Annotated in this window: 48 protein-coding genes and 2 pseudogenes (1 of these 50 only partly in view); 23 read left to right on the top strand and 27 right to left on the bottom strand. The window is 72.3% G+C overall.

Going from position 1 to position 56,914, the window contains the following annotated elements:
* The 3 genes in view from ACIA6A_RS08565 to ACIA6A_RS08555 are tightly spaced (each overlapping or abutting the next) and all read left to right on the top strand, a layout consistent with a single transcriptional unit that may run on beyond the window.
* Positions 1 to 291, top strand: the 3' portion of a protein-coding gene (locus ACIA6A_RS08565) for a hypothetical protein (RefSeq protein ID WP_396096843.1). Its footprint begins 222 nt before the window's first position; the window shows 291 of its 513 coding nt (coding positions 223-513); the start codon falls outside the window, past its left edge; its stop codon occupies positions 289 to 291.
* The gene (locus ACIA6A_RS08560) at positions 288 to 1,619 is read left to right on the top strand and encodes an MAB_1171c family putative transporter (RefSeq protein WP_396096842.1); all 1,332 of its coding nucleotides are present in this window, start codon (positions 288 to 290) and stop codon (positions 1,617 to 1,619) included. Before ACIA6A_RS08565 ends, ACIA6A_RS08560 begins: the two co-directional genes overlap by 4 nt.
* On the top strand, positions 1,616 to 2,791 hold the full coding sequence (locus ACIA6A_RS08555; protein ID WP_396096841.1) for a cytochrome P450: 1,176 nt from the start codon (positions 1,616 to 1,618) through the stop codon (positions 2,789 to 2,791). The genes ACIA6A_RS08560 and ACIA6A_RS08555 overlap by 4 nt, the downstream gene beginning before the upstream one ends.
* Positions 2,792 to 2,859: 68 nt before the next feature.
* Here the strand turns inward: ACIA6A_RS08555 and ACIA6A_RS08550 are convergent, their stop codons facing one another.
* Together ACIA6A_RS08550 and ACIA6A_RS08545 are read right to left on the bottom strand one after the other, a co-directional pair.
* A complete protein-coding gene (locus ACIA6A_RS08550) occupies positions 2,860 to 3,921 on the bottom strand; it encodes a YbhN family protein (protein WP_396096839.1) in 1,062 nt (353 codons plus the stop codon).
* A 278-nt stretch (positions 3,922 to 4,199) separates the two neighbouring features.
* Positions 4,200 to 5,396: a PucR family transcriptional regulator gene (locus ACIA6A_RS08545; RefSeq protein ID WP_396096838.1), complete on the bottom strand. Its 1,197-nt coding sequence runs from the start codon at positions 5,394 to 5,396 to the stop codon at positions 4,200 to 4,202.
* A 110-nt stretch (positions 5,397 to 5,506) separates the two neighbouring features.
* Here ACIA6A_RS08545 and ACIA6A_RS08540 point away from each other — a divergent pair, with 110 nt between their 5' ends.
* The 4 genes and pseudogenes from ACIA6A_RS08540 (at position 5,507) to ACIA6A_RS08525 (ending at position 8,648) form a co-directional block, all read left to right on the top strand.
* Positions 5,507 to 6,577 (top strand): ferredoxin reductase, encoded by a 1,071-nt coding sequence (locus ACIA6A_RS08540; protein ID WP_396096837.1) that lies wholly within the window; start codon positions 5,507 to 5,509, stop codon positions 6,575 to 6,577.
* 34 nt (positions 6,578 to 6,611) lie between these two features.
* Positions 6,612 to 7,829, top strand: coding sequence for a fatty acid desaturase family protein (locus tag ACIA6A_RS08535; protein ID WP_396096836.1), 1,218 nt, complete (start codon positions 6,612 to 6,614; stop codon positions 7,827 to 7,829).
* 83 nt (positions 7,830 to 7,912) lie between these two features.
* Positions 7,913 to 8,296 (top strand): annotated as a pseudogene (locus tag ACIA6A_RS08530) (Na+/H+ antiporter NhaA); the annotation flags it as partial.
* 70 nt (positions 8,297 to 8,366) lie between these two features.
* Entirely contained in the window at positions 8,367 to 8,648 is a 282-nt protein-coding gene (locus tag ACIA6A_RS08525) for a Na+/H+ antiporter NhaA (protein WP_396097612.1), read from the top strand.
* Positions 8,649 to 8,684: 36 nt separating this feature from the next.
* Here ACIA6A_RS08525 and ACIA6A_RS08520 read toward each other — a convergent pair whose 3' ends face one another.
* Positions 8,685 to 9,710, bottom strand: a complete 1,026-nt coding sequence (locus ACIA6A_RS08520; RefSeq protein WP_396096835.1) for an NAD(P)-dependent alcohol dehydrogenase — start codon at positions 9,708 to 9,710, stop codon at positions 8,685 to 8,687.
* A gap of 107 nt (positions 9,711 to 9,817) precedes the next feature.
* Between ACIA6A_RS08520 and ACIA6A_RS08515 the strand changes: the two genes are divergently transcribed.
* Together ACIA6A_RS08515 and ACIA6A_RS08510 are read left to right on the top strand one after the other, a co-directional pair.
* Positions 9,818 to 10,393 (top strand): TetR family transcriptional regulator, encoded by a 576-nt coding sequence (locus ACIA6A_RS08515; RefSeq protein WP_396096833.1) that lies wholly within the window; start codon positions 9,818 to 9,820, stop codon positions 10,391 to 10,393.
* Positions 10,394 to 10,442: 49 nt separating this feature from the next.
* On the top strand, positions 10,443 to 11,222 hold the full coding sequence (locus tag ACIA6A_RS08510) for an SDR family NAD(P)-dependent oxidoreductase (RefSeq protein WP_396096832.1): 780 nt from the start codon (positions 10,443 to 10,445) through the stop codon (positions 11,220 to 11,222).
* A gap of 4 nt (positions 11,223 to 11,226) precedes the next feature.
* Here ACIA6A_RS08510 and ACIA6A_RS08505 read toward each other — a convergent pair whose 3' ends face one another.
* Positions 11,227 to 12,723 carry a tannase/feruloyl esterase family alpha/beta hydrolase gene (locus tag ACIA6A_RS08505; protein ID WP_396096830.1) on the bottom strand — a complete coding sequence of 499 codons (1,497 nt, stop codon included), beginning with the start codon at positions 12,721 to 12,723 and terminating at the stop codon, positions 11,227 to 11,229.
* A gap of 183 nt (positions 12,724 to 12,906) precedes the next feature.
* Here ACIA6A_RS08505 and ACIA6A_RS08500 point away from each other — a divergent pair, with 183 nt between their 5' ends.
* A complete protein-coding gene (locus tag ACIA6A_RS08500; RefSeq protein ID WP_396096829.1) occupies positions 12,907 to 13,857 on the top strand; it encodes a dioxygenase in 951 nt (316 codons plus the stop codon).
* A gap of 39 nt (positions 13,858 to 13,896) precedes the next feature.
* On the opposite strand, the gene ACIA6A_RS08495 is transcribed toward ACIA6A_RS08500, so the two are convergent.
* Complete coding sequence (locus ACIA6A_RS08495; RefSeq protein WP_396096828.1) at positions 13,897 to 14,346, bottom strand: DUF427 domain-containing protein; 450 nt, start codon at positions 14,344 to 14,346, stop codon at positions 13,897 to 13,899.
* 96 nt (positions 14,347 to 14,442) lie between these two features.
* Between ACIA6A_RS08495 and ACIA6A_RS08490 the strand changes: the two genes are divergently transcribed.
* Complete coding sequence (locus tag ACIA6A_RS08490) at positions 14,443 to 16,473, top strand: ATP-binding protein (RefSeq protein ID WP_396096827.1); 2,031 nt, start codon at positions 14,443 to 14,445, stop codon at positions 16,471 to 16,473.
* Positions 16,474 to 16,581: 108 nt separating this feature from the next.
* On the opposite strand, the gene ACIA6A_RS08485 is transcribed toward ACIA6A_RS08490, so the two are convergent.
* Positions 16,582 to 17,562, bottom strand: coding sequence for a hypothetical protein (locus ACIA6A_RS08485; protein WP_396096826.1), 981 nt, complete (start codon positions 17,560 to 17,562; stop codon positions 16,582 to 16,584).
* Entirely contained in the window at positions 17,559 to 17,894 is a 336-nt protein-coding gene (locus tag ACIA6A_RS08480; RefSeq protein WP_396096825.1) for a PadR family transcriptional regulator, read from the bottom strand. The genes ACIA6A_RS08485 and ACIA6A_RS08480 overlap by 4 nt, the downstream gene beginning before the upstream one ends.
* 76 nt (positions 17,895 to 17,970) lie before the next feature.
* Here ACIA6A_RS08480 and ACIA6A_RS08475 point away from each other — a divergent pair, with 76 nt between their 5' ends.
* Positions 17,971 to 18,723, top strand: coding sequence for an SGNH/GDSL hydrolase family protein (locus tag ACIA6A_RS08475; RefSeq protein WP_396096824.1), 753 nt, complete (start codon positions 17,971 to 17,973; stop codon positions 18,721 to 18,723).
* A 63-nt stretch (positions 18,724 to 18,786) separates the two neighbouring features.
* Here ACIA6A_RS08475 and ACIA6A_RS08470 read toward each other — a convergent pair whose 3' ends face one another.
* Together ACIA6A_RS08470 and ACIA6A_RS08465 are read right to left on the bottom strand one after the other, a co-directional pair.
* Positions 18,787 to 19,371, bottom strand: coding sequence for a hypothetical protein (locus ACIA6A_RS08470; protein ID WP_396096823.1), 585 nt, complete (start codon positions 19,369 to 19,371; stop codon positions 18,787 to 18,789).
* A 327-nt stretch (positions 19,372 to 19,698) separates the two neighbouring features.
* Positions 19,699 to 21,060: an alpha/beta hydrolase family protein gene (locus tag ACIA6A_RS08465; RefSeq protein WP_396096822.1), complete on the bottom strand. Its 1,362-nt coding sequence runs from the start codon at positions 21,058 to 21,060 to the stop codon at positions 19,699 to 19,701.
* Between the two features lie 182 nt (positions 21,061 to 21,242).
* Between ACIA6A_RS08465 and ACIA6A_RS08460 the strand changes: the two genes are divergently transcribed.
* Positions 21,243 to 23,189, top strand: coding sequence for a M4 family metallopeptidase (locus ACIA6A_RS08460; protein ID WP_396096821.1), 1,947 nt, complete (start codon positions 21,243 to 21,245; stop codon positions 23,187 to 23,189).
* A gap of 72 nt (positions 23,190 to 23,261) precedes the next feature.
* Here ACIA6A_RS08460 and ACIA6A_RS08455 read toward each other — a convergent pair whose 3' ends face one another.
* Genes ACIA6A_RS08455 through ACIA6A_RS08445 form a run of 3 tightly spaced genes read right to left on the bottom strand, consistent with a single transcriptional unit; the run spans position 23,262 to position 25,571 of the window.
* Entirely contained in the window at positions 23,262 to 23,714 is a 453-nt protein-coding gene (locus ACIA6A_RS08455; RefSeq protein ID WP_396096820.1) for a hypothetical protein, read from the bottom strand.
* The gene (locus tag ACIA6A_RS08450) at positions 23,692 to 24,303 is read right to left on the bottom strand and encodes an RNA polymerase sigma factor (protein ID WP_396096819.1); all 612 of its coding nucleotides are present in this window, start codon (positions 24,301 to 24,303) and stop codon (positions 23,692 to 23,694) included. The genes ACIA6A_RS08455 and ACIA6A_RS08450 overlap by 23 nt, the downstream gene beginning before the upstream one ends.
* The gene (locus ACIA6A_RS08445) at positions 24,300 to 25,571 is read right to left on the bottom strand and encodes a S8 family peptidase (RefSeq protein ID WP_396096818.1); all 1,272 of its coding nucleotides are present in this window, start codon (positions 25,569 to 25,571) and stop codon (positions 24,300 to 24,302) included. Before ACIA6A_RS08445 ends, ACIA6A_RS08450 begins: the two co-directional genes overlap by 4 nt.
* Before the next feature lie 94 nt (positions 25,572 to 25,665).
* On the opposite strand from ACIA6A_RS08445, the gene ACIA6A_RS08440 reads away from it, so the two are divergent.
* A complete protein-coding gene (locus ACIA6A_RS08440; protein ID WP_396096817.1) occupies positions 25,666 to 28,332 on the top strand; it encodes a CHAT domain-containing protein in 2,667 nt (888 codons plus the stop codon).
* Between the two features lie 84 nt (positions 28,333 to 28,416).
* Positions 28,417 to 28,998, top strand: coding sequence for a hypothetical protein (locus tag ACIA6A_RS08435; RefSeq protein WP_396096816.1), 582 nt, complete (start codon positions 28,417 to 28,419; stop codon positions 28,996 to 28,998).
* On the opposite strand, the gene ACIA6A_RS08430 is transcribed toward ACIA6A_RS08435, so the two are convergent.
* The 3 genes from ACIA6A_RS08430 to ACIA6A_RS08420 are packed head-to-tail and all read right to left on the bottom strand — an operon-like array spanning position 28,943 to position 33,557.
* Positions 28,943 to 30,901: a hypothetical protein gene (locus tag ACIA6A_RS08430; protein WP_396096815.1), complete on the bottom strand. Its 1,959-nt coding sequence runs from the start codon at positions 30,899 to 30,901 to the stop codon at positions 28,943 to 28,945. The two genes, ACIA6A_RS08435 and ACIA6A_RS08430, sit on opposite strands and share 56 nt — an antisense overlap.
* A complete protein-coding gene (locus tag ACIA6A_RS08425; protein ID WP_396096814.1) occupies positions 30,895 to 32,862 on the bottom strand; it encodes a hypothetical protein in 1,968 nt (655 codons plus the stop codon). The genes ACIA6A_RS08430 and ACIA6A_RS08425 overlap by 7 nt, the downstream gene beginning before the upstream one ends.
* The gene (locus ACIA6A_RS08420) at positions 32,859 to 33,557 is read right to left on the bottom strand and encodes a hypothetical protein (RefSeq protein ID WP_396096813.1); all 699 of its coding nucleotides are present in this window, start codon (positions 33,555 to 33,557) and stop codon (positions 32,859 to 32,861) included. The genes ACIA6A_RS08425 and ACIA6A_RS08420 overlap by 4 nt, the downstream gene beginning before the upstream one ends.
* A 242-nt stretch (positions 33,558 to 33,799) precedes the next feature.
* On the opposite strand from ACIA6A_RS08420, the gene ACIA6A_RS08415 reads away from it, so the two are divergent.
* The 4 genes from ACIA6A_RS08415 to ACIA6A_RS08400 all read left to right on the top strand — a co-directional run bounded on the left by ACIA6A_RS08415 (position 33,800) and on the right by ACIA6A_RS08400 (position 40,919).
* Complete coding sequence (locus ACIA6A_RS08415; RefSeq protein WP_396096812.1) at positions 33,800 to 34,834, top strand: endonuclease domain-containing protein; 1,035 nt, start codon at positions 33,800 to 33,802, stop codon at positions 34,832 to 34,834.
* Positions 34,827 to 35,585: a hypothetical protein gene (locus ACIA6A_RS08410; protein ID WP_396096811.1), complete on the top strand. Its 759-nt coding sequence runs from the start codon at positions 34,827 to 34,829 to the stop codon at positions 35,583 to 35,585. Before ACIA6A_RS08415 ends, ACIA6A_RS08410 begins: the two co-directional genes overlap by 8 nt.
* Entirely contained in the window at positions 35,582 to 38,923 is a 3,342-nt protein-coding gene (locus tag ACIA6A_RS08405) for a helicase HerA domain-containing protein (protein WP_396096810.1), read from the top strand. The genes ACIA6A_RS08410 and ACIA6A_RS08405 overlap by 4 nt, the downstream gene beginning before the upstream one ends.
* Positions 38,924 to 39,023: 100 nt before the next feature.
* The gene (locus ACIA6A_RS08400) at positions 39,024 to 40,919 is read left to right on the top strand and encodes a DUF6345 domain-containing protein (protein WP_396096809.1); all 1,896 of its coding nucleotides are present in this window, start codon (positions 39,024 to 39,026) and stop codon (positions 40,917 to 40,919) included.
* Between the two features lie 46 nt (positions 40,920 to 40,965).
* On the opposite strand, the gene ACIA6A_RS08395 is transcribed toward ACIA6A_RS08400, so the two are convergent.
* Genes ACIA6A_RS08395 through ACIA6A_RS08375 form a run of 5 tightly spaced genes read right to left on the bottom strand, consistent with a single transcriptional unit; the run spans position 40,966 to position 46,008 of the window.
* The gene (locus tag ACIA6A_RS08395) at positions 40,966 to 41,295 is read right to left on the bottom strand and encodes a hypothetical protein (protein WP_396096808.1); all 330 of its coding nucleotides are present in this window, start codon (positions 41,293 to 41,295) and stop codon (positions 40,966 to 40,968) included.
* 26 nt (positions 41,296 to 41,321) lie between these two features.
* Positions 41,322 to 42,035: a class I SAM-dependent methyltransferase gene (locus ACIA6A_RS08390; protein ID WP_396096807.1), complete on the bottom strand. Its 714-nt coding sequence runs from the start codon at positions 42,033 to 42,035 to the stop codon at positions 41,322 to 41,324.
* Positions 42,036 to 42,060: 25 nt separating this feature from the next.
* Positions 42,061 to 43,263 (bottom strand): aminotransferase class V-fold PLP-dependent enzyme, encoded by a 1,203-nt coding sequence (locus ACIA6A_RS08385; RefSeq protein WP_396096806.1) that lies wholly within the window; start codon positions 43,261 to 43,263, stop codon positions 42,061 to 42,063.
* Positions 43,256 to 44,575 (bottom strand): pyridoxal-phosphate dependent enzyme, encoded by a 1,320-nt coding sequence (locus ACIA6A_RS08380; protein WP_396096805.1) that lies wholly within the window; start codon positions 44,573 to 44,575, stop codon positions 43,256 to 43,258. Before ACIA6A_RS08380 ends, ACIA6A_RS08385 begins: the two co-directional genes overlap by 8 nt.
* Positions 44,572 to 46,008: a Y4yA family PLP-dependent enzyme gene (locus ACIA6A_RS08375; RefSeq protein WP_396096804.1), complete on the bottom strand. Its 1,437-nt coding sequence runs from the start codon at positions 46,006 to 46,008 to the stop codon at positions 44,572 to 44,574. The genes ACIA6A_RS08380 and ACIA6A_RS08375 overlap by 4 nt, the downstream gene beginning before the upstream one ends.
* Before the next feature lie 159 nt (positions 46,009 to 46,167).
* Between ACIA6A_RS08375 and chvE the strand changes: the two genes are divergently transcribed.
* Together chvE and ACIA6A_RS08365 are read left to right on the top strand one after the other, a co-directional pair.
* Positions 46,168 to 47,262: a multiple monosaccharide ABC transporter substrate-binding protein gene (gene chvE, locus ACIA6A_RS08370; protein ID WP_396096803.1), complete on the top strand. Its 1,095-nt coding sequence runs from the start codon at positions 46,168 to 46,170 to the stop codon at positions 47,260 to 47,262.
* A 37-nt stretch (positions 47,263 to 47,299) separates the two neighbouring features.
* Complete coding sequence (locus tag ACIA6A_RS08365; RefSeq protein WP_396096802.1) at positions 47,300 to 48,889, top strand: methyl-accepting chemotaxis protein; 1,590 nt, start codon at positions 47,300 to 47,302, stop codon at positions 48,887 to 48,889.
* 138 nt (positions 48,890 to 49,027) lie between these two features.
* Here ACIA6A_RS08365 and ACIA6A_RS08360 read toward each other — a convergent pair whose 3' ends face one another.
* On the bottom strand, positions 49,028 to 49,645 hold the full coding sequence (locus tag ACIA6A_RS08360; protein WP_396096801.1) for a GNAT family N-acetyltransferase: 618 nt from the start codon (positions 49,643 to 49,645) through the stop codon (positions 49,028 to 49,030).
* Positions 49,646 to 49,730: 85 nt separating this feature from the next.
* Positions 49,731 to 50,132 (bottom strand): hypothetical protein, encoded by a 402-nt coding sequence (locus ACIA6A_RS08355; protein ID WP_396096800.1) that lies wholly within the window; start codon positions 50,130 to 50,132, stop codon positions 49,731 to 49,733.
* A gap of 34 nt (positions 50,133 to 50,166) precedes the next feature.
* Between ACIA6A_RS08355 and ACIA6A_RS08350 the strand changes: the two genes are divergently transcribed.
* Positions 50,167 to 50,361 carry a hypothetical protein gene (locus ACIA6A_RS08350; RefSeq protein ID WP_396096799.1) on the top strand — a complete coding sequence of 65 codons (195 nt, stop codon included), beginning with the start codon at positions 50,167 to 50,169 and terminating at the stop codon, positions 50,359 to 50,361.
* A gap of 3 nt (positions 50,362 to 50,364) precedes the next feature.
* Here ACIA6A_RS08350 and ACIA6A_RS08345 read toward each other — a convergent pair whose 3' ends face one another.
* The 5 genes from ACIA6A_RS08345 to ACIA6A_RS08325 are packed head-to-tail and all read right to left on the bottom strand — an operon-like array spanning position 50,365 to position 56,019.
* A complete protein-coding gene (locus ACIA6A_RS08345; protein WP_396096798.1) occupies positions 50,365 to 51,492 on the bottom strand; it encodes a CaiB/BaiF CoA transferase family protein in 1,128 nt (375 codons plus the stop codon).
* A gap of 16 nt (positions 51,493 to 51,508) precedes the next feature.
* Entirely contained in the window at positions 51,509 to 53,173 is a 1,665-nt protein-coding gene (locus ACIA6A_RS08340; RefSeq protein WP_396096797.1) for an FAD-dependent oxidoreductase, read from the bottom strand.
* Entirely contained in the window at positions 53,174 to 54,679 is a 1,506-nt protein-coding gene (locus ACIA6A_RS08335; protein ID WP_396096796.1) for an AMP-dependent synthetase/ligase, read from the bottom strand.
* Between the two features lie 14 nt (positions 54,680 to 54,693).
* Complete coding sequence (locus tag ACIA6A_RS08330; protein ID WP_396096795.1) at positions 54,694 to 55,326, bottom strand: TetR/AcrR family transcriptional regulator; 633 nt, start codon at positions 55,324 to 55,326, stop codon at positions 54,694 to 54,696.
* A 9-nt stretch (positions 55,327 to 55,335) separates the two neighbouring features.
* Complete coding sequence (locus tag ACIA6A_RS08325) at positions 55,336 to 56,019, bottom strand: TetR/AcrR family transcriptional regulator (protein WP_396096794.1); 684 nt, start codon at positions 56,017 to 56,019, stop codon at positions 55,336 to 55,338.
* A 101-nt stretch (positions 56,020 to 56,120) separates the two neighbouring features.
* Here ACIA6A_RS08325 and ACIA6A_RS08320 point away from each other — a divergent pair.
* Positions 56,121 to 56,914: pseudogene (locus tag ACIA6A_RS08320) on the top strand (hypothetical protein); the annotation flags it as partial.

Below are 56,914 nucleotides of genomic sequence, written 5' to 3'. Positions count from 1 at the left end.
GCCCTGGCCGACCCGTGGCTGCAGGACGGCATCGCCTGCCACGAGCTGGCGCACCTGCTGCTCGGGCACCATCTCGAACCGCTGACCGACCCCGAGGCCAGCCGGCGCATCCTGCCCACGCTGGAGCCGGGCACGGTGGACCGGGCGCTGACCCGTACCTGTTACGACGAGGATTCCGAGCGCGCGGCCGAGGCGCTGGGCACCGCGTTGTTCGGCCGGCTCAACCCGTGGGTCCCCGGGTCCGGTGAGGCCGTCATCGACCGTATCGAACGAGCGCTGGGATCCGGGTGAACGACGTCTTCTATCCGGCGGCCGCCGCGGTGGCGTGGGCCGCTCTCGTCTACCGGCTGGTCCGGGGGCTGCGCCGGGATCCGGGCGACCCCGCGCTGTACGCGATCTGTGCCGCGTTCGGGCTCATGGGCCTGATCTTCACCGTCTCCACACCGGTGGTCTGGGGCGCGCTGGACGCGGCCGCCGGCGTGCCGAACCTGTCGCTGCTGGTGTCGCAGGGCGGCGTGGTCGCGTTCTCGGCGACCATCCAGTGCCTGATCATCTTCTGGACGCACCCGCGGCGCGAGGGATGGCGCCGGGCCCGGTGGCGGGTCGCGGGCGTCGCCGGCGCGCTGGTCCTGATGGCGGTGCTGTTCGCCCGCACGGCCGAGCGGGAGGAGTCGCGGCACACGGCCGCGGCGACCTACGCCCACGATCCGATGTACGCGGTGTATCTCGCCGTCTACATCGCGGTGGTCACGGTCGGCGTGGTCGACATCATCCGGCTGTGCCTCGCCTACGCGGGGCGCACCGGCGGGTCGTGGCTCAGCCGCGGGTTGCGCACCACCGCGGCGGGCTCCGCGCTGGGCCTGGTCTACTGCGGACTCCGGACCGGGACACTCGTCGCCGCGCAGCTGGACCGGGACCCGTACACCTGGGAGTTCCTCGTCCCGCCGGTCTCCGCCCTCGGAGCGATGCTGATCGTCATCGGTCTCACCCTGCCGGCGCTGGGTCCGTGGTTGTCGCAGCTGCGGGCCCATCGCACGCTGCGCCCGCTCTGGGAGGCGGTGCGGGTGACGACCCCCGAGGTGGTGCTCGGTCCCGGTTCCGCCCGGGGTGCCGACCACCGGCTGCACCGGCGGATCATCGAGATCGGCGACGGGTTGCGCGCGGTGCGCGACCACCTCGGCGAGCAGCCGGGCCGGGTCGCCCTCGCTGCCGCCCGGCACGCCGGTCTCGAGGGCGACAACCTGCGAGCCGTGGTGTACGCGGCCCGGTTGCGCGTGGCGTTCGCCGAGCACGAAAGAGAACGGCGGGCCCACGGCGGCGAGCCGGACGCCGGCGAAGCGGCCCGTCGGCGACGCTGGGACTCCTGGCATGACGCCCAGCCCACCGCCGCCCAGCCCACCGCAGCCCAGCCCACCGCCGCCCAGCCCACCGGCACCCCACCCACCGGCACCCCGCTGACCCTGCCCCCGTCCGGCGATCCGCTGCCCGAGCGGGAGCCGAGCCACGACCTCGCCGCCGAGGCCCGCTGGCTCTCCGCGGTGGCGGCCGCCCTGTCCCGCTCCCCCGTCGTGGCCGACGTCGCCGCGACGTGCGCCACCGAAAGGACCGATCGCGTATGACGCAGTCCCTGCCGGCCACCATCGTCTCCGACCCGCACGCGGTGTACGCCCGGCTGCGCGACGAGGGCCCGGTGCACCGGTTCCTGCTGCCCGACGGTGCGACCGCGTGGTTCGTGACCCGGCACGAGGACGCCCGGGCGGCGCTCGCCGACCCACGGCTGTCGCTGGACAAGGCGTACGCGTCGCAGGGTGCCTGGAAGGGGTTCAGCCTGCCCCCGGCGCTGGACCGCAACCTGCTCAACATGGACCCGCCGGACCACACCCGGCTGCGGCGGCTGGTGGCGCAGGCGTTCACCCCGCGGGCGATGGAGCGGCTGCGCCCGGACATCGAGCGGGTCGCCGACGCGCTGCTGGACCCGGTGGTCGAGGCCGGGCACGGGGACCTGGTCGCGGTGTTCGCCAAGCTGCCGGTGGTCGTCATCTGCGACGTGCTGGGCATCCCCCCGCAGCGCCGCGGCGAACTGCGCAACTGGGCGGGCGTCATGCTGGCCCCGCCGAGCGACGATCCCCGGGCCGCCGGGCGGGCCGTCGTCGAGATCCAGGCGTTCCTGCTGTCGCTGATCCAGGACAAGCGGGCCGACCCCGGCGACGACATCCTGTCCGCGCTGATCATGGCCCGGGACGACGGCGACCGGCTCAGCGAGGACGAGCTGACCTCGCTCGCGTTCCTCACCCTGATCGCCGGGTACGAGAACTCGGTCAACCTGATCGGGTTGTCCCTGCTCACGCTGCTGCAGCACCCGGCGCAGTGGGAGGCCCTGCGCGACGAGCCGGAGCTGCTGCCGAACGCCGTCCGCGAACTGATGCGCTACGAACCGCCGGCCCCGGTGGCGTTGCGCCGATTCCCCCGGGAGGACATGGAGATCGGCGGGGTGCCGATCCCGGCCGGTGACACGGTGCTGATCTCGATCGCGTCAGCCGACCGGGACCCGGCCCGATACCCCGACCCGGACACCCTCGACCTGCGCCGCGACACGTCGGCCCAGCTGTCGCTCGGGCACGGCATCCATTACTGCCTCGGCGCACCCCTGGCCCGCATCGAGGCCGAGGTGGCGATCGGCGCGGTCCTGCGACGCCTGCCGAACCTCAAGCTCGACACCGCGGTCGAGGACCTGACGTGGCGTTCGTCCTACCGCACCCGGGCCCTGCTGGCCCTGCCGGTGCGGGCCTGACCGCGTTTCCCGGATTCACCTCTCGTTTCCCGGCTGGACAGCTGGGAACGGTCCCTCTACATTGGGAATCACGCCGTTGCGAGTTCTTCCCCCGTGGAATTCGCAGCGGCGTCTTTATTGGCAGCGGCGTCTTTATTGCCCGGCTGCTTCCGCAACCGGACGGCGGCCAGGCCGCCCAGCGGGATCAGCGCCCAGCACGAGAGCACCCGGTACACCACGACCGCCGCGGCGGCGGTGACCGCCGTGGCGCCGACCGCGGTCAGGCCGGCGACCAGGGCCGCGTCGATGACGCCCACGCCACCCGGGGTCAGCGGGATCTGCCGCACGACCTGGACCCCGAGATACATCCCGGCCAGGGCCGTGACACCGACCGGCAGGCCCACCGCCCGGCACGCCGCGACCAGGCACAGCAGGTCGGTGACCCAGTTGAGCGCGAACAGCAGCACGGTGGCGGCCCAGTCCCGGACCCGCAACGAGGACCCGGCCCGCCACGCGTCGCGGGCCGACGCCAGCAGACCCCGGACGTACCGCAGGACCCGGCCGTCGTGCCGGTCCCGGTCCGTGGGCCGGGGCGGGCGGCGCGCCTGCCGCCGGCCCACCACGACGGCACCCGCGGTCACGGCCACCAGAGCGGCGACCACGGCCAGCGGGCGCGCCTGGAGCAGGGTGCCGGGGTCGCGGGTGAGCGCCAGCGCGCCGCCCGCGACGTACAGCAGGGCGAGGCCGGCGATGGAACCCAGCCCGGAGACGACCATCGAGGCGGCGCCGAGTTCCCGGGACGCGCCGCGGCGGGCGTACTGCTTCAGCGCGTAGGCGGCCGAGACCGCCGCACCGGCCGGCAGCGAGATGGAGATCGCGGTCCGGGCGAGCGTCACCGCCAGGGCGTCCCCGAACCGCAGGCGGACCCCGAGGGCGCGCAGCACCTGACGCTGCTGGACGGCGAACGCGGCGATCGACAGCACCTGCCACCCCGCGGCGAGCGCGACCCACCGGTGATCGGCGGCCGCCAGCGCCCCGGTGAACTCGCGGGGATCCGGGATCCGGCCCCACAGACCGAACGCGCCCAGCCCGAGGGCCGCGGCGATCAGCAGGGGCAGCCGCAGCCGTTTCCTGGTCCGGGTAGGCAACACCCGGCCATCCTGGCAACCGGCGTCAACCACCGGGGCGACAGGTCCCGGGTATGCGAATCCGATCACTCGGGCGGGAAATTCCGGGGCAATCCGTGGTGGTTATTCCGTGCTAGGCTCACCGCGTTGTCCATCACATTCCTGGCGCCCGATGGATAAGCGTTTCCTGTCGGGCGATTTGTTCCCTTGACGCTTCTGAACTGCCCTGATCTCGCGGCGGCCCACCGGTTCGGTGGGCCGCCGCGTTTGTTTCCCGCGTATTCCAGAATGCATCATGCCGGTTAACCGGGCTCCGGGACGACCAGCGCGATGATCAGTGCGGACATCCATTCCGGGTCGCGCAGCCGGTCGCCGTACAACTCCCGCAATTGCGTCATGCGGTACCGGACCGTCTGCGGGTGGATGAACAACTCCGCCGCCACGTCCTCGCGCCGGCCCTGGTGCAGCAGCCAGCTCCGCAGCGTCTCCACCAGCTTGGCGGCCGCCAGGTCCCGGCCGCCGGACAGCGGCGCCAGCACCTTGGCGCGCAGGTCGGCGAGGGCCTGCGGGTCGGCGGTCAGCACCAGCGCGGCCAGGTGGTCCTCGGTGTCGACGACCTGGCCGGTGGTCGGCAGCCCGGGGATCTGCAGGGTGCGCACGGCCCGGTCGTACGACGCCTTGGCCCGCAGCCACGGCCGGGCCGGCCCGACCACCGCGCTCTGCCCGCGCAGCAGGCCCAGCACCGCCGCGCGGGAGCTGCCGTCGGCGTCCGGGACGAGCAGGACCGAGCGGTCCAGGACCGAGGGACCGGTCTCGCTCACCCGCAGGGTGCGGCGGTCGAGCAGATCGATCACGGTACGGACGGCGTGCTCCGGGATCAGCACGGCGGTCAGCGTCCGCGGGGGCACCCAGTCGGCGCGCTGGGCGGCGGCGACAACCGTGTGCTCGCCCTCGCCGGCGAGCAGCGCCTGGGTCAGTTGCTCCAGGTGGCGCTGCCGGGCCCGGCCGGAGGAGGCCAGCTCGTCGGCGTGCCCGGCGACGCTGGCCGCGGAGAGCTCGTCGATGTAGGCGAAGACCAGCTCGGCGAAGTGCGCGATGATCGCGGCCGGCTGACCGGTGCCGACGCTGATCGCGGCCAGCTCGTGCCAGGCCACCCGGGCGCCGACCCGGTACGCCCCGAGCAGGGCGTCGAGGCTGCGGCCGCTGCGGGCCTCACCCCGGCCGAGTGCGTACGCCGCCTCGAGCGCGGGCGCCAGCGGTGACTGCTGGTCGGGCCCGTACGCGCGCGACACCAGGCCGAGGAACGCGCCCAGCGCGGCGCGGACCGCACGTTCGATCTTCGCGCCCATCTCGCCGGCGAACGCCTCGGTGTACGCGGGCACCTCGGCCATGATGGCATCGATGGTCTGGGTGGCGACGTGCGTCAGCCGTTCCCGTAGCGGCGCGACGACCTCCGGTGACAACCGGTAGGTCCTGACATCGGGAAGCGGCTCAGTCACACCATCACTCCGGCTTGAGGACTGCTTCTTGTGCCCAGCGAACAAAGAACACGGTCTTATTCACTTCGTCAGGTCAGGACTCTACCCCCGCAACGCAGCAGGCTTGTTACGTGGCTGTTATCCGCAACCTCCGCACCGGCGCCTGGCGCGTCGTGGAACTGATCACCACCCCGGTCGTCCCCGCCGACTACCTCGATGTGGTCGCTCCGCTGCGCAACAAGGACGTCCTGCGCGCCAAGGTCGACGCGGTGCGCCCGGAGACGGCGAACAGCGTCACCCTGGTGCTGCGGCCGGGCCGGGGCTGGACGAAGCACGAGCCCGGGCAGTACGTGCGGCTCGGCGTGGACGTCGACGGCGTGCGGCTGTGGCGCTCGTACTCGATCACCAGCTCCCCGCAGCGCAGCGACGGCCGGATCACGGTCACCGTGAACGCCGTACCCGACGGCGTGGTCAGCACCCACCTGGTGCGTAAGGCCCGGCGCGGGATGATCCTGCACCTGGACACCCCCACCGGGGAGTTCCAGCTCTGCTCGCCGCGCCCCGCCAAAGCGCTGTTCGTGACCGCGGGCAGCGGCATCACCCCGGTCATGGGCATGCTGCGCAGCGCCCTGCACGAGCTCTCCGACGTCGTCGTGGTGCACTCGGCGGGCACCCACGAGGCCGTCGTCTTCGGCGCCGAGCTGCGTACCCTCGCCGCCGAGGGCCGCATCCGGCTGATCGAGCGGCACACCCGCGCCGACGGGCGGCTCAAGCCGGCCGACGTCGCCGAGCTCGTGCCCGACCTGTTCGAGCGCGAGACCTGGGCCTGCGGCCCCAACGAGATGGTCGACGACCTCGAGTCGCACTGGACCGACGCCGAGTCGGCCCACCTGCTGCGCACCGAACGTTTCCGGCCCACGCTGATCAACAGCGGCGGGGGCGGCACCGTCACGTTCGCACAGTCCGGCACCGTGGTCGAGACCGACGGCTCCGAGCCCCTGCTCGACTCCGGCGAGTCCGCCGGCGTGCTGATGCCGTCCGGCTGCCGGATGGGCATCTGCTTCAGCTGCGTGCTGCCGCTGCGCGAGGGCGCCGTGCGCGACCTGCGCGACGGGCAGCTCACCGTCGCCGAACCGGGCGACACCATCCCGATCCAGACCTGCATCTCCGCCGCCGCCGGCCCCTGCACGATCGACGGCTGACCCTTTTCTGTTACACGGAAGACGAGGACCCCGCATGACGACGATCCAGCGCAAGAAGACGAGCCCGGTCGCCCACCTCACGCCCGAGGACATCGAGAACATCGGGATCGAGCTCGACGCCCTCCGCGAGGAGATCATGAGCAGCCGGGGCGAGAAGGACGCCGCGTACATCCGGCGCGTGATCGCCTGGCAGCGTGGCCTGGAGCTCGGCAGCCGCGGGGTGCTGCTGTTCTCCCTGTTCCCGCCGGCGTGGCTGGTCGGCACCGCGGTGCTCTCGGTCGCCAAGATCCTCGAGAACATGGAGGTCGGGCACAACATCATGCACGGCCAGTGGGACTGGCTGCGGGACCCGAAGATCCACTCGACCAAGTGGGAGTGGGACCACGCCTCCCCGGCCGAGCAGTGGAAGCACTCGCACAACGAGCTGCACCACACGTACACGAACGTGGTCGGCCGCGACAACGACCTCGGCTACGGCATCATGCGCGTCGACGAGGACCAGCGCTGGCGCCCGATGCACCTGGGCCAGCCGCTGTGGAACTTCATCAACGCCTGCTTCTTCGAGTACGGCATCGCCGCGTACGACCTGGAGCTCGGCAAGAACCTGGCGACCAAGAAGCGGCGCCAGAAGCCCGAGTTCAAGGCCGCCCTCAAGCAGGTCCGCCGCAAGATCGGCAAGCAGATGCTCAAGGACTACGTGGTGCACCCGGCGCTGTCCGGCCCGTCGTTCCTGCACACCATCGCGGCCAACGCGACGGCCAACGTGATCCGCAACATCTGGAGCCACTCGGTCATCATGTGCGGCCACTTCCCCAACGGCGTCGAGACGTTCGAGAAGACGTCCATCGAGGGCGAGACCCGCGGCGAGTGGTACCTGCGCCAGATGCTCGGCTCGGCCAACATCAGCGGCAGCCGCGCCATGCACATCATGACTGGCAACCTGTCGCACCAGATCGAGCACCACCTGTTCCCGGACATGCCGAGCAACCGCTACAAGCAGATCGCACCCCGGATCCAGGACCTCTTCCAGCGGTACGGGCTCACGTACACCAGTGGTCCGCTGCCCAAGCAGGTCGCCTCGGCCTGGTACAAGGTCTTCCGGCTGTCGCTGCCGAACCGCGGCGAGGCGGCCATCCGGCGCCCCGTGGAACGCAAGCCGAAGGCCGTCTCCACCCGCTGGCGCCCGGTGAACGCCCCGGTGGCCGCGGCAGCTCCGGCGCAGGACATGGCGGCCAGCACCACGACAGCGTGAGCGACCGGCGGTAAGGTGGCCGTAGGTGTGCCGGGAAGTCTGGTCGGCGATGACGTCGCCGACCCCTCCGGAGGATCACACCGATGGCCACCACCGCCGCTGCCACCACCGCTGCCTCTGCCGCCCGCCGCATCGCTGGTTTTCTCCGCGCTGAGACCGTCGGCGGGGCGTTGCTCATCGGCGCGGCGGTCGTCGCGCTGATCTTCACCACGGTGGCACTGCTCGCGGGCGGCGACGACCTGCGCGGCTGGGCCATCCCGGTGGCCACCGACATCGCGTTCGCCCTGGCGATCCTCAGCGTCGCCGGCCGCCACCTGCCCGCCGGGCTGCGGACGTTCCTGCTCACCCTCGCGATCGTGGACGACCTGCTGGCGATCCTCGTCATCGCCGTCTTCTACACCACCGGCCCGCACCTGATCCCGCTGGCGGCCGCGCTGCTCCCGGTGACCGTGTTCGCCCTGCTCGTACGGCGCGGGGAACGCCGCTGGTGGCTCCTGCTGCCGCTCGCCGGGGCCACCTGGTTCCTGCGGCAAGGCGATCGGCATCACCGGCACCACCTGGCTGGTCCAGCGCTTCACCGGGGCCCGGCTCGCCGACGGCCTGAGCTGGTGGGACGTGCTCGGGCTGGGCGTCCTCGGCGGGGTCGGCTTCACCGTCGCCCTGCTCGTCGGCGAACTCGCCTACGGTCCCGGCACCCCGCGCGACGGCTCCGCGAAGGTGGGTGTCCTGGCCGGCTCCCTGCTCGCCGCCCTGCTGGCCCTCGCGATCCTGCGCCTGCGCAACCGCCACCACCGCCGCCGGGCCGCACTCGAGGAGTGACCCGCCGCCGACCACCCACCCGGCCGGGGCGCGGGGTCAGCGGGTGACGTCGAGGACGAAGCGGTAGCGGACGTCGTTTCGGCGCAGGCGGTCCATGGCGGCGTTGACCTCGGACAGGCCGACGACCTCGACGTCGGCGGTGATGCCGTGCTCGGCGCAGAAGTCGAGCATCCGCTGGGTCTGGGGCAGGCCGGCGCTGCCCGAGGCGGCGAAGCTCTTGCGGCCGATGAGCAGGCTCATCGGGTCGACCGTCCACTTCTGCGGGATGCCCAGGACGCAGAGCGTGCCGTCGAGGGCGAGCGCCCGCAGATACGGTGCCGGGTCGTGGGCCCCGGACGCGGTGTCGAGGATGAACGCGAACCGGCCGTTCTGGGCGGTCATCGCGGCCTCGTCCCGCGAGACGATCACCTCGTCCGCGCCGAGCTCCAGCGCCGCCTGTTCCTTGGCCGCCGTGGTGGTGAAGACCGCGACCCGGGCACCGAGGGCCTTGGCGAACTTCACCGCCAGGTGGCCGAGCCCGCCGAGCCCCACCACGCCGACGAGCGTGCCGGGGCCGACGTCCCAGCGCACGAGCGGCTCCCAGACGGTGGCGCCGGCGCACATCAGCGGGGCGGCTCCGGCCGGGTCGAGTCCCGCGGGCAGGTGGTAGGCGAAGTCCTCGCGGAGCACGTACTCCCGGGAGTAGGCGCCGCGCGTGGTGGTCCCGTCGTGGTAGTCGCTGCCGCCGTACGTGGTGACCGGGAATTCCGAGCAGTAGTTCTGCTGTCCGGCCTTGCAGTAGTCGCAGACGCCGCAGGAGTCGACGATGTTGCCGACGGCGACGCTGTCGCCCACCGCGAACCGGGTCACCGCCGCACCCACCTCGGCGACGGTCCCGACGAACTCGTGCCCGGGCACGAGCAGGCCGGAGGCGCCGTCGACGGCGTGGATGTCGGAGTGGCACAGGCCGCAGTGGGTGACGGTGACCGCGATGTCGTCGGGGCGCAGGTCGCGGCGCTCGAACTGCCACGGGCGCAGCTCCTGACCGGGTTCGAGCAGGGCGTATCCACTGGTCTGACGCATGAGGCAGGCCTTCCGTCATACAAACTAGTTGGTTGGTCCGACCGTAACCCCGATTCCCCCGGAACACAAACCATCTAGTTGGTCTGCGCGCTGATAGGCTGGCCGGCATGGCAGACGGGCAGGCATCCCGGCGCCGGCTCCTGGACGCGGCGAGGGACGAATTCGCCGAACGCGGCATCGCGGGCGCCCGCGTCGACCGCATCGCGGCCACCGCGAAGGTCAACAAACAGCAGCTGTACGCGTGGTTCGGCAGCAAGGCCGGCCTGTTCGACGCGGTCTGGGAGGAATCCGTCCGGGAGATCGTCGACGTGGTCCCGCTCACCGGCGAGGACCTCCCGGGGTACGCGGCCCGGCTCTACGACGCGTACCTCGACCGGCCGTTCCTGGTGCGCCTGAGCACTTGGGCCCGCCTGGAACGCACCCCGACCGGCGACCTGTTCCCGCACCACGGCGACCACCACGCGGTGAAACTCAAATCGATCGCCGACGCCCAGGACGCCGGCATCGTCGACCCCGCCTACCACCCGCAGGACGTCCAGTCGCTGGTGATCGCGATGTCGATGGCCTGGGCCCCGGCGAGCAGCACGATCACCGCGGCCCCCGAGGACTCGGGCGCCGAGCACACCCGCCGCAAGAAAGCGCTGCGAGCCGCCGTCGACGGGGCGTTCCGGCCGGCCCCGTAGTCATTTGACCTATGCCGCCGACCGGGCGGCGGCCTCTAGCGTGCACATCATGGAACTCGATCTCACCGGTAAACGCGTCGTGGTGACCGGCGCCGGGCGCGGCATCGGACTCGCCGTCGTCCGTGGATTCGTCGCCGAGGGTGCCCACGTGGTGGCCGGCTCGCGCAAGATCAGCCCGGCCCTGCGGGAACTCGCCGCCACGGGCGCGGTCACCCCGGTCGCAGTGGACCTCGCCGGCCCCGGCGGCCCGGACGACCTCGTCGCGGCGGCCGGCGACCGGGTGGACATCCTGGTCAACAATGTCGGGCTGGCCACGCCCCGCCCGGAGGGCTTCCTCGCCGTCACCGACGACATGTGGGCCACCACCTGGAACCTGAACGTGATGGCCGCGGTCCGGGCCACCCGGGCGGTCCTGCCGATCATGCTCGCGGCCGGCGCCGGCGTCGTCGTGAACACCGGCTCGGTCAACGCCCGGCTGGCCGACCCGCTCGTGGTCGACTACTCGGCCGCCAAGGCGGCACTGACCAACCTCGCCAAATCCCTGTCCAAGGAGTACGGCTCCCGCGGCATCCGGGTCAACACCGTGGCCCCCGGCCCGGTCGCCACCGATCTCTGGCTCGGCACCGACGGCGTGGCCGAGACCGTCGCGGCGGCCAACGGCACCACGCCCGACGAGATCGCCGCCGGTGCCGCCGCCGCGATGGTGACCGGCCGGTTCACCCGTCCCGAGGAGGTCGCCGACCTGGTCCTGCTGCTGGCCAGCGACCGCACCGGCAACGTCACCGGAGCCGAGGTCAGCATCGACGGAGGCATGCTGACCAGCTGGTGAGCCGTCAGTAGCGGCCCACGTAGCGGTAGCCGGCGTTCAGGCTGCCCGGCGCGGGCCGCACCGGCGCCAGGGTGTCGAACGGTGCCACGTCCAGGTCCCGCAGCACCTCGGTGGCACCGGCATCGACCGTCGGCACGTTGAGCACGCCCGGGGCGGTGCCGCGCTCCACCCAGTCCATCAGCGGCTGGAGGAACTCCGGCACGCCGATCTCCGCCGGGGCGGCCAGCTCCGGACCGAACAGGCAGTGGTGGCCGGCCGGGATCATGTACAGCCGGGTGTACGCGCCGGCGCCGCCCCGCCGCTGCACCGCCCGGTAGTAGTCCACGGTGGAGAACGGCGGGATGATCGAGTCGGCCCAGCCGTGGTACATGATCAGCTTGCCGCCGTGCGCCCGGAACGCCGCCAGGTCGGGGTCGTTCGCGTGATAGAGGGCGTCACCGACGAGGTTGAGCCGGTCGAACGTGGCCTTCGTGAACCGCACGTCGGTGACATCGAACCCGTCCGGCAGCACGCCCGGGTATCCCAGATACTTCAGGTAGTTGAACGCGGTCCGCCCGGCGTACCCGTCCAGCGGCGACCCGGACCGGACCACGAACTGACCGAGCCAGCCGAGCTCGGAACCGTACGGCACTCCCCCGTTGTAGAGTCCGTCCGGTCCCCGGTAGAACGCCACGACGGCGGTCACCTGCGCCGGTGTGAGGCAGTCCGGCCGGTCGGCACCGGACGGGCAGCGCATCGACGACGGCTGGAACCCGCACCGGCGCGGGTCCATGATCACCTCACCGCAGGCCGCGGCCACCGCGTCGGACAGCGGCCGGATCTTCTCCGGGCCGAGGATCTGCCGGCCGTGCGCGTCGACGTTGCGCACCGCGAGCCAGGCCTGCAGCAACGCCAGCGGGGCCAGGTTCGAGGCCGGGGCGCCGGCCAGGACACCGTCGAAGTCGGCCGGGAACCGTTGCGCCAGCAGCAGACCCTGACGGCCGCCGGTGGAGCAGCCGTCAAAATACCGGTACGCCGGTCCGTGCCCGTAGTAGGCGACCATCAGCGCGTCGGCCGCCCGCCGGAGCCGGTGCTCGGACGTCAGCCCGAACTCGGCCCGGGCCCGCGGGTCGGCACCCCAGGTGGGCGGCGCGGCGCTCGCCGGATCACCGGTGTGCCCGGTGTCGTCGGCGGCCACCACCAGCGTCTTCGCCAGCGCGGCCGGGCAGCGGAAACCGAACAGCGGCAGCGTCAGGCCGGGGACGGTGCCGCACAGGCCGCTGCAGCCCTGCTGGACGTACTGACCGGTCCACCCGCGGACCGGCAGCTTGACGGTGAAGTGGGTGGCCGGGCGCAGCACGCCCCGCACCTCGCAGTACCCGTCGGCGAGGGTGGCCGAGGTGACCTCACCCCGCGAGAGCAGCCGGGCGCATCCGGCCGTGGCCGGTGCGGCGGCGGCACTCACCCCGCCCAGCACCAGGGTCGCCGCGAGCACCAGGATCGCCAGTTTGCGGATCGTCATGTCGTCCCTCCTTCACAGCGCAACGGTGCCAGCCCCGGCCTACCCGGCACATCGGTCCCGGGACGGGACCGCTGCTCATCCCCCGGACGGAGAAGCGCACCTCCTCGCCGTACCCGCTTGTCCGTAGCGCACCGGCCGGGAAGAGTGAGGCCATCGACCGTGACCGTGATCACAGGAGATGCCATGTCGCTGTCCCCGGAAAACCACAAGGACCATCGCACCGGACACCGCGCCGCCGCTTCACCCGACGCCCAGCGTGAGGCGCAGCGCCGGGAGCAGAACGTCACCGACCAGGTCCTGCGCAGCCTCGCGGACACCCCCTCGCCGCGGGTGCGAGAGCTGCTGGAGTCACTGGTCCGGCACTCGCACGCCTTCGTCCGCGAGACCCGCCTCACCGAGGAGGAATGGCGGGCCGGGATCGATTTCCTGACCCGGGCCGGGCACCTCACCGACGCCCGGCGCCAGGAGTTCGTCCTGCTGTCGGATGTGCTCGGATTGTCCATGCTGACCATCGCGGTCAACCAGCCGGCCGAACCGGCCGCGACCGAGGCGACGGTGATCGGACCGTTCTTCGTGGACGGCGCGCCGGAGATCGCCTACGGCGGGGACATCGCCGGCGGCGCGAGCGGTCAGCCCTGCTGGGTGCAGGGCACGGTCCGCGACATCTTCGGTACGCCGGTGCGGGGCGCCCGCCTCGACATCTGGGAAGCGGACGACGACGGCCGGTACGACGTCCAATACGGCGACGAACGAACGTCCGGACGTGGTCATACGCGCACGAACGACCACGGCGGGTACGGATTCTGGTGCGTGACGCCCACCGCGTACCCGATCCCGGTCGACGGCCCGGTGGGTGACCTGCTCACGGCCGCCGGCCGCAGCCCGATGCGCGCCGCCCACCTGCATGTCATGGTGACCGCGCCGGCCTTCCATCGACTGGTGACGCACATCTTCGTCCGCGGCGACGACCATCAGCACGCCGACGCGGTGTTCGGTGTGAAGGACTCGCTCATCGTCGACTTCGACGCCCAGCCGGCGGGCACCCCCACCCCCACCGGCCGCCCCGTGGCGGGCACCTGGACCCGCGCCGAGTTCGACATCGCCCTGATCCCGACGGCACCGGCCGAACCCTGACCGCGCGAGCCCTGACCGCGCGGGCCCCGACCGCGGGGGTCACCAGCCGGTGGTGCCGGGGCCGCCCTTGAAGGGGCCCGCGATGTCCGGCGTGATCCAGCCGCCGTAGAAGTCGCCGTCCTGGGCGCGGACGAGTTCGCCGTCGACCCGGCACTCGCCGACGCGGCTGGGGTAGAAGGCGACCGCTCCGGCCAGGTCCGCGTACCCCTCGGTGGGATTTTCGTAGGACCAGCCGGCCTGACGCACCGTACCCAGATCCCAATATGTCGCGTCGCCCTTGAATTCGCAGAACGAGCGTCCGGGCGCCTCCCGCAGCACTCCCGGCGCGATCTCGTCGCGTGGCACGTAGTAGACCGGCGGGTGGGAGGTCTCCAGCACGCGCCAGCAGCGGTCGCTGTCCACGACGACCTGGCCCGCGTGGGTGATCGTCACGCGGGCGGTGGTGCGTTCCAGGCGGGGTGGCCGCGGGTAGTCCCAGACCGATTCCATACCGTCACCGTACGTCGCCGGGTGCGGTGCCGGGGCGGGTGGGTTGCGATGTGGTGCGCCGCGCGATCGGCCCGGGTTCGCGTCGATAGGAGCGGTGTGACGGGAGTCCCTGCGCTGACGGCCGGGCGTTCGCTGGTGCGGACGCTGGGCTTCGCGGTGCTGTACCTCGTGGCCACGTACGCCGGCCGGCTGACGATCATGGACGGCACGAACCTGAGCCTGGTATGGCCGGCGGCGGGGGTGGCCGCGGTGTGGTTCGTCGCGCAGCGCTCGTCGCGGTGGCGGGTGTTCGACGTGCTGGCGCTGGCCGCGGTCACGATGGTGGTCAACACCGCCACCGGCGCTCCAGCCGTACTCGCGGCGCTGTTCTTCGTCGCCAACCTGGCGCAGGCGTGGATGTTCAGCTATCTCTTCGGGCGCTGGCTGCCGGATCTCTGGGGTGGCGGCGGCACCGCGCCGCTGTCCCGTCCGCGGCACCTGTGGCTGCTGGTCGCGATCTCCGGGCTGGCCACCGCGACCGGCGCGGTGATCGGGCCGACCGCGGTGTGGCTGGTCACCGGCTCGTACTCCGCTCCCGCGGCCGCGGTGTGGATGGCCCGCAACACGGCCAGCATGCTGCTCATCGGCGCGGCCGGACTGTGCGTCGGCGCCGGCCTGCGCCGCCGGACCGGGCCACGGCCGATCACGATCGAGAGCATCGTCGTCACCGTCGTGTCGGCGGTGGCCTACCTCGCGGTCTTCGGTTTCCTGTACGGCCAGCCGCTCGCGTTCGTGCTGATCGTCATGACGGTCTGGGCCGGGTCACGGCTGAGCACCACGTTCGTCGTCTTCCACGGCCTGATCCTGGGATCCGTGTCGGTCGTGTGCACGCTGCACGGCAGTGGCCCGTTCGCCGCGATCGCGTCCCATCCCGTACGGGCGCTGGTCGGGCAGTTGTTCGTCGGGGTCGTCGCCGTGGTCGGGCTGGCCGTCGCGCTGGGCCGTGACGAGCGGGTCGCGGTGCAGCGGGCGGCGGCCGACCAGGCGCGGCTGCTCACCACGATCATCGACTCGATGAGCGAGGGCCTGGCGGTGGTCGACGCCGAGGGACGGTTCCTGCTGACGAACCCGGCGTCACGACGGCTGATCGGCACGGTGAGCGGCACCGGGCAGGCGGCCGGCAACGACTTCTACGGATTTCACCGGACGGACGGGACGCTCGTGCCGGCCGGCGAGTTGCCGTTCCAGCGGGCACTGGCGACCGGCGAGCCGGCCGGGGCGGACATCATCGTGCGCAACGCCGGGGTACCGCAGGGCCGCACGCTCGCCGTCCGGGCGGTACCGCTGCCCTACGACATCGACGGGCGCCGCTACGCCGTGAACGTGTTCTCGGACGTGACCGCGCAACGGCGCCAGGTCGACGAGCTCGTGGCGTTCGCGGGGGTGGTCGCCCACGACCTGAGCAACCCGCTGACCACGGTCGAGGGCTGGGCCGAGATCATCGCCGAGACCGTGCCGGCGGGCACCGAGGCGGCCGGCGGCATCGCCCGGATCAGCCGGGCCGGGGCGCGGATGCGCAGCCTCATCGAGGACCTGCTGTCGTACACGATCGCCCGGGACAGCGCGCCGGCCCCCGAGCGGGTCGCTGCGGCGGAGCTCGTCGCCGCCATCGCCGCGGACCGGGCCGACCAGGCCGAGAGCTCGGGGACGCCGGGACCGGACATCACTTGCGGCGAGCTGCCGGACGTGGAGGCGGACCCGGACCTCGTACGGCGGTTGTTCGACACCGTGATCGGCACCGCGATCAGGTACGCGGTGCCCGGCCGGGCGCCACGGATCGTGATCGACGGGGAACGCGACGGGGACGTCGTACGGATCCGGGTGTCCGACGACGGCATCGGGATCCCGGCGGGCGGCCACGAGGCGGTGTTCGAGAGCTTCCACCGCGATCCCCGGGTCGCGGGCACCGGTCTGGGCCTGGCCATCTGCCGGCGCATCGTGCACCGGCACGGCGGCACCATCACCGCGGCCGCCAACCCGGGCGGCGGCGGGACGACGATCACGTTGACGCTGCCCGCCTACGCGAGGGCACGCTCGATCGAGCCCAGGGTGCCGGTGGACGCCGAGGTCACCCGTACCTCGCTGTAAGCGCTCATCAGCTGCGGGCCGGCCGCGCCGGGCACCCGGACACAATGCGTGGCGGCGGACCCCCAGGCCCGGCCGGTGCCTGTCATCCCCGCGTCACAGGGTGGCAGGCTACCCCCGGCCGGGCACGGCCATGCCTCGTCCACCCGCTCGGGGTGGTTTGCAGAGGGCGACGACGATCACCGCGCCGAGGACGGCGATCAGGGCCGGACCGGTGAAGATGACCATCTCACCGAAGGGGACGGCCCATCCCCAGAGCGGACCCTCACCGTACGAGGTGCCGTGGCGCAGCACGGCGACGAGGTCCCGGAGCGACTGGACGACGGCGGGCAGCAGGGACACGGCCGCCCCGAGCGTCAGCAGGCCGGCGAACACCCCGGCGACCTGGACGTGTTCGATGCGGCGGCTGGCCCAGCCCGCGTACAGCCAGCCGGCCACCATGCCGAGCAGCCAGCCGGCGGCGAACCCGAGCGGCATGCCGGCCGGTTCGGCCCGGCGGACCTCGACCTCGAAGGTGCCGCCGGAGGCCGGGAGGAGGCCGTCGTTGTACCAGGCCACCATCGTCAGCACCAGGCCGTCCTTCGTGGCGGCCGGGCCCGGGCCGGTCCGCCAGCCGGCCGCGGTCAGCCGGGCGGCGACCTCCTCGTAGTATCCGGCCGGCTCGGGCATGGCGGTGCTCCGGTCGACCTCGTACCGGACGTACCCGAACCGGGCCTCGCCGTTGCCGTTGACGCTGAGCGCGTCGCGCCGCTCCAGGGCCGGGGCCGTGGTGCCCGGGGTGACCAGCGCGGCGATATCGCTCATCTCGGAGGCCGTGGGCAGCGGGCGGCCGGTCTCGCCGAACAGCCGGGCGCCGAGCGACGCGGTGGCGAACCCGGCGAGGAGCGCGACGGTGAGGGCGACGAACACCACGCTCCGGCTGCCCGGGCGCCCGAGACGGGCGCGGGGGGCGTGCCGGAGCACGTCCACGACCTCCCGGAGCCGGGGTGCGGTGCGGCCGGCGGCCTCGGCGGCCATGACCATGGTGTCCAGCAGCTCGTCCCGGCGCGGTCCCGGCGGGTAGGCGCGCACGAGCAGGCGGTATCCCCTCATGCCGGCACCCCCGCCGGGCCCTGTCCGAGCAGCCGGGTCGCGGTCGCCGCCTTGCGGCTCAGCCGGTGGGTCTCCGCGGTCAGCGCGCTGCTCCCGTCGCCGGTGAGCCGGTAGTAGCGGCGTAGCCGGCCCTCGACGACCTCCTCCCGGTCGACCGCCACGAGTCCTTCCACGGCGAGCCGGTCCAGGGCGGCGTACAGCGTCGCGGCGAGCAACCGCGTCTCGCCGCCGGAGAGCTCGGCGACCTGGCGCATCACGCCGTAGCCGTGGCGGGGCTGATCGATGAGGGCGGTGAGGATCCAGAACGTGGGTTCGCGCATCGGGCGGGCCATCCGACCAATATACAAATGAATTGACTATGTACCAACGAGTAGGTTGACCGTCAGGTCGTTCGATGGAGGTTGACGGATGAGGTACGCGGCGGTCGGGGACAGTTTCTCCGAGGGGATGGGCGACGAGCTGCCGGACGGCACGCCGCGGGGGTGGACCGACCTGGTCGCGGCCGGCCTGGCGGGCACCGCCGACGAGCCGGTGGAGTACGCCAACTTCGCCATCCGGGGCCGGCTGCTGCAGCCGATCGTCGACGACCAGGTGGAGACCGCGCTGGCGCTGTCACCCCCGCCGACGCTGATGACGCTCAACGGCGGCGGCAACGACATGATGCGCCCCGGCAGCGACATGCCCCAGCTCGTCGGGCTGCTCGACCGGGCCATCAAGCGGGTCACCGAGGCCGGCGTGCGCCTCGTCGTGATCAGCGGGGCCGACCCGGGCGACCGGCTGCCGTTCGGCGGCATGATCCGCCGGCGGGGCGAACTGCTCACCACCGCGACGATCGAGCTGGTGGAACGCTACGGCGCACAGCTCGTCGACGTCTTCCACGACGTCGAGATCCGCCGTGCGCCGTACTGGTCCGCGGACCGGCTGCACCTCAACGCCAACGGCCACCGGCGGGTCGCGGGCCTGGTCCTGACCGCGCTGGGCCGCCCCGGCACCGCGCACGTCGTCGACCCGGGCCCGGCCGAGAGCCGCCGGGTGCTGGCCGAGGCGAAGTACTACCGCGAGCACGTCCTGCCGTGGGTCACCCGGCGCCTGCGCGGTCAGTCCTCCGGCGACAGACGCTCCCCCAAGTACGTCGACTGGACGCCGATCAGCCCGGCCTGAGCCGTAACCGCCCGGTCATCGCCGGGACACGGGCGTGCCCGGCGTCATCCGCAAGGACCACTTCTACGTGGTCGGCTCCCCTACGTACACCACACGATAGGTGATCTCATCAGCCGGCTTCTCCTCTGACTGGATCTTGATGACGACGTAACGTTTCCTGTCGGTTATCACGCACACCAGCATGCCGGGCGCCACAGCTATCGCGGTGTCCCACCGGGGCGCCTCGGAACAGGCCTGTTCCGAGGCGGTCTTGACGACGTGGTACCGGGCGCCCTCGACGATTGGCCGGTCGCTGAGGAACCACTTGAGGCGCAGGTCCATACCGCTGGCTTCGATCGCCGGATCGAGATCGTCCCCGTCGTCGCCGTCCGCGATGACCGAGGGTTTCTCCGGGAGCAGGCTCGCCGATGATGCCACGCCACCCTGATCGCCGGATGCCGGGCCGGAGAGCAGGATCGGGCTCGAGAACGTCAGGAGCGCGCCGATCACCGCCAGGGCCACCGCGCCGACCGCTTCCCAGCCGAGTGCCTGGTTCCAGCGCCGGTGCACCATGACCAGGGCTATCGCGAAGATCGTGAGGCCACCGAGGGCAACCAGGCCGGCGCTCCACCGCGGCGGCAGGTTCCAGACGTTCGGCAGGTCGGCCACGAGACCGATGACGAGTGCCGCCGAGCTGATGGTCGACCCGATCGTCAACCGCGTCGCCCATGGGTGCCGGGTGGTCCCGGTTTCTTCCTGATCCATTGCTGTCCACTCCGCCAAGAGGAAAGCCAGGACTGTAGGGCGGGTGGAGCGTCTCAGACAGGTGAACTGACGAACGCCTCTGTCGGGGTCGCGACAGCCTGGACATCGTCGTGCTCGGCTGCGACGCCGTCAGCGAGCCGCACGAGGCCGCCACGACGTTCACGATCCGGCTACCCGCCGACCGGCCCGCGCCCCCCGAGCGTCATCCCGGCGGGGTGGCCGCCGGCGAGGTCAAGAGCGGCAGGCCGGGGCGGTGAAGCCCGGGTGGGCGCCGGCGGTGAAGCGGCAGCCGAAGTCCGCGGCGGCCACCGTGCGGCGGTTCAGAATCGCGTCGCCGGGTGGGCGGTGGCCGGTGCGGGCCCAGGTGGTCAGGTCGTCGAACGCGCGGGTGAGTTCGGACTGGGTGAAGTCGCAGTGGCCCACACCGCGGATCGCCCGGGAGACGAACAGGTTCGAACGGCCATGCGCCGCGGCGCGGCGGGCGTAGACCTGTTCCATGGAGAACGGTACGAACAGGTCGCCGATGTCGTGCAGGGACAGCACCGGGATCCGGGGGTTGCCGTCGACGCGGGGGATCCCGTCGAGGCCGGGGTCCGCGGTGGCCGTACGGCGTACCCGAAGCACTTCTTTGTTGAGCTTGCGTTCCGCGGCGGTGGGCAGCGGGCGGTCGGTGCTGCGGTAATAGGTGTGGCGGTTGTCGGTGACGTTGCCGGGCGCGATGCCGCCGGTGCCGCCGGAGACACCCGGGTAGAGGCCGAACAGGAACGGCAGGTCGGTGAACGGCTCGATGGACGGGGCGGCGTTCCAGTAGGCGAACGCGCCGTCGAAACCGGGCCGGTCCCCGCCGCTGCGCCGTTCCACCACGTCGGACCACGTCCGCCCGGTGATCGGGAGCATGCGCTTCACCTGGGCGCGCCACTGTTCGGCGTACGCGTCGGTGGGGTGCAGTGGGAAGGTGATCTGCACGCCGGTGAGGGCCGCGGCGGTGACGTTCGCGTCGAGGAAGTAGTCGTAGAGCTCGGTGTCGCCGAGCACGCCGCAGTAGGGCATCGCGGCGGTGAAGGCGCGGGGGTATTCCTCGATGCCGACGGCGGTGATGTGCCCGCCCATGGACTTGCCGCTCAAGTAGACGTCGCGGGCCCGCCGGCCGGTCTCCTGCCGGAAGATGTCGATCAGGGCGTGCGAGTCGCGGACGCCCTGGCCGACGTCGTAGCCGTTGGTGGCGTAGCTGGACGCGGCCCACGCGAAGCCCCGGGCGACGTAGTGCGCGCGCAGGTCCGGGTTGTCGACGTAGACGGTGGTGCCGGTGCCGCGGTAGCCGTGGGCGAACACGACGAGCTCGCCGTTCCACGCCCGGGGGACCTCGATGCGGTAGGCGGCGCCGTCCCGGATTCCGGTGTGGACCCGCGAGATCGGGGTACCTGAGGCATCGGTGAGGGGCCGGAACGGGGTGCCGTCGAGGTCGCAGTCCGGATCCGCGACCACATAACCGGGACGCGGACTCGGCGCCGGAGTCTCGCAGGCAGCCGCCGCCCGCGCCGGCGTGGCAGGGGCCAGCAGCGCCAGGACCAGCACGGAATGTTTCCACTTCATCACCACAGCGCTACCTCCCGGTAACATACAACGGCTCACGTCGATACCTGTCAAGGGCAAGGGTTTTCCCTGATTCGTCGAGGCCCGTCGATGCCTAACGTCCAGCTCACGTCATCAGGACGACCCATCGTCCGCCGGACGTAGAGCGCGCCCGACACCTCGGGCGGACAAGGAGTGCCCGCGTGAAATCCCGAATCCCCCTGGCGGTCGCCATGGCGACCGGCGCCGTGGCCGCAACGGTCGCGGTGGCGGTCTCCGCACCGGCAACCGCCCAGCCGACCTCACCCGCGGCGAGCCAGGCGAAAGCCGCCGACTCCGCCAAGGCCCTGGTCGCACAGCGCCCGGCCTACCTGCACGCCGGCGCCGACGACGGCTTCGTCCAGAAACCGGTGATCTCCTCGGCCGGCATGCAGTACGTCCCCTACGAGCGGACGTACAAAGGCCTGGACGTGCGCGGCGGCGACTTCGTGGTCATGACGGACTCCGCCGGCGCCACCAAGTACACCTCGGTCGCGCAGAGCGCCCCGATCACCGGCCTCGACGTCACACCGAAGCTCGCCGCGGACAGCGCCACCGCGCTGGCCCGCAAGCAGCTCGTCAAGACCATCGCCGACGAGGGCACCCGGCTCGTCGTGGTCGCCGAGGAGGGCTCGGCGCCGAAGCTGGCCTGGGAGACCACGGTGCTCGGCACCGGCGCGGAGGGCCCGAGCCGGCTCACCGTCGACGTCGACGCGCTCACCGGCACGGTGCTCAAGACCACCGAGCACGTCACCGACGTCGCGGGCACCGGCACCGGCTGGATCAACGGGTCGGTGTCGATCAACACCACCCTGTCCGGCTCGACCTACTCCCTGCAGGACCCGACCCAGACCACGCTGCGCTGCCAGGACGCGTCGACGAACACGACGTTCTCCGGCACCGACAACGTGTGGGGCAACGGCACCGGCACCAACAAGGAGACCGGCTGCGTCGACGCGTTCTACGTCGCGCAGAAGCAGACCGCGATGCTCTCGGCGTGGCTGGGCCGCAACGGCCAGAACGGCAGCGGCGGCGCCTGGCCGATCCGCGTCGGCCTGAACGACCAGAACGCGTACTACGACGGCACCCAGATCCAGATCGGCAAGAACACCGCCGGCCAGTGGATCTCCTCGGCCGACGTCGTGGGCCACGAACTGGGCCACGGCATCGACGACACCACCCCCGGCGGCATCTCCAACGGCAACACCCAGGAGTTCGTCGCCGACACGCTCGGCGCGGCGACCGAGTGGTACGCCAACAACGCCAACGACGCTCCCGACTACCAGGTCGGCGAAGAGGTCAACCTGGTCGGCAGCGGCCCGATCCGCTACATGTACAACCCGTCGCTCGCCGGCGACGACAACTGCTACTCCAGCAGCACCCCGAGCGACGAGGTGCACGCAGCGGCCGGCCCCGGCAACCACTGGTTCTACCTGCTCGCCCAGGGCACCGGCGGCAACGGCCAGCCCGCCAGCACCACCTGCAACAGCACCTCGATCACCGGCGTCGGCATCCAGAACGCCATCAAGATCATGTACAACGCGATGCTGCTGAAGACGTCCAGCTCGTCGTACCTCAAGTACCGCACCTGGACGCTGACCGCGGCCAAGACGCTCTTCCCGAGCGACAACTGCGCCACGTTCAACACCGTCAAGGCAGCCTGGACCGCCGTCAGCGTCCCGGCCCAGACCGCGGACCCGACCTGCACGGCCGGCGGCACCACGCCCCCGACCACCACGCCGCCGACGACCACCCCGCCGGCCGGCACCTGCACCGGCACCAACGCCACCGACGTGACCATCCCCGACAAGGGCGTGGCCGTCTACAGCGACATCGCCCTGCCGTCCTGCTCCAAGACGCTGACCACGGCCTCGATCGCGGTCAACATCGTGCACACCTACCGCGGTGACCTCACCGTCGCGCTGGTCGCCCCGGACGGTTCCGCCTATTCCCTGAAGGGCAGCAGCTCCTCGGACAGCGCGGACAACGTGAACACGACCTACACCGCCAACGTGTCGAGCGAGGCCTCCGCGGGCACCTGGCGCCTCAAGGTCCAGGACGTCTACACCGGCGACACCGGCTACATCAACAGCTGGACGCTCACCCTCTGATCCGACCCGTTCCACGGTGGGGCCGGTGCTCACGCACCGGCCCCACCCGCATGACCGGCCGACGTCATTCGATCACGTGCCGATCCAGCCGGTCACCACGGTACGGGCGGGGAGCTGGAGGCGTAGGCGGACGGCGCCGTGGGTGGGGACGTCCACGGTGAAAGCGCCGGTTTCGCCGATGGGGGCGGCCGTGGATGTTCCGTGGGCCGACTGGCAGTGGACCGTGCCCGCGGACGGCGGGGTCAGCTGGCCGGTGAGGCCCGGGCCGGGGTCGAGTTCCGCGTCGATGCGGTAGCCCTCGCCCTCGAAGACCAGCAGGCGGGTGGCGGCGCCGGAGCGGGTGGCCAGGGCCCCGGTGGGCAGCTGGCTGTCGAAGGACATCTCCAGAAGCGTGAGTTCCTCGTCGATCGTGCGCCAGGCGAAGGCCGCGCGGGCCGCCTCGGCGAAGTCCGGGGGCAGGGGCTCCTCGGCCAGGGCCTCGCGGAGCTCGGCGAGCAGGACGTCATCCCACGGTTGCTGCGTCACGCGGCGTCTCCTTCCGGGAGCCGGCGAGGGCGGCCAGGGCCGGGCACAGGCGCAGCTTGTCGACGCATCGGCCCCGGGTCGGGCCGATGCTTCCCACCGGTACGCCGAGCCGGGTCCCGATCTGTTCGTAACTGAGCGGGGGGTCGGCCAGGAGCAGGTCCACCAGGCCCCGGCAGCGCGGTGACAGCTGGGCGTAGGCGTCTCTCAGCGCCGACCGCCGTTCCGCCGCGAGCAGCTGCTCGTCGAGGTCCCCGGCCGTGGGGGCGGCGGTGTTGACGACGGTCTCGGCCGCGCCGTCGAGGGGGTCGAAGAGCCAGGTACGGCGGTCCTTGCGCAGCAGGCGCACGCATTCGTGGCGGGTCGTCTGGGCGATCCAGCCCGGGAGCGCCTCGGGTTCGCGGATGCGGTCGAGGTGCTCGACCAGCCGGAGCCACACCGTCTGGTTGACGTCGGCGGCGTCGGCGCGGCTCAGGTCGTACCGGCGGATCACGGCCATGACCAGTGGGCCGAACCGGTCGATCAGGGTTTGCCAGGCCCGTTCGTCACCGCCTGCGGCGGCCCGGGTGAGTGTGGCGACCGGCGCGGTCATGGGACGAGCACCCCGTAGCCTTCTTTCCAGTGCGGCTGATTCAGCAGGTGGTTCGCGGCGGCCCCGGCACTCAGGCCCTTCGTGCTCATCAGGGCGGCGATCCGGCCGGCCACGTGGGGTGCCGCGAACGACGTGCCGGACCAGCGCGCGAAGCCCTCGAAGTGCTGCTGGGGCGCGTTCTTGACGTCCAGCGAGCCGGTCACGTACGTGCTGGTGCGGGTGCCGGCGGCGCTGGCGTCGACCCAGGGGCCGAAATTGCTGTAGGACGCCGGCAGGACCGCGATGCCCTCGGTCTCGGCCGCCGCGACGGCGATCACCCCGGGCAGGGCGGCGGGCCAGGCCGGACGGTCACTCGCGGCATTGCCCGCGGCGGCGACGACCACGACGGTACGCCGTAGGGCCGCGATCCGGTCCGCGATCGGCAGCGGCGGCACGTCGTCCTGGGTGCGGCAGCCGAGCGACAGGTTGAGGATCCGGACGCGCCGGTCGAGGCGGTCGATCGCGGCGACGAGCATCTCCTCGTCGCCGATGCCGGTGCCGGACAGCGCGACCTCGGGGTCGAAACGGACACCGGGGGCCGACGCCCGCAGCACCCCGGCCACGAACGTCCCGTGGCCGCCCTGCAACGCGAGCTTGTCGTCGTACAGATAAAGGGTGTCCTCGTCGTCGGGTTCGGGTTGGTAGGCACCGCCGAGGCGTTTGTCGTGGAACTGGGCGGCGTCGCGCCAGATGCCGGTGTCGCAGATGCCGACCAGCACTCCCCGGCCCCCGCCGTGCGGGTGGGGCAGGGCCGGTGCGGCCACCGGGATCGGGCCGGTGCCCGGGTTGCCCATGATGTTGTCGTAACCGACGAGCACGTGGTGCGGCTGCACGGCCGGGGGCCGGCCCCGCCACTGGCCGCGCTCGCGCAACCGGGACACCAGGGCGGGGATGTCGGTGTCCGCGCCGAGGCGGAACCGGGCGACGGTGCCGAAACCGTCGTCGCGTTCGAACGGGATGCCGGCCCCGGTGAGCCAGCGGGTGACACGGGCGACGTCACGGCGGGCGACGAGCAGCTGGCCGGGGCGGTACAGGAATTCCGCGCCGGGTCCGGTGTAGGCGCGCACGTCCGGGTCGGCGGCCACCGCGGCGAGGAAAGCGGCGTCGTAGGGATCGGTGGGACCGTCCGGGTCGGCGGCGGCGGGACCGGCACCGAGCGGGAGCAGGCCCGCGCCCGCGGCCAGTGCCGACCATCGCAGCAGGCCTCGTCGGGTCAACTGGCGGGCCATTCGGGTCCTCCCTCACGGTGAATCCACAGGAATCGGGTGAAATCTAACCCCGTGCCGGGCACGGCCAACGGTGAAAGGCCGACATGATGGGCAAGTGGCGGGTACCGGACAGTCGTGGCGAGCCGCCGCCCAGGACGCGCTTGACGCGGTACAACGCGACCCCCGCGAGGCGCTCACCATCGGACGGTCCGTGGACGCCGGATCCGGCGACGACGGCGAGCGCTCGGTGGCGGTCCGGGCGCTCGGGCTCGCGTACCGGGAACTCAACGATCTCCCGCGGGCCGTGACCCACCTGCGCCGCGCGGTCCGGCTCGCCACCGGCGCCGGGTCGGCGGAGCTGACCGCCCTCGCCCGGATGAGCCTCGGGTACGTGCTGGCCAACAGCGGCCGCAACGCCGCCGCGCTGCGCGAGGTCACCGCCGCGCTGAACGACCTGACCGGCCTCGACGCGGGCCGCGCCCGGATGCAACGCGGCGTCGTGCTGCACTACGCCGGACGGTACGAGGAGGCGGCCCGCGACTACACCGCCGCGATCGAGATCGCCCGCCGGGAGCACGAACCGTTGCTGGAGGCCCGCGCCCGCAACAACCGGGGGCTGTGCCGCACCCGCCGCGGCATGGCCCGCGGCGGCGACGACCTGCGCCGGGCCGAGGAGATCTTCACCGCGCTGGGCCTGGACCTCGCGGCCACCGACACCCGGTGGAACCTGGGTACGGCCGCCGCGCGCCGTGGCGACGTGGCGGTCGCACTACGGGCGTACGCGGAAGCGGACCGCCGGTACCGCGAGCTGGACGTGCCCCGCCCGGCCCTCGCGCTCGACCGGGTCGAACTGCTGCTGTCGGTGCCGCTGCCGGCCGAGGCCACCGGGACCGCGGACGTCGCGGTCCGGGAGCTGCGGGCCCGCGGGATGGACTCCGACCTCGCGGAGGCGCTGCTGGCCCAGGCCCGGGCCGCACTCGCCGGCGGTGATCACGTGGCGGCGGCCGGACTGGCCCACGACGCCGGCGCGGCGCTGCGCCGGCAGGGCAGACCGGCGTGGGCGGCGCTGGCCCGGGCGGTGGAACTCCAGGCGTGCGGTGCCGGGGGCACGCTCACGGTGGCGTCGCTGGCCGGGATGCGGCGCACCGCCGGGCAGCTCGACGCGACCGGCTGGCCCGGCCAGGCGCTCACCGTCCGGATCGCGGCGGCCCGGCTGGCCACGGCGTCCGGACGCGACCGCGAGGCCCGCACGCTGCTGACCCGCGCGGCTCAGGCCCGGCGCGGCGGCACCGCGGCCCGCCGGGCCCAGGGCTGGCTCGCGGCGGCACTGCTGCACCGCCTCGACGGTGACGACGGCGGCGCACTGAAGGCACTCCGGCGCGGCCTGGACGTCCTGGACTCACACCGGGCCTGGTACGGGGCGACGGAGCTGCGCACCAGCAGCGGAGCCCAGGGCCGCGACCTGGCCGCCGAAGGCCTCGCCATCGCCCTCGGCCCAGCAGGTGGGGGCGGGGCCGACAGGGGCGGGGCCGACAGGGGCGGGGCCGGGCGGGCGGCGCGGGTGCTGGACTGGGCTGAGCGGTGGCGGGCGAACGCGCTGCGGATGACGCCGGTGGTCGCGCCCGCCGATCCGGAGCTGGCCGCGGTGCTGACCGAGCTGCGCGGGGCGAGCGCGGCCGTCGACGCCGCCACGCTCGCCGGGCAGCCCGCCGTGGCCGACCGGCGGCGGCAGCGGGTGCTCGAGCAGCGGGTACGGGAACTGACCCGCCAGGCCGCGGGCGCCGGAACGCTGACCCGGCCGCCCGGTGTGGCCGAACTCGCGGCCGCGCTCGGCGACGCCGTACTCGTGGAGCTGATCGCGCACCGCGGTGGGATCCTCGCCGTCGTGGTCCGCGACGGCCGGGCCGGGCTCCACCGGCTCGGCGCGCTCGCGGACGTCCGGAACTGCTCGCGGCAGCACCGGTTCGCGCTGCGCCGGCTGATCACCCTGCCCGACCCGGCCGCCGCGTGGGCCGCCGCCCGGCAGGCCGCCGACGCCCTCGACCGGCAGCTGCTCGCGCCGATCCGGGACCGCATCGGAGACCGGCCGCTGGTCGTCGCACCGATCGGGGACCTGCACGCGCTGGCCTGGGCCGCCCTCCCGTCGTGCGCGGGACGCCCGGTCACCGTGGTGCCCTCGGCCGCGTCGTGGCTGCGGGCGCGGACCGCCGCCCCGTCCGGCACCGGATCGACGGTGCTGGTCGCCGGGCCCCGCTTGCCCGAGGGTGAGCGGGAGGTCGCCGCGCTGGCCCGGTTGCATCCCGGCGCGACCGTGCTGACCGGGGACGCGGCGCGGGCGGCTGCGGTGACCCGGCACATGGGCGGGGCCCGCCTCGCGCATGTCGCCGCCCACGGGACGTTCCGGGCCGACGCGCCGCTGCTGTCCACGATCGAGCTGGCGGACGGGCCGCTCACCGCGTACGAGATGGAGGGTCTTGCCCGTCCCGCGGAGATCGTCGTGCTGAGCGCGTGCGACTCGGGGCTGTCCGCCGTGCAGCCGGGCGACGAGGTGCTCGGGCTGGGCGCGGTGCTGCTCGGCGCGGGGACCCGCACCCTGATCGCCAGCGTGCTCCCGGTGCCGGCCGGGCGGACCGCCGACCTCATGATCGGGTTGAACGAACGGCTCCGGGCCGGTGCGGGCCCGGCCGTGGCACTCGCCGGCGCCCAGCTGGACCTGACCCGCGACGGGGATCCGCTGTCCTGCGCGACCGCGGCGGCGTTCCGGTCCATCGGCGCCGGGTGACATCAGGCGGAACGGGTCGGCCGATCATCCGGAAGTCCGGGCGGTGCTTGGTCCGGTCGCGGCGGCCCGCCTAGGTTTGCCTGCATGCCCAATCCCACGTTCCACTACATCGCGGTCGTCGACGTCGAGGGGTACGGCCGGCGGACCATGCCCGTGCAGGCGTCGCTGCGCACGGCGATGTACGAGGTGGTGGAGAACGCGTTCGAGGACGCCGGCCTCGACTGGCCCGCGGTGAGGACGAACGACCAGGGTGACGGCATCCTCATGTTCATCCCGCCGTCCGCCGACCCGGTCGTCCTGGCGGGCCGGTTCGTCCTGGCGATGCACGAGAACCTGCGCGAGAAGGCCGGCTTCTTCTCCGCCGAGCACCAGATGCGCCTGCGGATGGCGCTGCACCAGGGCCCCTGCAGACAGGACAGCCGGGGCTGGGTCGGCGAGGCCATCAACACCGCGTGCCGCCTGGTCGACGCCGACGTCCTGCGCACGGCACTCGCGTCGGCGCCGGGGGCCACGATGGCGTTCATCGCCTCGGACGACATCCACCGCAGCGTCATCCGGCACGGCTTCCGCCACCTCGACCCGGCGACGTTCAGCCCGGTCGACATCGACATCAAGGAGGTACGGGAACGCGCGTGGATCCAGGTGCCGGGTCACCCGCCAGCATGAACGCCCGGTCGGTGCCGGGCAGGGCGACGAACTCGTCGCGGTCCGTGCGCCGGTATCCGTGCCGGATGACCGTGTCGTAGAAGCCGGAGGACACGATGCAGGCCAGCGTGGTGGTCCCGGTGTCACGTGCCGCCAGGCGGGTTGCCTCCTCGATCGGCTCCCCCAGCCATCCGTGCTCGTCGCGGTGGCACAGTCCCTGGGCGACCGCGACCCGCAGCTTCAACCTGAGCCGGTAATGCCTCGCCTGCTCCGTCAGGCAGGCCGCGAGTTCGCGCAGGAACGGCCCGCCGAGGGCCACCGCGTCCGTGCCGGGCGGGGCGAGCAGCACGACACCGGCTCCGCGGTCCAGCTGCTCGATCGTGTCCCAGTCCAGCCGCGCCTCCTGGAACGCGGTCGCGAGGATGCGGTACAGGTCGCTGCGGAGCTGCATCCGTTCGGGATTCGTCCGGGCGGCGAAGTCCTGGATCGACACCGCGACGACGTAGGTGAAAGCCCCGGCCGGGCGTGCGGAGCGGTCGATCACGGTCGCGTCGCCCGTTTCCTGTTCGAGCAGCCGCACCGTGGCGGGTTCGCGCAGCCACGCCCGCTGCTGCGCATCGCGCAGTGCGACCTGCTCCACCGCCTTCAGCGGGGTGGCCTCCAGCCCGCCGGCGACGAACGCGGCCAGCGGCGGACCCAGCTCCGCGGTCAGGCACGGTGCGGCGGTTCGTAGCCGCTGCTGGACCTCGGCACCGGGCGTGGCGGGTTCCGCGCCGGTGGCGAGCTCGCCGATGCGGTCCAGGAGCAGCCGCAGGTGGGGCGTGGCCTGTTCCTGCCCCGCCGCCCGGCGGAGCTGGGCGATCAGCATCCACCGGCGGCTCAGCCCGGTCTCGATCACCGGCCGCACGAGCCGGGGGAACCCGTCGGGATCGACAAGGCCGGCGACCGGGACGACGGCGCGGTCCAGCGTGTACGCCTCGAGCACCGTGTCGAGCGAGGTCCACGCGTTGAGCCAGACGTCCTGGGCGAGTTCGGTGCCCGCCTCGTCGAGGACCGCCACCAGGCGTGACCACGCGTAGGTCGCCTCGATCCGTGGGCGGCGCCAAGCCGGGACGTGACTGTTGCGCAGTGCCATGACATGCCGGCCGAGCAGCTCACCGACGGTGACCCGGGCGGCCCGGATCCCGGCGGTGTCGCCGTGGAAGAACGCCAGCACCGCGTCCAGGCCGGCCCCGTACAGCGCCGCGTCGACATCGTCCTCCCCGGCCGCCTCCGCGTCGGCGAAACTCGCACGGGCGGCGAGCAGCACCGCGCCGACGCCGTCAGCACCCGCGGCGGTGGCCGCCCGGAGCTGGTCCAGGCCGTACTCGTACGCCGCGCCGGGCTCGTCCCGCAGCGCGGTCAGGGTGGCTCTCAGCGGTTCCGCGATCGTCGGGTCGAGGCCCCACCGGTCGAGGGCCACCCCGAGCAGCCGGGGCAGCCGTCCGGCGTAACCGGGGTCGAGGTCACCGACCTGGTCCGGGGTCAGGATGAACAACGTACGCAGGGCGTTGCCGACCCCCGCCACGGCCAGGCGCAGTGCCCCCTCGGCGAACGCCGCCGCGACCAACGGCGAGTTCCCGATCGCGGCGGTGTGCCCGGCCAGCATCGCCAGATGCAGTCGCGCCCCGTGGGTCGTGACGAAAGACGGCGAGCCCAGCAGTTCATCGGTGGCTTCCATCAGCGCGAGCAGGCTCCGCTGCCGCGACAACCCGTCGAGCGCCGCTGCCACCGAGGACTCGGGGACGGCGGCCTCCGCGAGCCTGCGGCACAGCAGCGGAGCGAGGGCTCCGGCCGCCACGTCCCGGTATTCCTCCGGGCCGAGTCGTGGTGGATCGGCGTCGATCGCCGCCAGCAGGCGGTCGATCCCGGCCCGGGTCACCACAACGGCCGGCCCGGGCCGGGGGCGGCGATGACAGCCGAGTCCCGCAGGGCGCGGCGCACGAGGTGCTCGTCGGCGGTGGTCACCAGGATCTGCAGGCCGGGCGTCTCGGCGCAGAGCTGCTCCAGCGCGGCCAGGAGCGCGACCGCGTCGTCGTCCTGGACCTCCTCGGAGCGGGGGCTGTCGATCAGCAGCAGACCGGGATGGGTGGCGATGCCGTGACGGTGACCGCGGCGCAGCAGGGCCACCACGACGGCGATCCGCAACCGGAGCCGTTCCCCGGCCGACTGGGTCCGGAACCACTCCATGGGGCCGCCGGTCTTGAAGACCTGCAGCCGCCCGGACCGGTCGATGGCGACCCGGTCGAGGTTACGGAACCCGAAACCGCGCGCGAGGTCCGCGATGTCCGCGTTGAGGTCGTCGAACACGCCCTCGCCGGCCACGTTCTGGTCGGCGGTGAGCAGGTCGACCGCGGCGTCGAGCACCACGCGTACGTCGTCGTGGCGGTGCCCGGCCGCCGTCGGCAGCGTCTCCCAGGCGGAGGCGGCCCCCTCGAGACGGGCGACCAGCTCCCCCAGCTCACGGCGCCGGCGTTCGGGCCCGCCGGACCGCACCGTGTCGAGGGTCCGCTCGACCTCGGCCAGCGCGGACCGCCGGTCGGCGGCGTAGGAGGCGGCATCGTCGCGACGCACCGACGCCAGGTGCTCGGCGCGCCGGCCGGCCGCCAGCCGCCAGCGGGCCTCCTCCTCGGCCATCTCCGCCGCGTGCGGATCACGGTCACCGGCGGGTTCGGTGCACACGGCACAGACGGCGCCGGAGCGTTCCGCCGCCCGTCGTTCCGCCCGGATCGGTGTCTCGCAGCGCGGGCACACCTTGGGGTCGAGACCGTGGAAGAACAGCCCGGCGCTGCGGTCCTCCAGGAGATCGTTGAGCAGCTTCTCGTCGCGCCGGCGTTGGTGGCGCAGCAGCTCGTAGGTCTCGTGGGCGTCGCGCAGGCCCGCCTCGGCGGTGACGGCACGCTCGGTGCACCGGGAGACGTCGGCGAGCAGGGTCGCGGTCCGCGGCGGGTCCAGCAGGGAGTCCAGCTCGGTACGCGCGGAGTCCAGCCGCCGCAGCACCTCGGCCCGTTGCGACTCGATGAGGCGCCGCACCCGGACCGCGTCGGCGTCGGCCGCCCGCCCGGCCTCCTCGAGCTGGTCGCGGGCCGCTTTCAGGCGGGTCAGCAGCGCCGCACCGGGCAGGTCCAGGAACACCTGGAGCAGCCGGCCGGCGAGGCCGCCCATGACACTGTCGCCGAGCAGCGCCGGGTCCCCGCCCGGCGGCAGATAGAGCGCGCCGTAGTAGGACGGCCAGCCGTAGGTGGCCCGGCCCGAGGCCGCCTGCTTGGACGTCGACTCGAGCTCTTCGAGGTGGAGCAGCTCCATCATCAGTTTCTCGACCCGGGCGGCGAACACGGCCGGGGTCGTCGCGTGGATGACCTGCACGATCGCCCGCTCCGGCCGGGCGGTGCCGGCCCGGGCGAGGCTCACCGGGTCGGGCCCGGACAGCACCCGGCCCTCGACCAGCTCGCCATCCTCGACGGTCAGCCGGAAGCCGAGCGGCCGTCCGGCCACCACGGCGTCGCAGTCGAGGTGCCGCACCCAGCCGCGGACCACGCCCTGCAGATTGGCCCGCGGTGACCCGCGCAGGCACCAGGTGATCAGTTCGAGGACGCTGGTCTTGCCGCGGAGGTTGTCGGCGGCGAGGACGGTGAGGCCCTGCGCGAACCGGAACTCCCGGTCGAACGGACCACCCGGGTCGACCGTCCTGGTTCCCGCTATCCGCAGGCGGGAGAGCCGGATCGGACGCGACAGCGTATCGGTCAGAGCCGGGGCGAAGCCGTGATCACGGAAGATCCGCTCGACGGCCGGCACCGCCAGCCCGGTGCGGACGGCGACCCGGGTCGCGAGATCCTCCCCGTTCACGACGCGCTCACCCCCAGCACGACGGCGTACCGGTCCAGTCGCTCGCGCACCCGGGGAGCGATCGACCCGATGTGTTCACCGATCATGGTGTTGCGGTATTCCTCCTGCTCGTACTGCCGATCCTTGAGATGGGTGCCGCGCTGCCCGTCGGCGAGGCGGGCGACGAACCGGGTCCGCTCCACGAAGTACCCGAACAGGGGTTCCTCGCGCAGGATCCGGTCGGCCGCGTCCCGCCCCGAACGGGTGAGGTAGTAGTCGTGGCGATGGACCCGCGCACTGCTGCCCCGCTTGCGGCGCACGACGAGCCCGGTGCTCGTCAGCACGGCCAGTGCGTCGTCGAGGGATTCGTAGGCTCCGAAGAGGAATCGCAGCATCGGATACCGGCGTACGTGCGGTTCGTCGGAGTCGAGGATCGCGGCGGCCTGCCGGTAGCACTCGAGGTCGCCGTGGCGCTCGAACTCATTGAGCAGTTCGTCGGCGAGGAAGTCCGGATTGCGGACCCAGAAGTCCAGTTTCTGCAGACGGACCTGGCTCTCGAGCACAGCGACGGCATCCGGCGGCCGGTCGGCGGCCGGATGCTCGGTAGCGGCCGGTGGGGGCAGCGGTTCGGCGGCAGCGGCGATGATCAGCAGGATGCGGATCGCATCCTGCGCACGGCTGGTGGCGGGATTCCCATCGACCCTGGTCGTGGACACGGGCCGCATTCTAGGAAACATTACGGGCCCGCCGCCACACCCGGACGCATTACCCGGAACGCCTTATCAGGCGACCCGCTTCGGCGGGGGAATATTCCGGCTGTACTTTTGGCACGTTCGGCGGCATCGGGCACCGGAATCATCCTTGCGTTCCGGATAGGCCCGCCGCAAAATCGACTCACCCATGACGTGTGAGGGATATTTCGTGGCGTGCGGATTTTTTGGTGGCGTGAGGATTTTTGGTGGCGCAAGCCTGGAAAGATCTTCCTCTGGACCGGCCCATCAGCATCGAAGGACCGGGTGCGGCGATCTTGGCATTGTCGATCGAAACGTTACCGCCCGGCGCGCCGGCGATCATCGTCTATGCGGCGGCCGGCGAGCGGGGACCGGCCCCGATCATCGCGTCGTTGCTGGCGCTGCTGGACCGCAGCGCGCGCGAGCTGTTCCCGGTCTGGCTGCCGCAGGCCCGGCATCTCGACGGCCCGGCCGGCGCGGGCGTCACCGCGGCACGATCGATGGCGCTGCGCACGGCCGAGCGGCACGGTCACTACGGGCCCTTCCTGGCCGACCTCGCCGAGCGGGCCGTCACCCACCGGACCCGGCCGGGGAGCCGGCTCAGCGACGAGACCCGCGCGACCGGTCTGGCCAGGATCATCGCCGCCAGCTTCGACCGACCCCGCACCGCCCTTCTCGTACGGGTGCCCGACGCCCTGCCGCCCGTGTCTGAACAGGCGTTGGTGGCCGCCGCCCAATGGTTCTGCGATGCCGGGGCCTTCGGAGCCTGGTTCACCGGGGCACCCCTGCACGCTACCGACACCGTCGAACGCGTCCCGTTGTCCCTGCCCGCCGCCGCCACTCTGCCGCCCGCGGAGCCGTTACCGGCCGGCAGTGTCCGGTACCCCGCGATCGCGGGACACCCCCACCCGGCGAGCAGGGCCGAGCAGCTGCTGGAGGCGGCGCTGCGGACCGCGGACTGGGCCGCCGGCCGGGAGTGGAACCAGCCGCACCAGGTGCACCCGCTGACCAGCCCGGTCCGCCTCGACCTGCTCTGGCGCGCCGAACGCTGCGTCGTCGAGATCGACGGCCCGGAGCACCGCCAGGCGGATCAGTTCGCCGGCGACCGGCAACGCGACGTCCTGCTGCAACTTCACGGATACGCGGTGCTGCGATTCACCAATGACCAGGTCACCCAGCATTGCGATCTGGTGCTGTCACAAATTCGACAACTCCTTGTCGGCCGCCGGGCCGGGCACAACGAAAGGTCCCCTCATGTCTGACGTCAAGCTCTCTCTGCCGGAACGCGCATTACTGCTGATCCTGATGGCCGAGAACGTGGAATTGTCGAACCCGCAGATCGGGGAACGATTCGCCCCCGGCCTGAAACTGACCGGCGCGGGCAGGCTCAAATTGGACGACGCCAAGTTGATCGAATCCCGCAAGGGCGAGCGTGGCGCCTACTTCTTCACCATCACCGCTCAGGGCCGGGACTGGTGCCGGGAGGAGTTCGGCGGCGTCGTGCCCACGGGGGCGGGATCGGCCGGGCAGGCGCTGTACGCGGTGCTGCACGGACTGGGCCGTTACCTCGACCGGACCGGACTCGACCTGGTCAACGTGTACGGCGATCGGCCCACCGCCGTCGAACCCGTTCCCGTTGCCGACGAGCCCCCTACCGGCCAGCCCGGTTCTGGTCAGCCCGGTTCTGGTCAGCCCGGTTCTGGTCAGCCCGGTTCTGGTCAGCCCGGCGCGGCGGCGACGATCCCCGCCGACGAGATCGCGGTACGGATCCGGCGCGCCTACCGCAAGCTCGCCGACCCCGCGGGCGCCTGGATCGGCCTCGCCACGCTCCGGGACCATCTCGGTGAGGTGCCGAGCGCCGACCTGGACGGCGTGCTGCGGCTGATGGCCCGGATGCCCGGCGTGCGTATCGAGGAGGAGACCAACCAGAAGGCGCTGAGCGACCGCGACCGGGCGGCCGCGGTCACGATCGGCGCCCGGGAGCAGCACCTGCTGGCGATCGAGTCGCGATGAGCGATACCGGCATCAAGGCGCTCACCGGTCTCCGGATCAATTTCGCACCGACCCGCGACGACGTCTGGCACCGGTCGGAATTCCACGTCGACACGCTGCACCGCGACGTCGCGAACGCCGTCCTCGAGGCGATCGGCGACGCGCGGGAGAGCACCTCCGGCAGCCCGGTCGGGCTGGTGGTCCAGGGGCAGCGGGGCTCGGGCAAGACACACCTGCTCGGCTGGGTCCGCGAGCAGGTGCAACGCCAGGACGGCTACTTCTTCCTCGCCGGGCTGATGGACGGCACGCCGTTCTGGAACACCGTCGCCCACGCCATGCTCGACGGGCTGACCCGCCGGGTGGAAGGGTACGAGACCCAGCTCCGGGTGTTCCTGCGCCGGCTCACGCTGCTGACCGGGGTGCCGTTCGAGGCCCGGCAGGCCATCATCGGCGACGCGCCGCTCACCCGGGACGACCTCGAAGCCCTGATGAGGGCCCTGCACGAGTACGACCCCGCCGTCGCGAGCGCGTGCCGGCACACGGCACGCGCGGTGGCGTTGTACAACGCCGGTGACTACCGTGCCCGCGAGGTCGGCAACAACTTCCTGCTCTCCGACGAGGAATGCGAGCCGGGTGAACGCGGTCCATGGGCGCTGCCCCGGCGGGCCTACCCGGCGGAGCTGGTGGTCAGCGAACTTTCCTGGCTGATGGCACTCACCGGCCCGTCGGTCATCGCGGTCGACCAGATCGACGGTCTCCTCGCACCCCTGGCGAAGCCGGTCCACGGCGCCGACGAGCACGGATCGGTCCTGCTCGACCACATCGCCACCGGCCTCATGGACCTGCGCGAGAAGACCCACCGGACGCTCACCGTGGTCGCCGCCCAGCACTCCACGTGGGAGGTCATCCGTACCCATGCCCTCGCCTCGGTGCAGGACCGCTTCGTGGCCCGGCAGAACCTCGGGCGGATCCCCAGCCCCGGGGTCGGTCAGGCTCTTGTCGCCAAGCGCCTGGAACCACACTTCCGGGCGATGTCGTTCACCCCGCCGTACGCCACCTGGCCGATCCACGAGGACGCTTTCGACGAGGCCATGGACTTCATGCCGCGGGAGCTGCTGAGGACCGTCGCCGCGCACATCGCCTCGTGCGTCCAGGACGGAACGGTGCGGGAGCTGACCGACCTGCGCCTCCCGGACGCCGGTCAGGTCTCCCTGGTGCCGACGATTGCCGCGGTGGGCAACCTCGACGCGTTGGATGAGCGATTTCGAGGGCTGATGGCCGCGGCGGCGATCGGGGGTGCGCTGGCCCGGGACACCGAGGACACCGAACTGCCCGGTCTGCTCGCCGCGGGGTTGCAGGCCTGGATCACCGAGCAGGGCGACGCCGGGGTCACGTTCGAACAGGATCCGCCACCGAGTACGAAGCCGGCCCTGCACGCGCGGTTGCGGCGGACCATCGACGACGAGACCGAGCAGGAGGCGCACTGGGCGTTCCGGGGGATCTCGCCGGCGTATCAGGCGACCGCCGTGCTCAACCGGGTCCGCAGCGCGTGCACCGAGGCCGGGCTCGCCGGCGGGGTGCCCGACCGGCGGCTCTTCCTGCTGCGCAACACGCCCTTGCCGCCGACGCCCAAGAACAAGGAGGCGGCTGCGGCGTTCGAGGCTGCCGGGGGGCGGCGGCTGGAGGTCGGGGACGATGACCTGCGGGTGCTGTGGGCGCTTCGGGATCTGCTGGCCAAGGCGCCGGCTGATCTTGCCGCATGGCTGGTGTCGCGGCAGCCCACCCGGCGGGTGGCGTTCCTGCGGGAGGCACTGGCGGACGCCACCGCCGGGCTCGCCACCGGGCCGGCCACCGGAATGGCTGCGGGCCCGGCCGATGGGATGCGTACGGGCCCGGCCGCGGTACCGACCGGCCGGGCCTCTGGGCGGGCCTCCGTGCCGGCGCCCGGCGTCACGACCCCCGAGGCCACGGCGTCCGGCGTCACCAGGCCCGCAGTCACGAAGGACGATGCAGCGACGTCCGGCGGCACAAAACCGAGCGTCACGACGTCCGAGGGGGCGACGTCTGCGGGCACGGCGGGTGGGGGCGCGGCGTTCGGGGGCGCGGCGGCCGTACCCGCTGGGCCTGGGTTCTCGCTCGGGGTTTCCTGTGACACCGGCGAGCCGGTGGTGGCCGGGCTGGAGGCCCTTCGTAAGCATGTGGCGATTTTTGCCGGGTCCGGGTCGGGGAAGACCGTGCTGCTGCGCCGGGTGATCGAGGAGTGCGCGCTGCAGGGGGTCTCCGCGATCGTCCTGGATCCGAACAACGACCTGGCCCGGCTCGGGGAAGCGTGGCCGGAACCGCCGGCCGGGTGGGGGCCGGGGGACGCGGCGAAGGCGGCGGACTATCTCGAGAACACCGATGTCGTCGTTTATACGCCGCGGCGGGCCTCGGGGCGGCCGATCAGTTTTCAGCCGCTGCCGGCGTTCCGTGAGCTGATCGGCGACCCGGACGAGTTCGAGGCGGCGATCGAGTCGGCGCTGGCCACGCTCGCGCCCCGGGCCAAGGTGGACGGGCGGACGAGCAAGGCCGAGCGAGGGCGGGCGATCCTGAAGGAGGCGCTGGTCCACTATGCCCGGCGTAACCGGGAGACCACGCTGCGGGGCTTCATCGGCATGCTCGACGATCTGCCGGAGGCGGCGACCAGTTTCGAGGACGGGGCCGCGGCCAAGGTGGCCGCCGAGCTGGGGCAGGCGCTGACCGCCGCGACCGTGATCGACCCGCTCTTCGGCGGCATCGGCGAGGCCGTCGACCCCGGGGAACTGCTCACGCCGCGTACGGGAAAACGGGCCCGCGTCTCGGTCCTCAGCCTGATCGGTCTGCACGGCGACGATCAGCGCCAGAGTTTCGTCAATCAGCTGCAGATGGCGTTGTTCGCATGGGTGAAGAAGAATCCCGCCGGTGACCGGCCGCTGGGTGGGCTCTTCGTGATGGACGAGGCGCAGACGCTGGCCCCGTCGGGGGCGATGACCGCGTGCACCCGGAGCACGCTGTCGCTGGCGTCGCAGGCCCGCAAGTACGGCCTCGGCCTGATCTTCGCCACCCAGTCGCCGAAGGGGCTGCACAACCAGATCCCGGGTAACGCGGCGACGCAGAGCTACGGGCTGATGAACGCGCCGGTGCAGATCGAGGCGGCGCGCGAGATGGCCCGGGCCAAGGGTGGTGACGTGCCGGGGATCTCGCAGCTGCGTACGGGTGAGTTCTACCTCGCGCTGGAGGGTCATCCGTTCGCGAAGGTGCGGACACCGCTGTGCCTGAGCCATCATCCGCGGAGCCCGTTGACCACGGAGGAGGTCCTGGAGCGGGCACGAGCCGACTGAAAGATCCGGAAAAAAGATGTATTTGATCCCCCGCGAGGGGCTCTGGAGGGGTGCGGGACACGGATCGGCCGTCGTCCCGGATCGACAACGGGGGGATCAGATGTTCACCGACTCACCGGCCCGGCACCGCATCGTCGCGGGCGCCGCCGGACTGCTCGCCGCACCCGCGCTGGCCGGCCTCGCCGCGCCGGCGCTCGCCGCCGAGGACGTCACGACCGTGCCCGTCTTCGCGGTGGTGCAGGAGGGACTGACCGGCGACGAGGGCGCCGAGCTGGCCCGCACGTTCGGCACGCCCAACGCGCTCGAGGCCAACGGGTACTTCAGCTTCGTCGACCCGGTCGCCAACGCGCAGGTGCCGCTGACCGCGGTGCGGGGCCGGACGGTCAAGGACGAGTCCGGCCGGCCGGTCCAGGCCCAGCGGATCGACCGGGAGGCGCTGGAGCGGATCCGGCCGGTGAGCGACGAGACGGCACTGGAGCTGGGCGCGAAGCTGGTCGAGCAGTCGCGGCTCTCCCCCGGCCTCACCGCGGTGCCCGAGGTCAGCCACACCGAGCTGACCCTGACCGGGGCCCGGGCCGCCACGCACGCCGGCGACGCCCCGGTGCAGGTGTTCCCGCTGGACACGGTGGTCAGCTACCGGTTCGACCTGGCCGGGCTGCCGGTGACCGGGCAGGGCGCCAAGCTGCGCCTGACCGTCGGACCCGACGGCGCGGTCACCCAGCTCGCGCACGCGCTGCGCACGGTGGAGAAGTCCGGCGAGGTCGAGGTCATCGGCGAGAAGGCCGCGTACGAGGCCTGCGCCGCGCTGTACGGGCCCGAGGTCCGCCAGCAGGCCCCGACGCTCGGCTACCAGTTCCCCGAGCTGGCCGCCGACGGCGCGAGCGGCAAGGGCGGCGTGGCGGCGATCCTGCCGCAGTACACCTGCAACCCGGCCGACGGGGCCCAGGCGCACCGGCTCGTGCCCGCGGTCGAGGGTTCCGCGCCGGCCGGCAAGCTCGGCGCGGTCCGCAACGACGCGTCGATCAGCGCGTCGGTGTCGGTCGAGGGCGGCACCGCACCGTACTCGTACAGCTGGTCGTCGTCGAGCACCGTGCTCGGGTCCGCGGCCGGGGAATCGGTGGAGTACCGGCGGGAGCCGCGGGACCGGGAGGTCTCCGAGGAGCGGCTGACCGTGGAGGTCACCGACGCGAACGGGCTGACCGCCACCGCGTCCGTGGATCTGCCCGGTGACACCGAGGCGGCCGCGGAGCTGCAGCCCGGCGGGGGCGGCTTCGGCGCGCTGACGGTCGACAGGACCGATGTCGGGGTCGAGCAGACCATCGACGAGTGGAAGTGCGCCCAGGCCAGCGCGAACGGCTTCCGCACCGTCATGGCCGACCACGGTGTCGGTACCCAGTTCGACTTCCGGGGCGCGTCGGCGTGGGAGCGGGACTTCAAGGACCCGTCGCGGGGTGGGCAGGACAGCTCGTACGTGGACGACGTGGACGCCACCTGGTACACCGGGCACGGCTCGCCGAGCGGCTTCACGTTCAAGACGAACAGCGACGACAAGTGGATCACGCCGTCGGACGCCCGCTGGGGCAACCGCGACCTGGAGTGGCTGCAGCTCGAGTCGTGCCAGGTGCTTCGGGACACCAACGGCCAGCACGACTACTTCGGCCGCTGGCACCAGGCGTTCCAGGGGCTGCACATCCTCAACGGCTTCGACACGAACGCGTACTGCTCGGGCGGGGGCACGGGCGGGACGTTCGCCTCGTACCTCTTCCCGAGGAAGTTCCTCTGGTGGGAGGTCCGCCCGGCCTACACCGTGCGCAACGCCTGGGCCGCGATGGCCGTCGACCGGGAGCCGGCCGGGGTCCGTTTCCGCTCGATGGGCCTGGTCCGCTCGGACGGCGTGACCAATATCGGTGACTACTTCTGGGGCCAGGGCCCGGTCGGCCCGGACATCCTGCCGTCCTCGTCGCACCAGATGTGGTCGCTGTCCGGCGTGGTCTAGACAATCATCCGAGGGTACGGGGCGGGCGTCGCGAGACGTCCGCCCCTCAGCGGCTCAGCCACCACACGTCATGGGTGGTCGAGGCGGCGCCGGCACCGCTGATCTCCAGGCGGCCGTGCGCACCGAAGTCCAGCACGAGGCCGCCGTCCTCGCGCTCCCGTGTGTTCTCCAGGGTGCGGTTCAGCAGCCGGCAGAGCAGCACGAGCCCGGCCTCCAGGTCGTCGGCGTCGAGGTCGAAGCGGTCCGGGCCCAGGGTCCAGCCGGTGTCCAGCAAGAGCCGCGTCTCGCCGGCGGTCGCGGTGTCGCACAGCGTCAGGAACAACCATGCCTGCCTGATCCCCACCTCGACGACGAGAGCACCCGGACCCGGTTCCATGATGGACCACTGTACGACGTGGCAGGTCAGGCGGTGGCGGTGACGGCGGCGTGGGCTCCGCGGCGCCAGGTGAGCTCCGCGTGGTCGAAGCCGGCGGCCCGGGCGGCCCCGAGGTGCCAGGTCTCGTCGGGGGTGAAGTCGGCCGCCGGGCGGGTCGCGAACACCGCGCGGCGGCGGCGCATCAGGGGTGGCAGGGCCGCGCCGACCTCGTCCCACCAGCGTTCCCAGGCCAGCACGGCCTCGGCCGCGGTGGCCATCGACGGCAGCTCGCCGGTGGGCATCAGGTCGGCGACGACCAGGGTGCCGCCGGGGCGCAGCAGCGAGCGGGCCTCGGCGTACAGCGCGGCGGCCCGGCGCGCCGGCAGGTAGTGCAGGGTCATGACGACCGTGATCAGGTCGAACGGCGCCCGGTGGGCGACGGCGGCGGGCCAGGTGGGCGCGCCGAGGTCCGCTTCGTGGACGGTGACCGCGCCGCCGGTGCCGGCCTCGGCGAGCGCCAGCAGGACCGGGTCGAGGTCGAGCAGGTCGACGGTGGCCGACGGCCAGCGGGTGCTCAACCGTCCGGCGAAGACGCCGGGGCCACCGCCGATGTCGAGGACCCGGGCCGGCGTGCCCGCCGCCGACGCCACGGCGTGCTCGAACTCCCGCATGCCGGGCATGAAGCCGTTCATCATCTCGTCCCAGCAACGGCGCCAGTGGGTGAGTCGTTCATGCTGCAGGAGCGGGACCATGGACGGCATGGCATCACTGTAACGGAAGTCGTTTTCAGTAAGAGCTGAGACCCGTGAGAACCGCCAGCAACCGGTCGACCTCGTCGACGGTGTTGTAGACGTGCAGGCTGACCCGTACCGAGGTGGTCCGCTCGCCCTGTGGGCTCTGGCAATGGTCGTCGGAACGGACCATCAGGCCCTCGCCCGCGAGGATGAACCCCAGATCGTTGGAGCCGATGTCCCGATGGCGCAGCGTCACGATCCCGTGTCGCTGCTGCACCGGGGAGTCGGCGGCCAGCGAGGTCTGACAACCCAGCATCTCGTACGGGTCGAGCCCGCGCAGCCCGTCGGTGAGCCGCGCCGCCAGGGCCACCGTCCAGCGCGCGATCCGGTCCGTACCGGCCGCGTCCAGCCAGTCGAGGGCGGCCACCAGGCTGACGATGCCGGCGGTGTTCGGGGTGCCGCTCCACCCGCCCGGCGCGAACCGGGGGCCGCGCCGGTTGCGGGACCACACCACGCCGGTGCCGGGCAGCGCCATCGCCTTGTGGCCGGAGAACACCACGAAGTCGACGTCGAGCTCGGTCACCGACAGCGGCAGATGCCCGGCGCCCTGGGCGGCATCCAGGCAGATCACCACGTCCGGGCCGGCCGCCGCCCGCATCCGGTGCACGTTCATGTCGCCGCCGTACACGTGGTGCACGTGGGTCGCGGCGATGAAGCGGGTGCGGGAGGTGATCAGCGTGGCGAGGCGGGCGTAGTCGTAGTCGTGGGCGGCGTCGTACGGCAGCGCATGCACGGTGACGCGCACGCCCTGCCGGGCCAGGACCGCCACGGCGTCCAGCCAGGGCACGAGGTTCGCGCTGTGGTCCGCGTACGGGACGATGATCTCGTCGCCGTCGCGCAGCCACCCGGGGAGCCAGTCGAGGGCGACGGCCCGCAGCCCCTCGGTGGTACCGCTGACGAAGTCGACGCCGGAGCGGGCCGGGTCCGGATCGGCGAGGAACCCACGGACCCGGTCGCGGGCCTGATCGATGCGCGCGGTGGTGCGGTTGGCCCAGGTGTACGTGCCGCGCCCGGCGTTGGCGTTCTCGCCGGTGAGATACCGCGTCGCCGCGTCGAGCACAGCCCGGGGCTTCTGCGCGGTGGCGGCGCTGTCCAGGTACGCCGACCCCGGGTTCGCGGTGATGATCGGGAACTGTTCGCGCAGGCCGGCGGCCCAGTCCCGCAGCTCGTCGGGGAAGGGCGCCACCTCAGTCACGGACCAGCTCGGCACCGGCATCGCGCCAGGCGATGATCCCGCCGTCCAGCGAGCGCACGTCGGGGTGGCCCATCCGGGTGAGCAGCGCGGCGTAGCGGGCCGATTTCTCCCCCACCGGGCAGACCAGCAGCACCGGCTGGCGGCGGCCGAACGGGAGGCCGCCGTGCACGAGCTCGGCGAACAGCTCGTCGACGATGTTGATCGACCGGTCGATGTGCAGGGAGCGGTAGGCGAACGGTCCGCGCAGGTCGACGACGAGGGTCTGCTGCTCGGTGATCCACCGCTGGGCCTCGGGCACCCCGATGGTCCGGGTGGCCGCGAGCTCCGCGCCGGTCAGGGTGTGCACCGAGTGCTGCCGCGACGGCTGGCGGAACAGCTCGGGGCGGCGTTCCCGCAGGTAGCTCAGGTAGCTCTCGACCCGGTCGCAGACGATGAAGACCGCGGTCCGGCGCTCGGTGAGCGTCGCGTCGACACCGCGCAGGTACCGCACGGCCCCCTGGTACGCGCCGCCGCCGGTGGGGCCGGCGAGCGTGCCGCACCGGCGTACCAGGGTCAGCAGGCCGTCGATCGCCTCGTCCGCGCTGACCGTCTCGACGGTGTCGTAGACGCCGGGGTCGAACAGGCCGACCTCGTGGACCTCGTCGATGGTGCGGATGCCGGGGATGAAGTCCGATTTCGCGGCGACCAGACCGACGACGGTGACCTCCGGGTTGTGCTCGCGCAGCACGCGGGCGACGCCGGTGGAGGAGCCGGCGGTGCCGACGCAGGCGATGAAGTAGTCCGGGGCCCGGCCGTCCAGGTCGGCGACGATCTCGGGGCCGGTGCCCCGGGCGTGCGCCTCGGCGTTGAGCTCGTTGAAGTACTGGTCGGTGTGCAGGTACCCGGCGTCCGAGGTGGCCAGCGTCGCGTACATCCGGGTCAGCGGGTCCTCGGTGTCGGTGGGATCGAGGCACTCGGCCTGCCCGGGCAGCTCGTCGATCTCGGCGCCGAGCAGCAGTAGCAGGTCCTTGATCTCGGGGACCTTCATCCGGTTGGTGACGCTGCGGAACGACAGCCCGTGCATGCCGGCGATCACCGCGAGGGCCTTGGCGGTGTTGCCGCTGGAGAGCTCGACGACGGTGTCACCGCGCTCGGCGGCGGCGCGCAGCCCGGGGCGGACCATGTGCCAGGCGGCCCGGTCCTTGACCGAACCGAACGGGTTGAACAGCTCCATCTTCGCGTAGAGATCGATGTTGCGCAGGCCGTGCACAGCCTCGTCGATGCGGACCAGCGGCGTGTCGCCGATGATGTCGGTGACGCTGTCGTACCTCAAGCTGCTTCCTCCACGGGCCAGTACCGGTCGTCCAGGCACCATTGCCAGCCGTCCGGGGTGTCGCGCACGGCGACGGTGCGGGCGGGCGGTTGCATCAGCGCGTTGCCGGCGCTGAAATCCATGCAGTAACCGGCGGTGTTGGCGAACGCGAGCACGTCGCCGGGGCGCGGCAGAGCGGGCAGCGTCACCTTGCGGCGGGTGATCAGGTCCGATTCCAGGCACAAATTCCCGAGCAGGAAGACCTCCACCGGTACGGACCGGTGGTGAGGTTCCCTCAGCAGTACCGGATCCATCAGGACGCCGTGGTCCTCGATGCTGACGTCCCTGGCGTTGCAGGCGAGGCTCACGAGCGTGTCGCCGGTGCCCCCGGTGCGTACCTCGACGACGGAGACCAGGACCGCGCCGCACTGGTCGAGCAGGGCGCGGCCGGGCTCGATGTACAGGTCGTACATGGTGTCGAGCAGCAGGGTGCCCAGGTCCTGGCCCAGCGACGGGGCCCCGGTGGCGAGGAGCCGGTCGAGGTACGCGGCGCCGGCGCGCGGACGGTGGCCCGGATAGGCGCCGAGCGAGCCCCGGATCGTGCCGCCCTCGTTGCGCAGGCCGTACCCGTAGCCGTTCCAGGTCATCGGGGGCCGCCGGCCGAGGACCGCGGCGGTCAGCTCGGTGGTCCAGTCCTGCCACCGGGCCGGGTCGGCGAGGTAGTCGACGCCGAACCCACCGCCGATGTCGATCGCCCGAGGGCGCAGTCCGCGCTGATGGGCCTCGTCCATGGCGTGCAGGCAGCCCTCGAGCGCGACGGCCTTCTCCGGCAGGCTCTGGCTGTCGAGGTGATAGGCCACGCCGTGCAAGTCGAGCTCGTCGCGGTGCTTCTCCAGCACCTCCCACAACGGGCGCAGGTCGCCGGCCCCGGTGCCGAAGCGGCTCGGGCGGGTCAGCACGTTGGTGCCGGTGGAGGTGAACCCGGACAGCCGCGCCATGACCCGTACCCGGGCAAGACCGTGCCTGACGACAAGCTCGGCCAGCGTGCTCAGCTCGGCCACCGAGTCGGCGTTGACCGTGACGCCGGTACGGGCGGCCAGCCAGAGGAAGTCGCGGGTCTTGGGCCCGGTGGCCATGATCCGGTCCGGGGTGAAGCCGGCGCCGAGGGCGTGCTGCAGCTCGCCGAGCGAGCCGACGTCGATGCCGGCGTCACCGGCGGCGAGCGCGCGGACGAGGGCGCTGGAGCGGTTGGCCTTGTGCGCGTAGTAGATCTGACCGTCGAGGTGGTGCTCGCGGTAGACCGCGCGAAAGGTCTGAACATTGCGGGTGACCTGCGCCGGCAGGACCAGGTTGAGAGGGGATCCGAGCGCGGCGACGAGCTGGTGGAGCAACGCGCGCTGCCGCAATACCGCTCGCAGCTCACCTTCCACGCGCGGTTCAAGACGCGGCGCCATCAATCTCCCCCGGTGGGCGGACCCTCAAGGTAATCGATGCGTCACCGGACGGCTACCCTATGCAATTTTGCGCATGTGGGCATGTGGTTCGCAGATCTCTCAACCCGGGTTTCCCGCGACCGATGAGAGGGCTCCCCGACAAGTTCCTTGGAGGAACGCATGCCCGTGCCGAAGCCGATGCGGTGGTCCCTCGCCGCGGTCCTCGTCCTCACCACCGCCTCCGGTTGTGGGAGCACCGCCGCGATGACCACCGTCAGCTCCCCGCAACGCGGCGAGATCGGGATCGCGCTGCCCACCACCACGTCCGCCCGATGGGTCGGCGACGGCGAGAGCATGCAGCGCCAGTTCGAGCTGCTCGGCTACCGGACCGACCTGCAGTACGCCGAGGACGACGTCAACAAGCAGATCAGCCAGCTCGAACAAATGATCGCCGAGGGCGACAAGGCCCTCGTGATCGGCGCGATCGACGGCTCCGCGCTCAAGGACGTGCTGGCCAAGGCCGCCGCCAAGAAGATCCCGATCATCTCGTACGACCGCCTGATCCGGGACACCCCGGACCTGAGCTACTACGCGACGTTCGACAACTACAAGGTCGGCGTGCTGCAGGCCACCTCGATCGTCGACGACCTGGGCCTCAAGAAGGGCAAGGGCCCGTTCACGCTCGAGCTGTTCGCCGGATCAGCCGATGACAACAACGCCACGTTCTTCTTCAACGGCGCGATGAGTGTGCTGCAGCCGTACATCAGCGCGGGCAAGCTCGAGGTCGCCAGCGGTGAGACCGCGTTCGCCAAGGTCGCCACCCAGCGCTGGGACGGCAAGATCGCCAAGGCCCGGATGGCGAGCCTGCTCAGCTCCACCTACACCGGCAAGCGGGTCGACGCGGTGCTTTCGCCGTACGACGGCATCAGCCGCGGCATCATCGAGGCGCTCAAGGAAGCCGGCTACGGCGGCTCCAAGGCCCTGCCGGTCATCACCGGGCAGGACGCCGAGCTCGATTCCGTGAAACTCATCGTGTCGGGTGAGCAGAGTGAGACGGTTTACAAGGACACCCGGGAGCTGGCGAAGGTCGCCGTCCAGATGACCAACTCGCTGCTGACCGGGGGCAAGCCCGAGGTCAACGACACCAAGCAGTACGACAACGGCGTCGAAGTGGTGCCGACGTTCCTGCTGCAGCCGGTGAACGTGGACAAGTCCAACTACGAGCGCGTGCTGGTCGACGGTGGTTACTACACCGCAGACCAGATCAACGGCTGAGTTCACGGGTCATCGACGCAGAACAGGAGTGACACGCATGAGCACCCGACGCGGCGCCGTACAGCGCTTCAACGACCTTTCCGTACGCACCAAACTGAGCGCGCTCGTCGCGGCGAGTGTCGCAGCGCTGGCCACCTGCCTCACGGTCACCGTCGTCAACAACCGGACCGCGGAGCGTACGGCCGACGAGCTGGTGAACCTGAACGCCGCCAGCGCCCTGGTGCTGCAGCTGGACCGCGAGGCCAGCGAGCTCAAGGTCAACGGGCTGGAAGCGGCGATCCGCAGCGACCCCGGCGCGCAGGTCGCCCTGCTCAAGGACCAGGTCGCCGTCACCGGCGACCTGATCACCAAGCTCGACGCGGTGACCCTGCCCGGTGGCCTGGACGCGGCGGTCGAGCGGATCAAGACCGTGACCGCCGACTACTCGGCCACGCTGACCCGGTACGTGGCCGGCGCGGCCGCCGACCCGGCCAGCGCCCGCCTCTCGTGGGAGCAGATCGGTGTCGACAACTACCTGATCAGCTCCGTGCTCACCAACGAGCGCGGGCTGTTCGCGGACACCGTCACCAACGCCCAGCGGGCCGCCGAGGACAGCCGGGCCCGGGCCGAGCAGATCCTCTGGCTCACCGTCGCCCTGGCCGCGGTCGTGGTCGTCGTCCTGGCCTACTTCGTGGTCAAGTCGATCACCCGGCCGCTGCAGCGGGTCCAGATCGCCCTGCGCGCCATGGCCGACGGTGACCTGACCGTCGACTCCGGCGTCCAAGCCCGCGACGAGGTCGGCCAGATGGCCCACGCCCTCGACGAGGCCCAGGCCAACATGCGCCGCATCGTGTCGTCGGTGGCCGGCTCCGCCCAGGCGGTCGCCGCGGCCGCCGAGGAGATGTCCTCGACGTCCAGCACCATGAACGACTCGGCGGCCCAGGCCGCCACCCAGGCCCACGGCGTGTCCCAGGCCGCGGCCGGCGTCTCCGAGAACGTGTCCCTGGTCGCCAAGGGCACCGAGGAGATGGGCGCCTCCATCCGCGACATCGCCCACAACGCCACCGAGGCGGCCCGGGTCGCCGGGCAGGCGGTCGAGGTCGCGGAGGCCACCACCGCCCAGGTCGGCAAGCTCGGTGAGTCCTCCACCGAGATCGCCACGGTGATCAAGGTGATCACCGCGATCGCCGAGCAGACCAACCTGCTCGCCCTCAACGCCACCATCGAGGCGGCCCGGGCCGGCGACGCCGGCAAGGGCTTCGCGGTGGTCGCCTCCGAGGTCAAGGACCTCGCCCAGGAGACCGCCCGGGCCACCGAGGACATCTCCCGCCGGGTCCAGGCCATCCAGTCCGACACGGCCGGCGCGGTCACCGCGATCGGCGAGATCACCTCGGTCATCGCCCACATCAACGACTACCAGGCCACCATCGCCTCGGCGGTCGAGGAGCAGACGGCCACCACCGAGGAGATGAGCCGCAGCGTCGCCCTGGCCGCGGCGGGTGCCGGCGACATCGCCACCAACATCACCGGCCTGGCCACCGCCACGCAGGTGAGCACGGAGGGCATCGCCCAGTCCAAGCAGGCGGTGGGCGAGCTGAGCACGATGGCCCACAACCTGCAGACGCTGGTCAGCCACTTCCGCTACTGATCCACCACGAAGCCGGTGCCCCCATCGATGGCGGCACCGGCCTCGTGCTGTCCCTGTCAGCCCGTTTGCCCTGACGAGTCAGCTGACGTGCCTGTTCTGGCGACCGGTGGACCCGCCACCCCGAGCAGGCCCCCGGCGTCAGGTGGCGGGCATGGCCGGGGAACGCTGCCCGAGCCACTGCTCTGCGCCCCAGGCATGGAACCGCTCCACCTCGGTGAAGCCCAGTTTCGCCGCGAGGCGCATCGAGGCGATGTTGTCGGACCGGGTGAAGAGCACGACCGGCTCACCGGGCAGGGCGTCGTCGAACCAGTCGAGGACCGCGGCGCACGCCTCGGCGGCGTACCCGGATCCCCACGCCCCGGGCAGGAACAGGTAACCGAGGTCAGCCTTGCCGGCCGCGGCCGGGCGACGGTCCTGCGGCACCCTCCGGAGCAGGACCTGGCCGATCATCGCCCCGTCGAGCTCGACGACGAAGCTCCCGGGCCACCGCTCGGGCGTCGCGGGCATCTCGCGCTCGGTCGCGGCCCGCGGCTGAGGTCCGCCGAGGTACGTGTTCACCTCAGGCGACACCAGCAGCTCGATGAACGCGGGCCGGTCCCGGGCCGCGGATTCCCGCAGCACGAGCCGCTCGGTGCGGATCGGTTCGGGTGGCCAGACAACGGGTCCGAGCTCCATCATGCCGGCCAGCCAACCAGCAGTCCCGGCCGCGATCAAGACCACCCCCGCGGCGATCGACCGCGCAGGCAGAAGGGGCACCCGGCAGGGTCGCGCAGGACCCGCAAGCCCGGACCGTCTCGGTCGTCATGCCACGTGACACCGGCACAGATCGCGGCGACGCGTGCTACGGCATGCCGCCCACACCAGCAACAAAACGACGGATCACTCTTTGTTTCTCGATGATCGCCATCAGGGCAGCGACAAATGGAGCGGGTTCCAGATCACCCCGGATCGCCAGTTGCTGGCTGTAACTGGCGCAGAGGGCCACGAACACCTCGGCGATTTGTGCGGCGTCCTGACGCCGTTCGGGCACCAGCTCGGCGACCGCGGCCCGCTTGGCGGCGAGCTGCTGCCGCACGACGACCGCCAGCTGCGGCGACACCGCCGCCTCGGCGTAGATCTGGGCGACCAGCCGGGCATGGTCGGTGTCGCGTGCCGACCTGCGCACATGCTCGAGGAAGCCGGCTACCGCCTCGGCGGTGAGCGCTCCCGGCAGAGCCTCGGTCCCCTGCTCGCAGACGGCCACGACGATCTCGTCCTTGCTGGTGAAGTACCGGTAGATGGCTCCGTTCGAGAGCCTGGAGGAATACCTGAAATCCCTCCGCCTGGAACTCAGCGACGAGCACTACCGACGGCTGGACGAGGTCAGCGCACCCCGGCTGGGGACCCCGCACGAGGACGTCGCCGCCGCCCTGAGCCACGGCGCCGACGGCGACCGCACGCTGCTCCAACCGCACGGGGTCCCCGTCGTCTGATCGCTATCGACCGAACCGCGGCGCCGGCGCCGGCTGGGTGATCCCGTCACGCTTGCCAAAGGTCTTCCGGTACGCCAGGTGCGCGTCGACGACGGCCTCCGAGCGCGACAGCACCGGGGCGACACAGGCGTCGGACGCTTCGAACACCGCGGCCCACTCGTCGCGGGTCCGGGAGCGGAACGCCGTGGCGAAGCGTTCCCGCAGCACCGGCCAGCCCGCACGGTCGTACTGGGTGGGCAGTTCACCGTCCACACCGAGCAGGCGCACGAACTCGGCGTAGAACTGAGGCTCCAGGGCGCCGACCGCGAGGTAGCCGCCGTCCGAGGCCTCGTAGACGTCGTAGAACGGGGCCCCGGTGTCGAGTAAGTTGAGTCCTCGCTCATCTTGCCAGGCTCCGGCGGCACTCAGGCCGTACAACATGGTGGTGAGATGGGCCGCGCCGTCGACGATGGCCGCGTCGACGACCCGGCCGGTGCGATCCGGGTCGCGCAGCGCGGCGAGCAGGCCGACCACCAGATAGAGAGAGCCGCCGGCGAAGTCGCCGAGCAGGTTGACCGGCACCTGGGGTGGCCCGCCGGCCCGGCCGATGGTGTGCAGGGCGCCACTGACGGCGAGATAGGTGATGTCATGGCCGGCGGTCGCGGAGCGGGGACCGTCCTGACCCCAGCCGGTCATCCGGCCGTAGACCAGCCTCGGGTTGCGGGCATGGACATCGGCCGGGCCGACACCCAGACGTTCGGCGACCCCGGGCCGGAATCCCTCGATCAGGACGTCGGCATTCCCGGCGAGGCCGAGAACGATCTCCCGGCCGGCGGGTGTCTTCAGGTCAGCAGCGATGGTGCGCTTGCCACGATTTAGCAGGTCATGCCGAGGATCGATGGCCAATGGCGACGGCGGTCCGGGCCGGCGGGCCGGCTGCGGCGCCGGACCGGCCGGGCGATCGGCGGCCGGCGGTGGCCCGGCCGAGCGACCAGCGGTCGGCGGCGGGCCGGCCGGGCGACCAGCGGCCGGCGGGCCGGGACGGTCGACGCGGATGACGTCGGCCCCGAGGTCGGCGAGCAGCATGGCGGCGAACGGGGCCGGCCCGATCCCAGCGAGCTCGACGACGGTGAGTCCGTGCAACGGTCCCATGGCAGGTCCTCAGCCCTCAGCGAAGGTCGGCAGAACGGGAGTCGGCGGGCCACGGCACGGCAGGCCCGGCCACAGGCGAGCCGGCGGACCCGGACGCGGGCGGGGCGACGGGCGCGGGCGGGGCGACGGGCGCGGGCCCGCGCGGGACAGCGGGCCTGGGCGAGACAGCGGGCCTGGGCGAGACAGCGGGCCTGGGCGAGACAGCGGGGCCGGGCGAGACAGCGGGCCTGGGCGCGGGCGTGACCGGGGTGACGGGGTGGAAGTCGGTGGGGTCGAGGTGGGCGGTCCGGCGGCGGTATTCGGAGGCGGGGCCGGGCCAGTTGGTGACCACTCGGCCCGCCTGGTTGCGGTACCAGCTTCGGCAAGCGGTCCAGACGCTGGTGGCGAGACGCTTCTGGAGGGCGTTGTCGTAGGAACGGGCCACTTCCGGCCGTACCTCGAGGGGATGTGTTGTCGATTGCAGATGGTCGACGGCCTGGACTATGTAGCGGGCCTGGGATTCGTGAAAGTAGACGACCGAGGTGTTGCCGGTGTTCGTGTTCGGGCCGTAGACCAGGAACATGTTCGGGAAGCCCGGCACCGTCATGCCGAGGTAGGCGTGGGCGCCCTCGCGCCAGGCGCCGGCCAGCGTCACACCGTCGCGGCCGGTGACGGTCAGCGACGTCAGGAATTCTGTCGCGGTGAAGCCGGTGCCGTAGACGAGGATGTCGCATTCGTGGTGCTGCCCGTCGGTGGTGCGGACGCCGGTCCCGGTGATCTCCTGGATCGGGGCGGTGACCAGATCGACGTCCGGGCGGGTGAGCGCGGGCAGCCAGGTGCTGGTGAACAGCACCCGCCGGCAGCCCATCGGGTCGGTGGGGGTGACCCGGGCGCGCAGGGCGGGATCGCGGATCTGCCATCGGCGTTGAGCCCGCGAGACGGCCCGCAGGACGGCGCCGGTGAAACGGTTGCCGAGCACCGCCGTGCCGGTGAAGACGGTCATGGCCCAGGTCCCGGCCCGGGCGGGTCGCATCAGGGTGGGGAAACGGCGGTACAGCGAGCGGCGCGCGGTGCCGTACCTGCGGTCGGGTTTGGGCAGGGTCCAGGGTGGGGTGCGCTGGAAGACGGTGACCCGCTCGGCCCGGCCGGCGATCGCGGGGACGAGCTGGACGGCGCTCGCGCCGGTGCCGATGACCGCGACCCGGCGGCCGGTGACGGACAGGGCCGCGTCCCAGCGGGCGGTGTGCAGGGCGGTTCCGGTGAAGCGGGCGGCGCCGGGCAGGCCGGGGATCGCGGGGCGGGTCAGCTGGCCGACCGCGGGGACGAGCACGTCGGCGTGGATCTCGGGGCCGCCGGCGACGGTGAGGCGCCACCGGGTTCCGTCCCAGGTGGCCGCGGTGACGTCGGTGGCGAGACGGACGGCGCCGGTGAGCCCGGCCTCGTCGATGCAGCGGTGCAGGTATTCGAGGATCTCGGCGTGCGGTGGGAAGCGGCGTGTCCAGCCGGGATTCGGGGCGAACGAGTACGAGTACAGCGGCGCGGGCACGTCGCAGGCGCAGCCCGGGTACGTGTTGTCGCGCCACACCCCGCCGATGCGGTCCGCGCGTTCGAGCAGGAGCAGGTCACGGTGGCCGGCTCGGTACAGGGCCGCGGCGACCGCCACCCCGCCGAAGCCGGCTCCGATGATCGCGACGCTGGGCATTCAGTGTCCTGTGTAGAGCGCGTCGATGTGTTTTTCGTACGCGCGCAGTGCCGGTCGTCGTCTGACCTTCATCGTCGGGGTGACCAGGTCTCCGCCGGGCTGCCACACGTCGTCGACGACCTCGAACGCTCTGATCTGTTCGGGGCGGGACAGGGTGCGGTTGGCGGCGTCGATGCCGGCCCGGACGGCGTCCTGGTCGGTGGGGACCTCGGGGTCGAGCACCAGCAGCGCGACCAGGTAGGGGCGGGCGTCCCCGGCGACGATCACGTGCGCGACCGCCGGGCAGTGGGTCCGGATGGCCATCTCGACGGGCGCGGGGGCGATGTTCTCCCCACCCGCGGTGATGATCAGTTCCTTCTTGCGGTCGACGATGGTCAGGTAGCCGTCGTCGTCGCTGGTCGCGATGTCCCCGGTGGGCAGCCAGCCGTCGGCGTCGAGGTGGCCGCCGGTCACCATCGGACCGCGGACGAGGAGTTCGCCGTCGTCCGCGAGGCGGGTCTCGACACCGGGCAGCGGCAGCCCGACCGTCCCGGGCCGGACCGCGCCGGGCGGATTCAGGGTGGCAAGACCGGAAACCTCCGACATACCCCAACCCTCACTGATGGGTACGCCGGCAGAGCTGAGAAACTCCACCATGGCGGCCGGGGCCGGGGCGGCGGACGTGATGGCGACGCGGACCTGGTCGAGTCCCAGCGCGGCGAGTCTGGTGTCCGGGGGCAGCGTGGCCAGGCCGGCGGCGATCCGGCGCCAGACCTGGGGAACCCCGCCGAACAATGTGGGCCGTACGTCGCGCAGCGCGGTGACGATCTCGCGCGGGTCGGCGAGCGTGGTGACCTCGGTGCCGGCCCAGGTGTGCAGGTAGTGGTTGGCCCAGCGGTCGGCGATGTGAGCGGAGGGCAGGAACGAGATCAGCCGGTCGCCGGAACGCATGCCGAGCGCGGGCGCGCTGGACCGGCACATCGCGACCATGTTCGCGTGGGTGATCTCCACGCGTTTGGGCGCCCCGGTGGTGCCCGACGTGTAGACGAGCGTGAGCAGGTCACCGGGCTGGATGTCCACCCGGGGCAACTCGGCGTCCGGCCCGTCTTGCGCCAGGCCGTCCTCCACCATGATCAGGTTCTCGAGGCGGCGGCCATGCAGCAGCGGGGCGAGGCGGCGTTCGGTGACCACGGTACGGGCGCCGGAGACGTCGAGCAGGTGACCGATCTGTTCCGGCGAGGAGCTGTGGTACAGCGAGAACGGGACCGCGCCGAGGTGCTGGGCGGCGGTGTCGACGAGGTGGAACTCGGGACGGTTGGTGAGCAGCAGGGCGATGGTGTCACCGCGGCCGACCCCGAGGGCGCGGAGCCGGACGGCGATCTGGGCGGCGCGGGCCGCATACCCGGACCAGGTGATGGTGGTGTCCCCGCCGACGGTGCGCAGGGCGACGGCATCGGGGATCCGGGCCACGGTGGCCTGGAACGCAGCGCAGAGAGTGGTGGCTTCGCCACCGGGGGTGGCTGTCATGCTGCGGAACGTTATCAACCTGTTGGCAGGTTGCCAATAGCCTCCGGGAAGACCTGTTCCACGATCGCCAGCAATGTCGTCACCAGCAGAAGGTGCACCTGCGCCCGGGTCAGCACCCCACGCTGCAGCCACTCCCGCGCGGTCGCCCGGGCCAGCGCGACATAGGACCGCACCATCCCCCGCAGCTCCTCACGATGAGCGGTGTGCCCGGCGAGCCCGACGGCGACCAGCACACTGTCGGCCGCGACATCCTCGGCCTCGGCCAGCACCCGGTCCACATCGGCGTCGCGGCCCACCCCACCGGCGCCGATCGCGGCGAGCCACGACGTGCTGTGCCGGGACACCACGTCGAGGAACCAGATGACACTCGCGTCGACCCGGGTGTGCAGGTCACCGTGCGGCAGCTGCTGCACCGCGACCTCGGGAATGGTCACCAGCACCCGGATGACCTCCAGGTAGAGATCTTTCTTGGTGCCGAAATAGTGGTTGATCAGGCCCCGTGCCACACCGGCCTCGCGGGCGATGTCCGTGGTGGAGACGTCCGGATACGGCCGGTCCCCGAACAACCGCACGGCACAGTGCAGGATCTGCTCCCGCCGCACGTCCGGCTCCAGCCGCCGGCGCCCACCCACCGCCTCCACGCTCACCGGGTGACCTTACCCATCGCGTGTTACAGCCTCGTCGGGCGCGGGCGGCGGCAGCGCGGCGAGCGCGGGCGGCCGCAGCGCATCGAGCGCGGGCGCGAGCGGCAGCAGGGCGTCGCGGACCAGCTCCGGCAGGGACCCGGACGGGACGACGAAGCCGGGCATCGACGGCATCGCCCCGGTGGAGCGCAGCCATTGCCGCAGTGCCACCTTGGCCGCCGCCCCGACAGCGGCGGCGAGCACCTCGGCCGTCATCGGGTCGGCGCCGGGACAGCGGCCGACGATCGCGTCGGCCAGCGGCTCCTCGATGGAGGTGACCGTGTCGGCGTAGCGGGCGCGCAGGTCGGGGCTCGACGCGATCATCAGCATCGCCCCGTGGGGATGCTCGTCGGCGTCGGCATAGAGCCCCACGACCGCGTCGATGACGGCATCGCCGAGGCCGACCCGGGCCGGGCGGGCGACCACGGTCGCCACGACATGAGCCGCGCGGTCCGCGGTGACCGCCGCGACGATCGCCTGCTCGCGACTCGAGAAGTAGTTGTTGTAGGTGCGGGGCGAGACGCCCGCCGCCTCGGCGATGTCCTCGACGCGGACGTTGCCGGGCCCACGCTCCAGCGCGAGGCGCAGGGCCGCGGCCTGCAGGGCCTCGCGGGTGGCGCGCTTCTTTCGCTCGCGCAAGCTCGGCGGTTCGGTCATGGCGGTCAGTCTGCCACGAAATATGCGTGGGCGCAAAATTGCGTGCACGCAATAATCTGCTACGTTGGATCCGGCCCCGACCCAGGAGAGGACCGACCACCATGCGAGCCAGAGGCATTGCCTACAGCACCGGATTCGTCATCGACGGCATCAACTCGGTGGAGCCCTTCGACCCCGACCTGGTCCGCCGCGAGCTGGCCGTCATCCGCGACGACCTGCACTGCAACGCCGTCCACATCGTCGGCGGCGACCCTGAGCGCCTCGAGTTCGCCGCCCGCACCGCGGCCGGGCTCGGGCTGGAGATCTGGTTCTCGCCCTACCCGCTCGAGCTGGAGCCCGAGCAGGTCCTCACCCTGTTCCTGGACTGCGCCGACCGGGCCGAGCGGCTGCGCGCACAGGGCGCCGAGGTCGTGCTGGTCACCGGCGCCGAGCTGACCCTCATGGTCCGGGGCTTCGTCGACGGCGCCCACCTCGACGACCGCCTCGACGGGCTGTTCAGCGAGCCGGACCGCCGTGCCGAGCGGATCGGGGCGGCCCGGGCCCGGCTCGACCGCTTCCTGCGCACCGCCGTGCCGGCCATCCGCGAACGTTTCCACGGCAGACTCACCTACTCGGCCATCCCGTTCGAGGGTGTCGACTGGACGCTGTTCGACATCGTGACCCTCGAGCTCATCCGCTCCGCCGAGGTGGCCGGCCAGTTCCGCGAGGCCGTGCGCGGTCTCGTCGCCCAACCCGAGACGCCCCAACCCGGGGCGGCCCAGACCGAGACCGCCCAGACCGAGACCGCCCAGACCGAGAGGGCCCAGACCGGGGCGGCCCAGACCGGGGCGGCCCAGACCGGGGCGGCCCAGACCGGGGCGGCCCAGACCGGGGCGGCCCAGACCGGGGCGGCCCA

It is taken from the genome of Actinoplanes sp. NPDC051494 (assembly GCF_044454705.1).
GTDB lineage: Bacteria > Actinomycetota > Actinomycetes > Mycobacteriales > Micromonosporaceae > Actinoplanes.
The sequence above is the reverse complement of the archived record's forward strand: the minus strand, read 5'-3'. Positions and strand labels throughout refer to the sequence as shown.

Bases quoted from the DNA above. Each gene is read 5' to 3' on its own strand.
- ACIA6A_RS08555 (WP_396096841.1), top strand. From the start codon at position 1,616: ATGACGCAGTCCCTGCCGGCCACCATCGTCTCCGACCCGCACGCGGTG.
- ACIA6A_RS08535 (WP_396096836.1), top strand. From the start codon at position 6,612: ATGACGACGATCCAGCGCAAGAAGACGAGCCCGGTCGCCCACCTCACG.
- ACIA6A_RS08520 (WP_396096835.1), bottom strand. From the start codon at position 9,710: ATGCGTCAGACCAGTGGATACGCCCTGCTCGAACCCGGTCAGGAGCTG.
- ACIA6A_RS08515 (WP_396096833.1), top strand. From the start codon at position 9,818: ATGGCAGACGGGCAGGCATCCCGGCGCCGGCTCCTGGACGCGGCGAGG.
- ACIA6A_RS08510 (WP_396096832.1), top strand. From the start codon at position 10,443: ATGGAACTCGATCTCACCGGTAAACGCGTCGTGGTGACCGGCGCCGGG.
- ACIA6A_RS08505 (WP_396096830.1), bottom strand. From the start codon at position 12,723: ATGACGATCCGCAAACTGGCGATCCTGGTGCTCGCGGCGACCCTGGTG.
- ACIA6A_RS08500 (WP_396096829.1), top strand. From the start codon at position 12,907: ATGTCGCTGTCCCCGGAAAACCACAAGGACCATCGCACCGGACACCGC.
- ACIA6A_RS08495 (WP_396096828.1), bottom strand. From the start codon at position 14,346: ATGGAATCGGTCTGGGACTACCCGCGGCCACCCCGCCTGGAACGCACC.
- ACIA6A_RS08485 (WP_396096826.1), bottom strand. From the start codon at position 17,562: ATGAGGGGATACCGCCTGCTCGTGCGCGCCTACCCGCCGGGACCGCGC.
- ACIA6A_RS08480 (WP_396096825.1), bottom strand. From the start codon at position 17,894: ATGGCCCGCCCGATGCGCGAACCCACGTTCTGGATCCTCACCGCCCTC.
- ACIA6A_RS08475 (WP_396096824.1), top strand. From the start codon at position 17,971: ATGAGGTACGCGGCGGTCGGGGACAGTTTCTCCGAGGGGATGGGCGAC.
- ACIA6A_RS08465 (WP_396096822.1), bottom strand. From the start codon at position 21,060: ATGAAGTGGAAACATTCCGTGCTGGTCCTGGCGCTGCTGGCCCCTGCC.
- ACIA6A_RS08450 (WP_396096819.1), bottom strand. From the start codon at position 24,303: ATGACCGCGCCGGTCGCCACACTCACCCGGGCCGCCGCAGGCGGTGAC.
- ACIA6A_RS08445 (WP_396096818.1), bottom strand. From the start codon at position 25,571: ATGGCCCGCCAGTTGACCCGACGAGGCCTGCTGCGATGGTCGGCACTG.
- ACIA6A_RS08435 (WP_396096816.1), top strand. From the start codon at position 28,417: ATGCCCAATCCCACGTTCCACTACATCGCGGTCGTCGACGTCGAGGGG.
- ACIA6A_RS08410 (WP_396096811.1), top strand. From the start codon at position 34,827: ATGTCTGACGTCAAGCTCTCTCTGCCGGAACGCGCATTACTGCTGATC.
- ACIA6A_RS08405 (WP_396096810.1), top strand. From the start codon at position 35,582: ATGAGCGATACCGGCATCAAGGCGCTCACCGGTCTCCGGATCAATTTC.
- ACIA6A_RS08400 (WP_396096809.1), top strand. From the start codon at position 39,024: ATGTTCACCGACTCACCGGCCCGGCACCGCATCGTCGCGGGCGCCGCC.
- ACIA6A_RS08395 (WP_396096808.1), bottom strand. From the start codon at position 41,295: ATGGAACCGGGTCCGGGTGCTCTCGTCGTCGAGGTGGGGATCAGGCAG.
- ACIA6A_RS08390 (WP_396096807.1), bottom strand. From the start codon at position 42,035: ATGCCGTCCATGGTCCCGCTCCTGCAGCATGAACGACTCACCCACTGG.
- ACIA6A_RS08375 (WP_396096804.1), bottom strand. From the start codon at position 46,008: ATGGCGCCGCGTCTTGAACCGCGCGTGGAAGGTGAGCTGCGAGCGGTA.
- chvE (WP_396096803.1), top strand. From the start codon at position 46,168: ATGCCCGTGCCGAAGCCGATGCGGTGGTCCCTCGCCGCGGTCCTCGTC.
- ACIA6A_RS08365 (WP_396096802.1), top strand. From the start codon at position 47,300: ATGAGCACCCGACGCGGCGCCGTACAGCGCTTCAACGACCTTTCCGTA.
- ACIA6A_RS08350 (WP_396096799.1), top strand. From the start codon at position 50,167: ATGGCTCCGTTCGAGAGCCTGGAGGAATACCTGAAATCCCTCCGCCTG.
- ACIA6A_RS08345 (WP_396096798.1), bottom strand. From the start codon at position 51,492: ATGGGACCGTTGCACGGACTCACCGTCGTCGAGCTCGCTGGGATCGGG.
- ACIA6A_RS08340 (WP_396096797.1), bottom strand. From the start codon at position 53,173: ATGCCCAGCGTCGCGATCATCGGAGCCGGCTTCGGCGGGGTGGCGGTC.
- ACIA6A_RS08335 (WP_396096796.1), bottom strand. From the start codon at position 54,679: ATGACAGCCACCCCCGGTGGCGAAGCCACCACTCTCTGCGCTGCGTTC.
- ACIA6A_RS08325 (WP_396096794.1), bottom strand. From the start codon at position 56,019: ATGACCGAACCGCCGAGCTTGCGCGAGCGAAAGAAGCGCGCCACCCGC.